54 protein-coding genes and 1 pseudogene (2 of these 55 cut by a window edge) are annotated in these 57,671 nt (G+C 30.9%); 29 read left to right on the plus strand and 26 right to left on the minus strand.

Annotated features, from left to right (window positions below; genetic code table 11):
• The 8 genes and pseudogenes from BM549_RS08180 to BM549_RS08215 form a co-directional block, all read left to right on the plus strand.
• A protein-coding gene (locus BM549_RS08180; protein ID WP_290469828.1) for an aldehyde dehydrogenase crosses the window boundary here: on the plus strand, window positions 1–442 show its final stretch. 1,001 nt of this gene lie to the left of the window's left edge; the window shows 442 of its 1,443 coding nt (coding positions 1,002–1,443); the start codon falls outside the window, past its left edge; it ends in the stop codon at window positions 440–442.
• Window positions 443–534: 92 nt separating this feature from the next.
• Window positions 535–794: pseudogene (locus BM549_RS08185) on the plus strand (GIY-YIG nuclease family protein).
• 34 nt (window positions 795–828) lie between these two features.
• Complete coding sequence (locus BM549_RS08190) at window positions 829–1,611, plus strand: SDR family oxidoreductase (protein ID WP_013870085.1); 783 nt, start codon at window positions 829–831, stop codon at window positions 1,609–1,611.
• Between the two features lie 131 nt (window positions 1,612–1,742).
• The gene (locus tag BM549_RS08195; RefSeq protein WP_013870086.1) at window positions 1,743–2,276 is read left to right on the plus strand and encodes a 3-hydroxyanthranilate 3,4-dioxygenase; all 534 of its coding nucleotides are present in this window, start codon (window positions 1,743–1,745) and stop codon (window positions 2,274–2,276) included.
• A gap of 63 nt (window positions 2,277–2,339) precedes the next feature.
• The gene (locus BM549_RS08200) at window positions 2,340–3,428 is read left to right on the plus strand and encodes an amidohydrolase family protein (protein WP_013870087.1); all 1,089 of its coding nucleotides are present in this window, start codon (window positions 2,340–2,342) and stop codon (window positions 3,426–3,428) included.
• A 153-nt stretch (window positions 3,429–3,581) separates the two neighbouring features.
• Window positions 3,582–4,223, plus strand: a complete 642-nt coding sequence (locus tag BM549_RS08205; RefSeq protein WP_013870088.1) for an O-methyltransferase — start codon at window positions 3,582–3,584, stop codon at window positions 4,221–4,223.
• 6 nt (window positions 4,224–4,229) lie between these two features.
• Entirely contained in the window at window positions 4,230–5,009 is a 780-nt protein-coding gene (locus tag BM549_RS08210; RefSeq protein WP_013870089.1) for a HipA family kinase, read from the plus strand.
• Window positions 4,999–5,391, plus strand: a complete 393-nt coding sequence (locus BM549_RS08215; RefSeq protein ID WP_290469829.1) for a DUF3037 domain-containing protein — start codon at window positions 4,999–5,001, stop codon at window positions 5,389–5,391. The genes BM549_RS08210 and BM549_RS08215 overlap by 11 nt, the downstream gene beginning before the upstream one ends.
• Window positions 5,392–5,402: 11 nt before the next feature.
• Here the strand turns inward: BM549_RS08215 and BM549_RS08220 are convergent, their stop codons facing one another.
• On the minus strand, window positions 5,403–6,446 hold the full coding sequence (locus BM549_RS08220; protein WP_290469916.1) for an NAD(P)/FAD-dependent oxidoreductase: 1,044 nt from the start codon (window positions 6,444–6,446) through the stop codon (window positions 5,403–5,405).
• Window positions 6,447–6,826: 380 nt separating this feature from the next.
• Here BM549_RS08220 and BM549_RS08225 point away from each other — a divergent pair, with 380 nt between their 5' ends.
• Window positions 6,827–7,384, plus strand: coding sequence for a CPBP family intramembrane glutamic endopeptidase (locus BM549_RS08225; protein WP_290469830.1), 558 nt, complete (start codon window positions 6,827–6,829; stop codon window positions 7,382–7,384).
• 59 nt (window positions 7,385–7,443) lie between these two features.
• Here the strand turns inward: BM549_RS08225 and BM549_RS08230 are convergent, their stop codons facing one another.
• The 6 genes from BM549_RS08230 to BM549_RS08255 form a co-directional block, all read right to left on the minus strand.
• Window positions 7,444–8,955 carry a S8/S53 family peptidase gene (locus BM549_RS08230; RefSeq protein ID WP_290469831.1) on the minus strand — a complete coding sequence of 504 codons (1,512 nt, stop codon included), beginning with the start codon at window positions 8,953–8,955 and terminating at the stop codon, window positions 7,444–7,446.
• Between the two features lie 100 nt (window positions 8,956–9,055).
• Window positions 9,056–9,343, minus strand: a complete 288-nt coding sequence (locus BM549_RS08235; protein ID WP_290469832.1) for a twin-arginine translocase TatA/TatE family subunit — start codon at window positions 9,341–9,343, stop codon at window positions 9,056–9,058.
• A 72-nt stretch (window positions 9,344–9,415) separates the two neighbouring features.
• The gene (locus tag BM549_RS08240) at window positions 9,416–9,943 is read right to left on the minus strand and encodes an inorganic diphosphatase (protein WP_013870095.1); all 528 of its coding nucleotides are present in this window, start codon (window positions 9,941–9,943) and stop codon (window positions 9,416–9,418) included.
• 140 nt (window positions 9,944–10,083) lie between these two features.
• Window positions 10,084–10,677, minus strand: coding sequence for a porin family protein (locus BM549_RS08245; RefSeq protein WP_290469833.1), 594 nt, complete (start codon window positions 10,675–10,677; stop codon window positions 10,084–10,086).
• A gap of 24 nt (window positions 10,678–10,701) precedes the next feature.
• Complete coding sequence (locus tag BM549_RS08250) at window positions 10,702–11,472, minus strand: membrane metalloprotease (protein ID WP_290469834.1); 771 nt, start codon at window positions 11,470–11,472, stop codon at window positions 10,702–10,704.
• Window positions 11,473–11,582: 110 nt separating this feature from the next.
• Complete coding sequence (locus BM549_RS08255) at window positions 11,583–12,641, minus strand: hypothetical protein (protein ID WP_290469835.1); 1,059 nt, start codon at window positions 12,639–12,641, stop codon at window positions 11,583–11,585.
• Window positions 12,642–12,928: 287 nt separating this feature from the next.
• Here BM549_RS08255 and BM549_RS08260 point away from each other — a divergent pair, with 287 nt between their 5' ends.
• From BM549_RS08260 to BM549_RS08270, 3 genes are read left to right on the plus strand one after another with little or no spacing between them, the layout of a single operon-like run.
• Window positions 12,929–13,441, plus strand: coding sequence for an RNA polymerase sigma factor (locus tag BM549_RS08260; RefSeq protein ID WP_290469836.1), 513 nt, complete (start codon window positions 12,929–12,931; stop codon window positions 13,439–13,441).
• Window positions 13,442–13,495: 54 nt separating this feature from the next.
• Complete coding sequence (locus BM549_RS08265; RefSeq protein ID WP_290469837.1) at window positions 13,496–14,401, plus strand: FecR family protein; 906 nt, start codon at window positions 13,496–13,498, stop codon at window positions 14,399–14,401.
• The gene (locus BM549_RS08270) at window positions 14,391–16,928 is read left to right on the plus strand and encodes a carboxypeptidase-like regulatory domain-containing protein (RefSeq protein WP_290469838.1); all 2,538 of its coding nucleotides are present in this window, start codon (window positions 14,391–14,393) and stop codon (window positions 16,926–16,928) included. The genes BM549_RS08265 and BM549_RS08270 overlap by 11 nt, the downstream gene beginning before the upstream one ends.
• A gap of 1 nt (window position 16,929) precedes the next feature.
• Here the strand turns inward: BM549_RS08270 and BM549_RS08275 are convergent, their stop codons facing one another.
• Entirely contained in the window at window positions 16,930–19,449 is a 2,520-nt protein-coding gene (locus tag BM549_RS08275) for a DUF5686 and carboxypeptidase-like regulatory domain-containing protein (protein ID WP_290469839.1), read from the minus strand.
• A gap of 75 nt (window positions 19,450–19,524) precedes the next feature.
• Window positions 19,525–20,502, minus strand: a complete 978-nt coding sequence (locus tag BM549_RS08280; protein WP_290469840.1) for a pyruvate dehydrogenase complex E1 component subunit beta — start codon at window positions 20,500–20,502, stop codon at window positions 19,525–19,527.
• A 210-nt stretch (window positions 20,503–20,712) separates the two neighbouring features.
• Here BM549_RS08280 and BM549_RS08285 point away from each other — a divergent pair, with 210 nt between their 5' ends.
• The 5 genes from BM549_RS08285 to BM549_RS08305 all read left to right on the plus strand — a co-directional run bounded on the left by BM549_RS08285 (window position 20,713) and on the right by BM549_RS08305 (window position 26,045).
• Window positions 20,713–21,459, plus strand: coding sequence for an electron transfer flavoprotein subunit beta/FixA family protein (locus BM549_RS08285; RefSeq protein WP_290469841.1), 747 nt, complete (start codon window positions 20,713–20,715; stop codon window positions 21,457–21,459).
• Between the two features lie 103 nt (window positions 21,460–21,562).
• Entirely contained in the window at window positions 21,563–22,525 is a 963-nt protein-coding gene (locus BM549_RS08290) for an electron transfer flavoprotein subunit alpha/FixB family protein (protein ID WP_013870106.1), read from the plus strand.
• Between the two features lie 81 nt (window positions 22,526–22,606).
• The gene (locus tag BM549_RS08295; protein ID WP_290469842.1) at window positions 22,607–23,230 is read left to right on the plus strand and encodes a bifunctional nuclease family protein; all 624 of its coding nucleotides are present in this window, start codon (window positions 22,607–22,609) and stop codon (window positions 23,228–23,230) included.
• Window positions 23,231–23,233: 3 nt separating this feature from the next.
• Window positions 23,234–24,994, plus strand: a complete 1,761-nt coding sequence (locus BM549_RS08300) for a nucleoside transporter C-terminal domain-containing protein (RefSeq protein ID WP_290469843.1) — start codon at window positions 23,234–23,236, stop codon at window positions 24,992–24,994.
• Window positions 24,995–25,220: 226 nt separating this feature from the next.
• Window positions 25,221–26,045 carry a thymidylate synthase gene (locus tag BM549_RS08305; RefSeq protein WP_290469844.1) on the plus strand — a complete coding sequence of 275 codons (825 nt, stop codon included), beginning with the start codon at window positions 25,221–25,223 and terminating at the stop codon, window positions 26,043–26,045.
• A 42-nt stretch (window positions 26,046–26,087) separates the two neighbouring features.
• Here the strand turns inward: BM549_RS08305 and BM549_RS08310 are convergent, their stop codons facing one another.
• Window positions 26,088–26,384 (minus strand): isoamylase early set domain-containing protein, encoded by a 297-nt coding sequence (locus BM549_RS08310; protein ID WP_013870110.1) that lies wholly within the window; start codon window positions 26,382–26,384, stop codon window positions 26,088–26,090.
• 260 nt (window positions 26,385–26,644) lie between these two features.
• On the opposite strand from BM549_RS08310, the gene BM549_RS08315 reads away from it, so the two are divergent.
• From BM549_RS08315 to lspA, 5 genes are all read left to right on the plus strand, one after another.
• The gene (locus BM549_RS08315; RefSeq protein WP_290469845.1) at window positions 26,645–27,547 is read left to right on the plus strand and encodes a dihydrofolate reductase; all 903 of its coding nucleotides are present in this window, start codon (window positions 26,645–26,647) and stop codon (window positions 27,545–27,547) included.
• 14 nt (window positions 27,548–27,561) lie between these two features.
• Window positions 27,562–28,311 (plus strand): class I SAM-dependent methyltransferase, encoded by a 750-nt coding sequence (locus BM549_RS08320; RefSeq protein WP_290469846.1) that lies wholly within the window; start codon window positions 27,562–27,564, stop codon window positions 28,309–28,311.
• A 26-nt stretch (window positions 28,312–28,337) separates the two neighbouring features.
• Window positions 28,338–29,894 carry an NAD(P)/FAD-dependent oxidoreductase gene (locus tag BM549_RS08325; protein ID WP_290469847.1) on the plus strand — a complete coding sequence of 519 codons (1,557 nt, stop codon included), beginning with the start codon at window positions 28,338–28,340 and terminating at the stop codon, window positions 29,892–29,894.
• Window positions 29,895–29,962: 68 nt separating this feature from the next.
• Window positions 29,963–30,856 carry an ACP S-malonyltransferase gene (gene fabD, locus BM549_RS08330; RefSeq protein WP_290469848.1) on the plus strand — a complete coding sequence of 298 codons (894 nt, stop codon included), beginning with the start codon at window positions 29,963–29,965 and terminating at the stop codon, window positions 30,854–30,856.
• A 2-nt stretch (window positions 30,857–30,858) separates the two neighbouring features.
• Window positions 30,859–31,344 carry a signal peptidase II gene (gene lspA, locus BM549_RS08335; protein WP_290469849.1) on the plus strand — a complete coding sequence of 162 codons (486 nt, stop codon included), beginning with the start codon at window positions 30,859–30,861 and terminating at the stop codon, window positions 31,342–31,344.
• Between the two features lie 34 nt (window positions 31,345–31,378).
• On the opposite strand, the gene BM549_RS08340 is transcribed toward lspA, so the two are convergent.
• The 4 genes from BM549_RS08340 to BM549_RS08355 all read right to left on the minus strand — a co-directional run bounded on the left by BM549_RS08340 (window position 31,379) and on the right by BM549_RS08355 (window position 35,349).
• Entirely contained in the window at window positions 31,379–31,570 is a 192-nt protein-coding gene (locus tag BM549_RS08340) for a hypothetical protein (RefSeq protein ID WP_013870116.1), read from the minus strand.
• Window positions 31,571–31,734: 164 nt separating this feature from the next.
• Complete coding sequence (locus BM549_RS08345; protein ID WP_290469850.1) at window positions 31,735–33,012, minus strand: amidohydrolase family protein; 1,278 nt, start codon at window positions 33,010–33,012, stop codon at window positions 31,735–31,737.
• A 3-nt stretch (window positions 33,013–33,015) separates the two neighbouring features.
• Complete coding sequence (gene galE, locus BM549_RS08350; RefSeq protein ID WP_290469851.1) at window positions 33,016–34,029, minus strand: UDP-glucose 4-epimerase GalE; 1,014 nt, start codon at window positions 34,027–34,029, stop codon at window positions 33,016–33,018.
• Between the two features lie 162 nt (window positions 34,030–34,191).
• Window positions 34,192–35,349 (minus strand): DegT/DnrJ/EryC1/StrS aminotransferase family protein, encoded by a 1,158-nt coding sequence (locus BM549_RS08355; RefSeq protein ID WP_290469852.1) that lies wholly within the window; start codon window positions 35,347–35,349, stop codon window positions 34,192–34,194.
• Window positions 35,350–35,418: 69 nt separating this feature from the next.
• Between BM549_RS08355 and BM549_RS08360 the strand changes: the two genes are divergently transcribed.
• From BM549_RS08360 to BM549_RS08370, 3 genes are all read left to right on the plus strand, one after another.
• Window positions 35,419–36,654 carry a glycosyltransferase N-terminal domain-containing protein gene (locus BM549_RS08360; protein WP_290469853.1) on the plus strand — a complete coding sequence of 412 codons (1,236 nt, stop codon included), beginning with the start codon at window positions 35,419–35,421 and terminating at the stop codon, window positions 36,652–36,654.
• Window positions 36,655–36,764: 110 nt separating this feature from the next.
• Window positions 36,765–37,034: a hypothetical protein gene (locus tag BM549_RS08365; RefSeq protein ID WP_290469854.1), complete on the plus strand. Its 270-nt coding sequence runs from the start codon at window positions 36,765–36,767 to the stop codon at window positions 37,032–37,034.
• Window positions 37,035–37,111: 77 nt separating this feature from the next.
• Window positions 37,112–37,921 carry a DNA/RNA non-specific endonuclease gene (locus tag BM549_RS08370; RefSeq protein WP_290469855.1) on the plus strand — a complete coding sequence of 270 codons (810 nt, stop codon included), beginning with the start codon at window positions 37,112–37,114 and terminating at the stop codon, window positions 37,919–37,921.
• A 10-nt stretch (window positions 37,922–37,931) separates the two neighbouring features.
• On the opposite strand, the gene BM549_RS08375 is transcribed toward BM549_RS08370, so the two are convergent.
• From BM549_RS08375 to gcvP, 4 genes are all read right to left on the minus strand, one after another.
• Window positions 37,932–38,783, minus strand: coding sequence for a glycosyltransferase family 2 protein (locus BM549_RS08375; protein ID WP_290469856.1), 852 nt, complete (start codon window positions 38,781–38,783; stop codon window positions 37,932–37,934).
• Between the two features lie 6 nt (window positions 38,784–38,789).
• Window positions 38,790–39,695, minus strand: a complete 906-nt coding sequence (locus tag BM549_RS08380; protein WP_290469857.1) for an FkbM family methyltransferase — start codon at window positions 39,693–39,695, stop codon at window positions 38,790–38,792.
• Window positions 39,695–40,753 (minus strand): 3-oxoacyl-ACP synthase III family protein, encoded by a 1,059-nt coding sequence (locus BM549_RS08385; protein ID WP_290469858.1) that lies wholly within the window; start codon window positions 40,751–40,753, stop codon window positions 39,695–39,697. The genes BM549_RS08380 and BM549_RS08385 overlap by 1 nt, the downstream gene beginning before the upstream one ends.
• Before the next feature lie 100 nt (window positions 40,754–40,853).
• Window positions 40,854–43,703 carry an aminomethyl-transferring glycine dehydrogenase gene (gcvP, locus tag BM549_RS08390; RefSeq protein WP_290469859.1) on the minus strand — a complete coding sequence of 950 codons (2,850 nt, stop codon included), beginning with the start codon at window positions 43,701–43,703 and terminating at the stop codon, window positions 40,854–40,856.
• A 120-nt stretch (window positions 43,704–43,823) separates the two neighbouring features.
• On the opposite strand from gcvP, the gene BM549_RS08395 reads away from it, so the two are divergent.
• Window positions 43,824–44,654 carry a hypothetical protein gene (locus tag BM549_RS08395; protein WP_290469860.1) on the plus strand — a complete coding sequence of 277 codons (831 nt, stop codon included), beginning with the start codon at window positions 43,824–43,826 and terminating at the stop codon, window positions 44,652–44,654.
• Here BM549_RS08395 and BM549_RS08400 read toward each other — a convergent pair.
• From BM549_RS08400 to BM549_RS08430, 7 genes are all read right to left on the minus strand, one after another.
• Window positions 44,634–44,888 (minus strand): glycine dehydrogenase, encoded by a 255-nt coding sequence (locus BM549_RS08400; RefSeq protein WP_290469861.1) that lies wholly within the window; start codon window positions 44,886–44,888, stop codon window positions 44,634–44,636. The genes BM549_RS08395 and BM549_RS08400 overlap by 21 nt on opposite strands.
• A gap of 1 nt (window position 44,889) precedes the next feature.
• Complete coding sequence (locus tag BM549_RS08405) at window positions 44,890–45,444, minus strand: sigma-70 family RNA polymerase sigma factor (protein ID WP_290469862.1); 555 nt, start codon at window positions 45,442–45,444, stop codon at window positions 44,890–44,892.
• A gap of 43 nt (window positions 45,445–45,487) precedes the next feature.
• Window positions 45,488–46,363 carry a methyltransferase domain-containing protein gene (locus BM549_RS08410; protein WP_290469863.1) on the minus strand — a complete coding sequence of 292 codons (876 nt, stop codon included), beginning with the start codon at window positions 46,361–46,363 and terminating at the stop codon, window positions 45,488–45,490.
• Between the two features lie 410 nt (window positions 46,364–46,773).
• On the minus strand, window positions 46,774–47,277 hold the full coding sequence (locus BM549_RS08415; protein ID WP_290469864.1) for a MarR family transcriptional regulator: 504 nt from the start codon (window positions 47,275–47,277) through the stop codon (window positions 46,774–46,776).
• A 100-nt stretch (window positions 47,278–47,377) separates the two neighbouring features.
• Window positions 47,378–49,411 (minus strand): M3 family metallopeptidase, encoded by a 2,034-nt coding sequence (locus BM549_RS08420; protein WP_290469865.1) that lies wholly within the window; start codon window positions 49,409–49,411, stop codon window positions 47,378–47,380.
• 392 nt (window positions 49,412–49,803) lie between these two features.
• Complete coding sequence (gene purE / locus BM549_RS08425; RefSeq protein WP_290469866.1) at window positions 49,804–50,286, minus strand: 5-(carboxyamino)imidazole ribonucleotide mutase; 483 nt, start codon at window positions 50,284–50,286, stop codon at window positions 49,804–49,806.
• 2 nt (window positions 50,287–50,288) lie between these two features.
• Window positions 50,289–51,443, minus strand: coding sequence for a 5-(carboxyamino)imidazole ribonucleotide synthase (locus BM549_RS08430; protein WP_290469867.1), 1,155 nt, complete (start codon window positions 51,441–51,443; stop codon window positions 50,289–50,291).
• A 123-nt stretch (window positions 51,444–51,566) separates the two neighbouring features.
• Between BM549_RS08430 and BM549_RS08435 the strand changes: the two genes are divergently transcribed.
• From BM549_RS08435 to BM549_RS08445, 3 genes are all read left to right on the plus strand, one after another.
• Window positions 51,567–52,676, plus strand: a complete 1,110-nt coding sequence (locus BM549_RS08435; RefSeq protein WP_290469868.1) for an adenylate kinase — start codon at window positions 51,567–51,569, stop codon at window positions 52,674–52,676.
• A 101-nt stretch (window positions 52,677–52,777) separates the two neighbouring features.
• Window positions 52,778–53,773, plus strand: a complete 996-nt coding sequence (gene obgE, locus BM549_RS08440) for a GTPase ObgE (RefSeq protein ID WP_290469869.1) — start codon at window positions 52,778–52,780, stop codon at window positions 53,771–53,773.
• Between the two features lie 42 nt (window positions 53,774–53,815).
• Window positions 53,816–54,343, plus strand: coding sequence for a DUF4136 domain-containing protein (locus tag BM549_RS08445; protein ID WP_290469870.1), 528 nt, complete (start codon window positions 53,816–53,818; stop codon window positions 54,341–54,343).
• A gap of 67 nt (window positions 54,344–54,410) precedes the next feature.
• On the opposite strand, the gene BM549_RS08450 is transcribed toward BM549_RS08445, so the two are convergent.
• On the minus strand, window positions 54,411–57,671 hold the 3' portion of the coding sequence (locus BM549_RS08450; RefSeq protein WP_290469871.1) for an MG2 domain-containing protein. Its footprint extends 3,003 nt past the window's final position; only the last 3,261 of its 6,264 coding nucleotides appear in the window; its start codon lies beyond the right edge, outside the window; the stop codon is at window positions 54,411–54,413.

The following is a 57,671-nucleotide window of genomic DNA, read 5'->3' on the forward strand; positions in this document are numbered from 1 at the left end:
TAAAGAGTATATTGAAATCGCTAAAACTGAAAACGGAACAATACTTTGCGGAGGCAATGAAGTTAAAGTTGAAGGTTATGAAAACGGCTATTATTTAGAACCAACAGTAATAGAAGTACCAAATGATGAATGTCGCGTAAACCAAGAAGAAATTTTTGGACCAGTAGTTACAATAATGCCATTTAAAACCGAAGAAGAAGTATTATTAATGGCAAACAAAGTAAAATACGGTTTATCTGCTACACTTTGGACAAATAATTTAAAACGTACTATGCGAATGAGTAACCAATTACAAGCAGGAATTGTTTGGGTAAATACCTGGATGATGCGAGATTTACGCACACCTTTTGGTGGAGTAAAAGCTTCTGGTGTAGGTCGTGAAGGTGGCTTTGAAGCACTTCGCTTTTTTACTGAAGCTAAGAATGTTTGTATTAAGTATTAAATTGATGTCGCCTCGAGCGCAGTCGAGAGGTTAATTATGAAACGTATTATGTTTATATATTGAAATGATTAGATGGGTTAACTTATACTGGAATAACAAATAACATATCTAGACGATTTGAAGAACACCAAAATGGATTAAACAAAACCTGTTTTACATATAAAAAAAGGCCTTTAGTATTGATATTTCAACAAGAGTTTAACAATGTAGAACAAGCAATATATTTTGAAAAGAAAATAAAAAATGGAGTGCAAAAAAGAAATTTGCTTTAGCTAATGGAGATTATAATTTGTTGCAAATTTTAGCCGAATGTAGAAATGCAACACATTCTAATTTTAAACCGAAAAGTTAAGTAGGTCTCTACTGCGCTCGACCAGACAAAAATTATGAATCTAAACTTAAATAACAAATACGCACTAGTTTGCGGTAGTACAGCAGGAATAGGAAAAGCAACAGCAATTGCTCTAGCAGAAGAAGGTGTTCAAGTAACACTTATTGCTAGAAATGAAGATAAATTAAAAAAGACTTTATCTGAGTTACCAACACATAGAAATCACAACTACATAGTTGCAGACTTTTCAAATCCTATGGAATTGAAAACAAAAGTAACAGAGTATATTTCTAATAATCATGGCTTTCATATTTTGGTGAATAATACTGGCGGACCAAAAGGCGGACCTGTTTTTTCGGCAGAAGTAGACGAATTTGAAAATGCATTTACACAACACTTAAAATGTAACCATGTACTAGCTCAAAGTGTTGTCCCTTTTATGAAACAGGAAGAATATGGCAGAATTGTAAATGTAATTTCAACATCTGTAAAACAACCACTAGATGGTTTAGGAGTAAGTAATACTATTCGTGGAGCAGTTGCAAACTGGAGTAAAACGTTAGCAAATGAGCTTGGACAATTTGGTATCACTGTTAATAACGTATTACCAGGTGCAACAGGAACAGATCGTTTAGCAGAAATTATAAAAAATAAATCAACAAAATCTGGAAAAACAGAAGAAGAATCTGCAAATGCAATGAAGAGTGCTGTACCAGCAAAACGCTTTGCTAAACCAGAAGAATTAGCAGATGCCATTACATTTTTAGCAAGTGAAAGAGCTGGTTATATTAATGGAATAAATCTTCCAGTAGATGGAGGAAGAACCAAAAGTCTTTAATATCAAACACAAGGCAATCACGCATAAATTGAAAAGTAATTACTAACTTTATATCAATTTGAAATCTTGAAATTTTTCAAGAAACCCTTAAAACATATCGTAAACTTTACGAAGTAAAAAAATAAAATATCATGAGTAATATAGTATCTCCAATAAATTTTAAAGCATGGATAGAAGAAAACCGTCACCTTTTAAAGCCGCCAGTTGGTAATAAAGTAGTATGGAAAGATGGTGATTTTATAGTCATGGTTGTTGGTGGGCCTAATAGTAGAAAAGATTACCATTATAACGAAACACCAGAGTTTTTTTATCAAGTAGAAGGTGATATAGTTTTAAAAATTATAGATAATGGCACACCAAAAGATGTGCATATAAAAGAAGGTGATATTTATTTATTGCCACCTAAAGTACCACATTCTCCGCAGCGAGGTGCAAATACAGTAGGATTAGTTATAGAGTATAAACGTCCAGAAGGTATGCGTGATGCTTTACTTTGGTTTTGCGAAAATTGTACAACAAAACTTTATGAGGAAGATTTTACTGTTGAAAATATTGAAACAGATATGCCTAAAATTTTCGATGAATATTATGGAGATAAGCAAAAACGAAGTTGCCCTAACTGTGGCGAGGTAATGCAACCACCAAGTAAAGTTAAAATAGAATAAGTTTTTGGTTTAGATATTTAAACGAAAACATTTTAAAAATCACAAAAACTTAGGAATAATAAAATGGGAAACAAAAGAAAACTTAGAATAAACGGTCACTCACATTTATTGCCATATCCAGAACAAATTCCACAATTTATGCAGGATAAAGGTATATTTTGGGTAGATAAAGACCGTAAATTCATGCTTCAAAAAGATTGGAGTCGTCCTGTAACAGATTCTAGTTTTTTCTTAGACGAAAAACTAGCATGGATGGAGCGCAATAAGTTAGACCATGCCGTAGTACTTAATTTATCGCAATTATACGGTAATGGTTTGCGAGTAGAAGAAATGAAACAAGCCTTACGTTTTCAAAACGATTTTAATGCTAATGTACAGCACGAAAACCCAAGTAAATTTACTTGTGGTTTTGTAGTCCACCCAGGTTTTGTGCGTGGTGCATGTTGGGAAATTGAACGTTGTGTAGAAGAGTTAGGCATGCAATTATTATGCTTACCAACACATTATATGGATACTATTGGTACCTGGCGTTGTATTTTTGATGAGGAAAACGAACCTATTTTCGAGCTAGCTAATAAGTATAATCTTGCAGTAGAAATCCATCCATATGATGGAGAAAAATTTATAAAATTAGAAAACACCTCTTGGCGTTTTCATTTAATCTGGATGTTAGCACAATGTGCAGATGCTTATCACTTTTTAACCTTAAATGGGTATCAAGATAAATATCCAAATATGAGAACTTGTTTTGCTCACGGTGGGCAATTAGCACAAATAAACCTAGGTAGAAGAATTCAAGGTTTTGATGGAAGGCCAGATTTATTTGAAGGTAAAAGCCATCCAAGAAAAGCAGTAGGACATAAAAATATATTTTTCGATACTTTAGTTCATGATACTGGCGGATTAGAATTGTTAATTAAAAATCAAGGCTCAAAACAAGTATTAATGGGACTCGATGATCCTTACCCATTAGGAGAAATGGAAAGTGAAAAACAAAGCTCTTACCCAGGAAAAATTCTAGATTTAGCAATGGAGCGTAAAATTATTACAGAAGTAGAACGTGATAATATTTGGGAAGATAATGTACTAAGATGGCTTTGTGGTGAAGATGAAGCAGCCAAGCAAAAATTAGTAAATAGAATATTAAGTTAAATAAGTGAATCCGTTTTATTAAGTATTGTCTTTAGTTTTTTAATGTTCTTAGAATGTATAGAAACTAAATACTATTTTTCTAAAGAAAAGAAGAAGAAGGATTTCAAACTTATTATAAAACGATTATTGACATAGAATTTTGGAAATAATAAAATGCATTTTATACCAGAAAAATTAGACGATTATGTAGTAGCACATTCTCAAAATGAGCCAGAGCTATTACAACAATTAACACGCGAAACTTTTCAAAAAATATTACAACCACGCATGTCTAGTGGTCCGTACCAAGGTCGTGTGTTAAGTATGATTTCAAAATTAATACAACCAGAAAATATTTTAGAAATAGGTACATTCACAGGATATTCAACATTATGTCTGGCTGAAGGTTTAAAACCTAATGGTAGTATAGACACCATAGATATTAATGAAGAACTTTTTGATTTTCAGCGTAATTTTTTTGATAAATCTACTTATGGAAACCAAATAAATCAACATTTAGGTAATGCTTTAGAAGTAATACCAGAATTAAATAAAACCTTCGATTTAGTTTTTATTGACGCAGACAAGGATAATTATATAAACTATTTTAATTTAATAGTAGATAAATTAAAACCGGGAGCGATTATATTATCAGACAATGTATTATGGAGCGGTAAGGTTATAGAAAAACTAGACCCAAAAGATAAAATGACAAAAGCAGTGTTAGATTATAATGCACTTTTAAAAACCGATGCTAGAGTAGAAACAGTTGTATTACCTATTCGAGACGGATTAACAATAAGCCGAAAGCTATAAAATTAAATGAGCACACTAGAAATTAGAACTGTAGATGTGGTTAAGTATGTAACGCCGTTGCGTGAAGGTGGATCGCTACCAGCTATTGTAAAAGGTAGTGATGACTTTTTGTATGTGCTTAAGTTTAGAGGTGCAGGACAAGGCACAAAAGCATTAGTTGCAGAGTTTATTGGTGGAGAATTAGCTCGAGCTATTGGTTTAAAAGTACCAGAATTGGTGTTTATGAACTTAGACGACTCGTTTAGTAAAACCGAACCAGATGAAGAAATTCAAGATTTATTAAAGTTTAGTGTAGGTTTAAACTTAGGTTTACACTACTTAAGTGGCTCTATAACATACGATCCATTAGCATCTGTAGCAGACGCTCTAACAGCTTCTAAAGTAGTGCTGCTAGATAGTATTATAAGTAATATTGACAGAACAGCAAAAAACCCAAACATATTAAACTGGAATAAAGAACTTTGGGTAATAGATAATGGTGCCAGTTTTTATTTTCATCATAATTGGGATACTTGGAGAAATCACCTAACAAGAACATTTCCATTAATAAAAGATCATGTATTGTTAGATCGCGCTCAACATTTAAAGGAAGCAGCTAGTGAAATAGTTAAAACCTTAGATTTTAAAACAATTGAGAGAATAATTAATAAAATTCCTGAAGATTGGTTAGAAAATGAAGGCGATACAATGTCTCCTAACGAAATTAAATTAGCTTATATAGAATATTTAGAAGCTAAATTGTCAATGATTGATTTATTAGTAAAAGAAGCTGAAGATGCAAGATAAAGTTACTTTTGAATATGCTATAATACGTTTGGTGCCTAGAGTAGAACGTGAAGAGTTTTTTAATATAGGAGTGATTTTATTCTCGAAAAGAAAAAAATTTTTGAGCGTAAAATATAATATTAACGAAGCCAAACTAGCTGCTTTTTCTTGTGATTTGCAGTTAGAAGATTTAAATAATTATTTAAAATCTTGGGACTTAATTTGCAAAGGTGATAAATCTAGCGGTAAAATAGGTACGTTTGAATTAGCCGATAGGTTTAGGTGGTTAGCAGCATCAAGAAGTACTGTAATACAAAGCTCTAAAACACATTCTGGCTTAACAAATAATCCGCAAAAGGAATTAGAAGCTATTTTTAGGCAATATGTTTTATGTGATAATTAAGAGAAGTTTTTTTAATTTTTACTACGTATTACATTTGCAAGGTAGCTGGCATCTTTTGATACACCACCTAAAGTCGCAGATCCTCGTGTAAACATCCATGGTAAGCCAATAAAATAAAGACCATCTATATTGCTAACACCACGATAGTTTTTTGGGTAGCCGTCTGCATCTAATTCTAAACCATTAATCCATTTAAAATTAGGGCGATAACCGGTTGACCAAATCACGTTTTTTATAGTTGAAATCTTGGTAGATTCAAAAATAATTTCTTGGTTTAAAGCATCTTTAGTTCTTCCTACAGAAATAACATTTTCTCTAGATAAAATTTCTTTTACATCTGTACCAATAACTGGTTGAGTAGAAGAGTTTATTTTTTTTCCAATCCAACTATATTTATTATAGCTTAAAAAACCAATTTTAGTAAACCACCACCATAAGGTTTTACCTAAAAACTGTTGAGGTAAAGACTTTACTTTTGTATCTCCAGAAAAATAAACAGTTCTTGTTTTGTCTTTAGATATTTCATTTAATATTTGGTATCCAGAATCTCCACCACCAACAACTAAGGTATCACCATCTTGTAATTGTTTAACATTTTTATAGTAATTACTATGCATTTGTAAAACACTATTGTCGATTTTTGTATGGCAAGGTGGCGTATATGGTATATGAAAAGGTCCAGTGGCAACAATAACATTGTTAGCAATCAATTGTTCGTTATTGTATGAGATTTCAAAACCTTTTTCGGTTTTATTTATTTTAGTTACAAGAGTATTTAACTGTACAGGAATATTAAAAGTGTCTACGTATTTTTTAAAATAATTAGCAACTTCAACTTTAGAAGGATAATGACCTTTTGGAGCGTTAAATGGTAAACCAGGTAAATGATTGTATTCTGTTGGTGTAAATAATTTTAAAGAATCCCATCTGTTTAACCAAGAGGCACCAATTTCAGATTCGCCATCAAGAACTATAAACTTTTTATTCATTTTTTTTAAATGATAAGCTATAGCTAATCCTGCTTGTGCACCACCAATAATCACATAATCAATCATTAAATCCTTCTTTTTTATCTTTTGCAAAAGTAGAAACAATTTATTGATTAGCGTAAGTTTCTTAATGTTAGATTTTTATTTATACAGTAAAGCAACCATTGTAAATTTTATTACGTCTATAATAATATAATAACCAACGTAATATATTTATTTTAATGAAATCTAAACTCAAATTTTGGAACCAGCTTTTTCTATTTGTTTTAATTCTTTTAATATTATTATTTACAAGAGCGTTTTTTTGGCATCTGTTAATAAGGCTTAAAATTGATTCCTACAATTATCATACATTAATAAGTATTATTACTAATTTAATTTTAATTATAGTTTCATATGTATTTATAAAACGAAACAACCTTTTTGTCATTGCAGGTTTAAAACAAGTGAAATTAAAACGTGCTTATTTACTATTATTTCCTGTACTTTATTTGTGTGCTCTTAATGGTATTTTTATGGATGATTTAAATGCTAATATTTCATTTACTAATATCTTAATTTTTTCACTTTATGTTATTACAATTGGATTTGCCGAAGAATTAAGTATTAGAGGTTTTTTACAATCTTATTTTATAAACCATTTAGGAAACTCTAAAAAAGGCGTTATAATTTCGGTTTTTTTAGCCTCACTTTTTTTTGGGTTAATACATATAATAAATTTTGATAAAGGTATTTATGGAGAGCTGTCCCAAATTGGATTTGCAACATTTATTGGTGTTATGTTTGGTTTTTTATTGATTGTAACAAAAAGAATTTACCCGTTAGTTATTATTCATGCAATAATTGATTTTGTAGGAGATCTTGATGAAGTAGGTGCAAAAATCACAACAAAAATTGTTGAACCAGTTTCTTTGGAGAATAGTATTTTTATTACGCTTTTTACGCTACCATGTTTACTTTATGGTTTGTTTTTAATGAAAAAGTATATTTTAAAAGCAGAGTAAAATAATTTGTAAAAAAAAAGCCTCCTTAATAAGGAAGCTTAAATTTTTTTAAAGATATTTTATTGCACAGCTTGTAGTGCATTAATATTACCATAACCAAAGCTTGAGTTTTTGTTAGGGTAAAATTCTGATGATTGTTTTAATTTATTTAAAACTTGAGTTCTGCTCCAGCTTGGGTGTCTAGACCAAACTAATGCAGCAATACCTGCTGTTGTTGCTGTTGCTACAGAAGAGCCACCAGTGTAACGTCTTTGGTTATTATAAAAACCTAAAACTGGAGGTGCTTTACTTGTATTGTTATTACCTTCCATAATAATTGTAAAATCAATTTTGCTACCACTATGGCAAGTGTCACAACGCTCGTAATTAGACCCATCATTTACACCAGTAACAGCTACAGTTTCACTCATTGTAGCAGGAAAAATTACACCATAACCATTTGTAAAACTAGTAGAAGTACCACCAGCTGCAAATATTAATTTACCTTTACTATAAGCATATTTTACAGCATCTTTAATATTACCAATAGACCAAACATAACCAATAGACATAGAGATTATTTTAACATCGTTTCTGTTAGCTAATTCTGTTAATGCTTTAGATACACCTTTACGTTCATGATAATCGTTTAGTAATACATCTTCAGTAGCTCTATAGGCTACTAAATTCGAATTATAGGCAACACCTACAGGCATGCCATTATCGTTTCTTGGTGCAGCCATTGTAGAAGCCATTGCTGTACCGTGACCACATTTATCATGTGGTCCATCATAATTGCTTGACCACCACCAATTAGAGTCTATAAACGTACCGTATTTTTGTACAAATCTTGAGTTTGATGAGTAACCATCTTTAAAACCATTACCATTTAATAAAGATTGTGATTGTGATACTCCAGTATCTATTAAGCCTATAGTAATGCCAGCGCCTGTACTATAATTCCATGCTTGTGGTATATTATGCTGGTTAAAATGCCAACTTACCTGTGCATTATTAGGTGCAATTGTAGAGTAGTGTGCGCTGTTAATAGATTCACCATCTTTGCTACATCCAGAACTAGAACGCATAGCATTATTAGTGCCATAGTGATTGTAACCATTTGGTTCTAAATAGCGAATACCATCCATTTTTCTTAAACGGGTAATAGATTCTAGGTTTTCAATTTTTACATCGATAACATTGATAATTTCATATTCTACGACAGTTTCTTTACTGCGTGTGTAGTTTTCTGTAGCTTCAATAGATTTTATAATATTTTCTTTTTTATCAAGTAATTCTTTAGATCTATTTTCGCTAAAATTTTCGTTTTCATTACCGTAGCCTATGGTAAGAATATTATTTCCGTGTACAACTGCACTCCATAAAAAATGATCGGTTTCATTTTTCCATTCAAATGTTTCGCCTTTATTAAGTTGCATCTCAATTTCGGCATTAATTTCTTCTATTGTAAGAGGTTTAGATTGGTCAAGAAGTTGTTGTTCTTGTTCTTTAATATCACTTGTAGTGTCTTCAGCACAAGATGAAAAGATTACTAATACTACTAAAAGTAGTTTAAAGGGAGTTGTTTTCATATTTAATAATTAAAGGTTAGACCTTCAAGATATTAAATATTTCGCAATATATATATCACGAAATTATGAAATTTTAAAATTAAGCTTTTAAAATTGAGAATTACATTTTACGACTTATTGAGCCTGTAAAGTCTTCAAGGTCGTCTTTTACTTTTTTAAGTTCGTCTTGTACATCTTTTGTAATACTGGTATCAATACCATTTTGCTCGGCACTTTTAGTTATTTCGCCTTTAATATCGTTAGATGCATCTTTTAGCATACGCATGCCTTTACCAAGACCTCTAGCGATTTCTGGAATGTTTTTGGCACCAAATATCATGACTACTGCAAGAATAATTAAAATTGCTTCTTGGCCACCAATAAATAAGAATGTTGTTAATTTTATCACGGTACAAATATAATAATAAAAAAGCCTTTCAAATATACTTTGAAAGGCTTTTAACTATTTTAATATAATAGATTATATTGTAAAGTTACCATTGGTTTTATGCTCACTATTTTCGTAGCGTTCAACACATTTGTTAAGAATCTCGTAAGCTTCTTTTGCGTCTCCCCAACCACCAACATCTACTTTTTTCTTTTCTAGATCTTTATACACTTGGAAAAAGTGTGTAATTTCCTTAATACGGTGAGGATTTAAATCATCAATATCATTGTAGCTATTCCAAATAGGATCTGTAACAGGAACACAAATTAATTTCTCGTCAGGACCTTTTTCGTCTGCCATATGGAAAACGCCAATTGGTTTAACTTCTACAACACACATAGGAAAAGTAGGTTCTGTACCCATTACTAAAACATCTAATGGATCTCCATCTAATGCTAATGTTTCTGGTATAAAACCGTAATCTCCTGGATACATCATTGATGAAAATAACATACGATCGAAACGAATTTTATTTAATTCAAAATCGTATTCATACTTGTTTCTGCTTCCTTTTGGTATTTCTATTAAAACATCAAAAGTTAATTTTCCTTCTGGACTCATGAAATATTATTTGTTTATTCCCGAAAATGGGATGCTAATTATTGTTTATAAACGAAAAACTAAGGTTTTTCGGGCAGCAAAAATACATATTCATTTGAGTTTTAACAAGTATTATATAAAATCTTATTATTAAGTTTAATTTAAAAGTCGAAACCTAATGTAAACTGCCAAACTCTATTTTTTGGTTTTCCTTCATCATATATGTCTCCTAGGCCTAAATGATATCTTACACCAAAGCTTACTCCAGAGTCTGTTTTAAAACCTGCTCCGAAATTAACTCCGTAATCAAATTTATTTGGTTCAAACTCTTCTTCGTTATCAAAGAGATTAAATTCACTATCAAATTCTTCTTTATGAGAAATTGCTAAACCTGCTTGTGGTCCTGCTTCTAGGAAGAAATTTTGAGTTGGATAGATTTTTAATAGTAATGGTAAATTAATATAATTTACTTTTTGTGTAAATGTAGAATTGTCATTTTTAATTTCGTAGCCTTGTTGAGAGTATTGTAACTCTACTTGTATTGCTACGGCGTTATTAACAAATGATTCGCCATAAAAGCCTATATTAAAGCCGCTACGTTGTCCAGTTTCACCATCGCCATCAAAACTTACAGAGGCTAAACTGTAACCTCCTTTAATTCCTGCATGCGATTTGTTTTTACTTTCTGCATCTTGTGCATTTATTGTTATTGCAGCTATTACTATTAGCGCAAATGATAAGATTTGTTTTTTCATTTTGTAAATATTTATTTAGGGTTTTTATTTTCCTCCGTTTGCTTGCAAATCTGCAATGCATTGTGCATCTAATTGTGGTATTTCATCTCCAGAAACCATATCCATAACGCCATTTGTTGTTTCGGTTTTCCAGAACATTAAACAATTTGTTTCATCGCAATGTTTTGGGTGCGCTTCATCTTCATGATTAGATTGTAATGGTGCACCTAAATTTGTTAGTCCAAATATATGGCCTATTTCATGTAAAGTTACTGTTGTTTCTAAGGCTTGCCTACTAGGTTCAAAAGCATCATCACTCAAGTTGTGTATACTTTCTTCGTATATAACAAATGATGTATTTCTATAAGCAGTACCTAAAACAGAACTGTTTTGAGAGTTGCTTGCAGATAAACCATCTATATATAATGCCCAAACGGCTAATTGATCTTCTGTATTAAAAATGGTTCTATTGTTATCTTCAATTGTTCTAACTTCATTGGTAGTGTATGGAGATAAACCTGGTGATGGAATACTTCTTTTTTGTACAGTTATTCCATTGGGTTTGTAAGTTCGTTCATTAAAAAAAGCAACTATATTATTAACTGCTTGTTGTGTTGGTTCAAAACCTTCAACATAAATTAATTCTATTACTAAACTTTTATATTGAGTATCTGAAAGTAAATCTTTAGATGATGCTCCAACGTTTTGTAAATGATAATCTATAGTGTTTTCTGTTCCGTTACTTTCATCGTCTTTAGAACAAGAAAAACTGGTAATAAATAATAAAATAATAATAAAATAAGTGTTCTTTTTCATGATATAAATATACTTTAAATAAGCTACTGTCTCAATTGAGATAGTAGCTTATTTTCAACAATCAACTTATTATTTACGATAAATTTGGGGTAATAGGTTTTATTTTGAGATTAAATTTGTTGTAATACTAGTGTTGCTGCAGCATTAGTCGTACTTTGTAAAGATATGCTTGTGTTGTTAAAACTTGTTACTTCCCAGTTTTGGTTAAGTAAACTAAAATTAGCATTACTTGTAAAGTTTAGGTTTAAAAACACTTCTGTTTGAGAGGTTACTTGATAAGTACCTTCTACATTTTCAACTGTTGAATTTACTGTGTTTTCTGCTACTAGAGATAAGTCATTTGCAAAATCGATAGTGAATTCTACATAATCATTTGCAGTATCTACACCAGAGTTTACAAAAGATTCTACTTGAAATAATCCATCAACTAATATTTCTTCTAAGTTGTTTGCGTTTCCTTCTGCATCTTCCATAGTGTCTTCTTGCATTACACAGTCTTCTACGCTTGATTGTAAATCTGCATCACTTGAGATAGTAACAGTGTTTCCTCCTGCACCAGTAACTGTAATTGGGTAGTTTACAGAAAATAATTCGTCTTCATTAAAATTATTAATATAGTTATACAGTTGCTCTTCACTTTCTATAACAACACTTCCTGTTTGTTCTGCATTTATATTGTAAGTAAAAATTGTAATTGGAAAATTAATATCTACACAAGATAAAGCGTTTTCTGCATTAGCTTCGGCTTGTTCACAGGCTTCATTTATAGCATCATATTCTGCTTGGTTTGTTACAACAACCTCTGTATAGTTACTTAATGCAACTGTAACAGGAAATTGTAATACAACGGTATCATCATCTGTATTAAATTCTGCTAAAATATCTAATACTTGTTGGTAATCTGCTTGGCTAATTATTGTAACTTCTGTGTTGTTAACTGTAGCAGTTACTGGTAGTAAAATTGAAGAACATGATACACCATCTAAAAAGTCATCAAACGAACCATCGTACATAGATGAACGTTCTAAATTGTTTGCTGTTTGAGAATTTGCGGTATTTGTGTTAGTGTTTGGGTTTTCGCCTGTTTCATTATCTATCTCATCTTGGCATGAAGTAAAAGTTAATAAGGCTGTTAAAAATACTGTGGCAATTAATTTTAAATTTTTCATTGTTTTCATTTTTAAATTTGTTTTTCTTTTTCTAGCGATTTTCGCCCATTTGTAAGTAAGACAATTGTAAATTATTTTACCCTACTTTTAATTTATTAAAATTATAGCATAGCTTAATAAAAACACTAATGCTATGGTTAATACAATTTCTACGACTTCTAATATTTTGATTGGTATCATGGTCAATGGATTTATAATTATAATAGTTAGACAATAGAAAAAGAATATACCCTACTTTTAAATTAACTTTTTTTATAACTAACTTGTTTTTACTTTATTTGCAAACAATGAGGAACGATAAAAAACTTTGTGAAGACAGTTACTTTAATAACTTTTATTTAGAGTATATACAACAGGCAAGTAATTTTGCTTACTATAAATGTGGAGATAAGGATACAGCTTTAGATTTGGTACAAGATGCGTTTTCTAAAATTTGGGAAAATTGTTCTAAAATTGATTTTACTAAAGCAAAAACGTATTTGTTTACTACGGTTAACAATCTTTTTTTAAATAAAATTAAACATGAAAAGGTTGTTATGGAATATGCTAAAGCAGCTCCATATCTAGATATTAATAATCAAAACCCAGAATATATCTTAGAAGAAGAAGAGTTTAAAGCAAAGCTTCAAAATGCTATTTCTTTATTAACAGATAAACAGCGTGAGGTATTTTTATTAAATAGAATTGAAGGAAAGAAATATAGAGAGATAGCCGAAATGTTAGGTGTTTCTCAAAAAGCTGTAGAAAAACGAATGTCTTTAGCATTAACTATTCTTAGAGAGAAAATAGATATTTTATAAAAAAAAGTAGGGTAAATATAAAATTAACTGTCTTAGAGGTGAAGCACTTATAAAATGAAAGATGAAAATAAAATACTAAAATGGTTAAATAATGAGCTTTCTCATGAAGAAATTGATGATTTAAAAAAATCGGGAAATTTTAAAGATTTAGAGAAAATAGCACATTACTCAACGCAATTAGAAGCTCCAAAAGTAGATGCTGAAGCTGCATTACATGCTTTTAGACTAAAACAAAAGCAAAAACCAAAAGTTCGCACTTTAAATTTTAAGCCATACTTAAAATATGCCGCTATTTTAGTTGTTATGCTAAGTGTAACTTTTTTAACTTTTTTTAATAATAATAAAAGTTTTAATACTAGCATTGCAGAAACCCAAACCATTACATTACCAGACAACTCTCAAGTAATGCTAAGTGCAGTTTCTAGCCTTAGTTACAATAAGAAGAAATGGAAAAACGATAGAGATTTAGAACTTGATGGTGAAGCTTTTTTTAAAGTAAGTAAAGGTAAGAAGTTTACAGTAAAAACAAGTGTTGGTGAGATACAAGTTTTAGGAACCCAGTTTAATGTAAAAGAACGTGATAACTATTTTGAAGTGCAATGCTACGAAGGTTTAGTTGCTGTTACATTTAATGGAGAAACCGTAAAATTATCTAAAGGAAAATCGTTTAGAGTAGTAAATAATGCAATAGAGTTAGTAGACGATTTTTCAAGCATACAACCTTCTTGGTTAAGCCAAGAATCTACCTTTGTTAAAGTGCCACTTAAATACGTAATAGCAGATTTAGAAAATTATTATAATATAAAAGTGATTACACAATCTATTAATACAGAAAAACTTTTTACAGGTACTTTTACACATAATAATAAAGATATAGCACTACAATCTATAACAATACCATTAAAATTAAGTTACAAAACTGAAGGTGATACAGTTACTTTCTATACCTATGAAAATTAAAACTTGGCTTGTTTATTCTTTTATTTTTTTAACCAGTATTTGTTTTAGTCAACAAAAAGATAAAACTATTGATTTAATCAAGTTTTTAGAAGCAACCGAAATTAAATACAATGTAAAATTCTCGTATGCGTTTGAAGATGTTTCAAATATTGATATAAAACAACCAGAAAATAATTTAAGTTTAAGTGAGACTTTAGCCTATTTAAACGCAAATACATTATTAAACTTTAAGACTTTAGACAACCGTTATATAACAGTTTCTGTTTTAGAAAAAACCATTACTATATGTGGTTTTATAGTTAATAAAGATAATAAGCCTCTTTTAGGAGCAACAATAAAACATACAACAACTTCAAAGGGAGTAATTACAAATGCAAAAGGAAAATTTGAGTTAAAAAATATTCCTTTAAATGCTATTATAGAAATATCTTATTTAGGTTTTAATACAGAAAAACATTTAGCAAAAACTTTTTTTTCAACAAATAATACTTGTAAAACAATTGTTTTGGAGGAAGCTCAAATTAGCTTGAATCAAGTTTATATTACAAAGTTTTTAACCACAGGATTACAAAAAAGTTTCGACGGAAGTACCATTTTAAACACTAAAAAATTTGGCATTCTTCCAGGATTAATAGATCCAGATATATTACAATCGATACAAGCACTTCCTGGTGTAGAAAGTAAAAATGAAAGTATAGCAAACATAAATATTAGAGGTGGTTCTAACGACGAAAATTTAATGCTTTGGGATGATATTAAAATGTATCACTCAGGACACTTTTTTGGTTTAATTTCTGCTTACAATCCATATTTAACTAATAAAGTAATAGTAAGTAAAAATGGTACCAGTAGTCAATATAGTGATGGCGTTTCTAGTACTATTAATATGTTTACCAAAAATAAAATTACAAATACATTTTCTGGCGGAGCAGGAATAAACCTTATTAGTGGTGATGCTTTTTTAGAAATCCCATTAGCAAAAAATTTAGAGCTACATGTATCTGGAAGACGTTCTTTTACAGATGTATTTTTAACTCCAACGTATAATAATTACTTCGATAAAAGTTTTCAAGACAGTGATTTAAATAATAATGAAACTACTTTTAATGGAGAGTCTAATTCTAATTTTTCATTTTACGATTATAGTGCAAAACTTTTATTTGATTTAGGTGAAAACCATGAATTTAGAAGTAATATTATAGTAATTGATAATAATCTTGACTATGCCGAAACAACTATAAATAATAGTGAAACAACAACAAAATCTAGTAATCTAAATCAAAAAAACATTGGTATGGGAGGACATTGGAAAGCAAATTGGAACAATCACTTTTCTACTAAACTAATTGGTTATTATTCTAAATACAATGTTGATGCTTCAGATTTACGAGTTGAAACCAATCAATTATTATTTCAGTCTAACGAAGTTTTAGAAACAGGAGTAAAGCTAAATGCTAATTATAAATTAAATTCAAAATTATCACTTTTAGCAGGCTATCAATTTAATGAAACAGGAATATTAAACGAGACTAATGTTTCTATTCCTGCATTTAACCGTACTAAAAAAGATGTATTATTAAACCATGCCTTTTATACAGAAACAGAATTTAAAAATGCCAAAACTTATTTACGAGTAGGAGCTAGGCTTAATTATTTTCAAAAATTTAATAAACTTTTAGTAGAGCCAAGAATTAACATTAAACAAAAAATTTCAAGACAGTTTGCTTTAAACTTAAAAGGAGAATTTAAAAACCAAACTGCAACACAAAAAATAGATTTTCAAGACGATTTTTTAGGTGTGGAAAATAGACGTTGGGTTCTGGCTAACGAAAAAGATATACCTATTACAACAAGTAAACAAGCGTCGTTTGGTATAGATTATAAGCAAAACAATTTAAATATAGAAGCAACCGCTTTTTATAAATTAGTAAATGGTATTACAGCCAGTAATCAAGGGTTTTATAATAACTTTCAGTTTTTAAGTGCAACAGGAGATTACACTGCTAGAGGTGTAGAGTTTTTAATAAATAAATCTTCTAGTAACTATAGCACGTGGTTGAGTTACACATATAGTATTAATGATTATAATTTTGAGAGTTTTACACCTTCAGTTTTTCCTAATAATGTAGATATTAGGCATTCTATATCATTAGCTTTTAATTATAATATTTTAGAAAATTTAAAAGCATCTCTAGGTGGAGTTTGGCGTTCTGGTGTTCCTTATACAAAACCAGTAGAAGGTAACGAAACAGTACAAGATGGAAATGTAACCTTTGTAAATTATGATTTACCTAATAACGAAACCTTAGATTCGTTTTTTAGGCTTGATGCATCTTTGGCTTATAATTTTAGTTTTTTAAATACTACTAAAGCAACTATAAATTTGGGTGTTAGAAACGTAACTAATCAAAATAATACAATTAGTCGTTATTATGAGGTTGATACAAATAATCAAGAACAAACTATAGAAATTGATAACAAATCGCTAAAGTTAACTCCAAATGTGAGTTTTAGAGTTCAATTTTAAATTAGAAATAAAAACCAAAACTACCTGTAACACCAAATTTTCTAGCATCTGGATTAAAACTTGGATCTAAGTAATTACCTCTAAAGTTAAAATCTATTCTAAACACTTTAAAAATATTGCCAACGCCTATACTGTATTCGTAGTAAGCTTCTTTATTTGGAGCAACATAAACAAATGGCGTTCCGTCTGGATTAAACGATGCATTTATATCTCTATTTTCTTGAGAGACATCTCCCATAACACCTCTAAAACCAACAATAGCTCTAAGGTTTAGTTTTTTAAGTAATGGAATTCTAGAAAATAATCTCCCATTAAAATTATGCTCTACGTGTAATGTTGCGTATTCATCGGTTACAAACTCATAAAAATCTAACTGTGAAAAGGTGTTATAAATTGAAAAATACGATTGGTTTCCAGGAACAACACTCATTAAGGCTAATGGTATTTGCCCATATGTTTTACCAACTTCTATAGACGTAGTTAAGCGACCAAAGCCACCAACAGCTATGGGTTGTATATACGAAAACTGAAGCTTTGTGTAATCAAAATCACTATCAAAAACACCTTTGTCTCCGCGAGTTACTTGAGCGAATAACTGTGCGAAATCGCTGTTTTTTACACGACGTTCTACACCAAAACCTGTCATTTCTCGTTTTGGCATATAGCGAACAGAAAAAGCAGATTCGTATTGCTTTATTTCTGATGCTGTAGTTGTTTGTGTAGCATCTGTATAATAATCTAAACTAAAGGTTGGTGAGGCAGACTCTAAGGTTTTGTAAGTACCACTAACTCGTGTTACTAAATTTCTAACAAGTTCTGCTTCAATAGCAATTGTACTTAGGTTTATATTGGTAAGCTTATCGTTAGTTCCTGTGCCAACTATAGAAGACGAAGCTAAACTTCTTCCTAAAACATCTGTAGATGAGGTTAAACTGGCTCCAATTTGTTCTACATCACGCCTGTTACCACCAGAAATTATAAACCTGTTTTTTTTGTCTAATAACCATTTTCCAGAAATACCGTATTTAAACTTATTGTCTTTAAAACCGTAGGCTGTAAAACCTTCTAACCTCCAAAGGTCATTTTGTCCAAAATAGGTACGACCACCAGCACGTAAACGTAAACCTTCTACTTCGTTAAAACCAAAGGTTGAAAATACGCTACCATAGTCTAGGTTTAGTTCATCAAATTCAATATATCCAGATGCTAATATGCTTCCTATATTATAAAGACGTTTAAATTTTTTGGTTTTCTTTAAAGAGTCTAACATGACGTAAACACCTTTTTCGTCTTTACTAAGCTTTTCCATTCTGTTTTCTTCCCAGAAAGCATCGTCTTGATTGTATAAATCTTCATCAAAACTATAGACTTTTTCTTTGTAAAATTTTGGGTCTTTTTCAATGTCAAACTTGTAATTATTATACAATGAAGTACGTTTACCATAAATACCTTGGGACTTTTCCTTTTTATTAAAAGCAAAATCCGACATAAAATAATCACGTTTAATTAAAAATACAGAATCATTAAGTACCTCATATTCCTGTTCAATATATATTTCTTTTACCCAGTTTATATTTGCACTTTTAGAGGCTTGCATATTTATATCTTTAATAGCAAAAGTGGTATCTGCAACCCAAAAGTCTCCTTTAAAGGTTAACTCGTTTTTACGTCGTGGGTAATAAATAATATTATAACACCATTTGTTGTCTATATATGCGCTATCTGCTAGCACATAATTGTACACATTAATTCCTGTTCTTGAAATAGGACTTGTAAAGCTTTTATCAAAAAACTTCAAATAGTTATCATAAACATCAAAATCGCTGTATAAGTCGTCAACAAAATCTATAATAATCTGGTTGTTACTAAAACCAGAGTTTTTATTGCCTTTTAGTATTTCACGTTTTTCGTTAATTATATTATCGCCATAAACTTCGCTAGACGACTCGTTAATAAACATTGGTAAATAGGTTTTACCTGTTATGTTAGAGGTGTCTACCTGCTCAAAAACAAACTCCATACCTTTAAACAGTTTGCTTTTCATTGTTGCACTGTCAATAGTATTTAAATCAAACTCTACCTTTTCGTAGCGATCGTATTGGTATTGGTTGTATTGCTTTAAACCATTACTTCTTTTGTTGGCCCATATTTTTCGTAAAATATCTATTGCTGGATTGTTTTTTTTAGGTTGCTTGCCAGAAACAATAAGTACTTCGTCTAGAGCTGCAACATCTTCTTTTAAAACAATATCAAAATCGTAAGTTACCTTTTGTTTTAAAGGTACAGTTTGCGTGACGTAACTAATAAATGAAAAAACTACAGTGTCGTGATTGCCATCATCTTCTAGATAGTACGTTCCGTTTTCGTCTGTTATAGTTCCAATACTTGTACCTTGAAAATAGACGTTTGCATAGGCTATAGGTTCATTACTTTCATCGTAAATGTGACCGCTAATTTTTGTTTGAGCTAAAACTGTAACACTAGCTAATAAAAACAAAAAGGATAATATTCTATATTTCATCTATTAGTTTTAAATAAAAAAACTTCATCAACAATCATGCTAATGAAGTTTTTATAAAGGTAATTTTTTTTTTAATTACTTGTACATAACTTTTTTAACAGCTTTAATTACAGACTCATGGTTAGGTAACCACTCTTCTAATAAAACTGGAGAATAAGGTGCAGGAGTATCTGCTGTGTTAATTTTTACAACAGGCGCATCTAAATAATCAAAAGCTTCAGACTGCACAATATATGTTAGCTCTGTAGAAACGTTACCAAATGGCCAAGCTTCTTCTAAAACTACTAAACGGTTTGTTTTCTTAACAGATTCTAAAACGGCTTTTTTGTCTAATGGACGTACAGTTCTTAAATCAATTATTTCACAAGAAATACCATCTTTTGCTAATTCATCTGCTGCTTTGTAAGCTTCTTTAATAATCTTTCCAAAAGAAACAATAGTTACATCTGTTCCTTCTCTTTTAATATCGGCAACACCTAATGGTATAGTGTATTCTCCTTCTGGTACTTCACCTTTATCACCATACATTTGCTCACTTTCCATAAAAATAACTGGATCGTCGTCACGTATTGCAGATTTTAATAAACCTTTTGCATCGTAAGGGTTAGATGGAACAACAACTTTTAAACCAGGCGTGTTTGCAAACCAACTCTCGAAAGCTTGAGAGTGTGTAGCAGCTAATTGTCCTGCAGAAGCGGTTGGCCCACGAAAAACGATAGGACATTTAAATTGCCCACCAGACATTTGTCTAATTTTTGCAGCGTTGTTAATAATTTGGTCAATTCCTACTAAAGAGAAATTAAATGTCATATATTCTACAATAGGTCTGTTTCCTGTCATGGTAGAACCTATAGCTATACCAGCAAATCCAAGCTCGGCAATTGGTGTATCTATAACACGTTTAGCACCAAATTCGTCTAACATACCTTTAGATGCTTTGTAAGCACCGTTATATTCTGCTACTTCTTCACCCATTAAATAAATGCTCTCATCACGGCGCATTTCTTCGCTCATGGCTTCACAAATAGCTTCTCTAAATTGAATTGTCTTCATAAAATTTGTAAAATTGAGTAGCAAAAATAACAATTACTGTAAACTAATACTGAACAATTTATTTAAAATTTATTATGCATGCATAGTATATTTTTGAAATAAATGAATTATCTTCGTATCCTGAAAAAGAGAAGTATTAGATGAATGTCTTACGATAACGTTATAGTTCTAAGCTTCCAAGAAAATAATCAAAAATTTAATAATAAAAATATGAAGATTTTAGTGTGTATTAGTCACGTGCCAGACACAACGTCAAAAATTAATTTTACAGACGGAGATTCTAAATTCGACACAAATGGTGTGCAATTTGTTATCAATCCAAACGATGAGTTTGGTTTAACACGTGCAATGTGGTTTAAAGAAAAGCAAGGAGCAAGTGTAGATGTTGTAAATGTAGGTGGTGCAGAAACAGAACCAACATTACGTAAAGCATTAGCAATTGGCGCAGACAATGCAATTAGAGTAAATGCAGAAGCTAAAGATGGTTTTCAGGTTGCTAAAGAATTAGCTAAAGTAGTACAAGATGGAGGTTACGATTTAGTAATTGCAGGTCGTGAGTCTATAGATTATAATGGAGGTATGGTACCAGGAATGTTATCTGAATTAATAGGAGCAAACTTTGTAACAAACTGTATTAACTTAGAAATAGATGGAACTAACGCTACCGCTACAAGAGAAATAGATGGTGGTAAAGAAACTGTAACAACAGCTTTACCATTAGTTATTGCTGGTCAAAAAGGATTAGTAGAGGAAAGCGATTTACGTATTCCTAATATGAGAGGAATCATGATGGCTAGAAAAAAACCTTTAAATGTTGTAGAAGCTGCTAATGCTGAAACTGAAACAACTTCGGTTAAATTTGAAAAGCCAGCACCAAAAGGAGCTGTAACTTTAGTAGATGCAGGTAACTTAGACGAGTTAGTAAACTTACTTCATAACGAAGCAAAGGTGATTTAATAATAAGTTAAATCATTCCGAACTTGTTTCGGAATCTTTTGAAATTAAAGTAAAGATTAACGAGTTCCTGGTATAAAGTCAGGATTTCAAAAAAGAAAAAATTATGTCAGTTTTAGTATATACAGAATCAGAAAACGGAAAATTTAAAAAAACAGCTCTAGAAGTAGCATCTTACGCTAAAGCCGTAGCAGACCAATTAGGAACAACGGTAACAGCAGTAGCAGTAAATGCAGATGACACTAGCGAGTTAGGAAAATATGGAGTAGATAAAGTTTTAAATGTATCAAATTCAGGATTAGATAAATTTAATGCGAAATCTTACGCTTCAGTAATTAAACAAGCAGTAGAAAAAGAAGATGCAAAAGTGGTAGTTGTTAGCCAAACAGCAGATAGTAAGTATTTAGCACCAGTTTTAGCAGTAGGTTTAAATGCAGGTTACGCATCTAACGTAGTAGAAGCGCCATCAAACACAGCGCCATTTACAGTAAAACGTACAGCATTTACAAATAAAGCTTTTAATGTAACAGCAATTAATACAGATGTAAAAGTTGTAGGTGTTTCAAATAACGCTTTTGGTTTAGTTGAAAATACAGCAAGTGCAACAGCAGAAGATTTTTCTCCAACAGTTGAAGATTCTGGAGTAACAGTACAATCTGTAGATAAAGCAACAGATAAAGTAACTATTGCAGATGCAGAAATAGTAGTATCTGCAGGACGCGGATTAAAAGGTCCAGAAAATTGGGGAATGGTAGAAGAATTAGCAGAAGTTCTTGGAGCAGCAACAGCTTGTTCTAAGCCAGTTTCAGATTTAGGATGGAGACCACACAGTGAACACGTTGGGCAAACTGGTAAGCCTGTAGCTTCAAACCTATATATTGCAATAGGTATTTCTGGAGCAATACAGCATTTAGCAGGAATCAACGCTTCTAAAGTAAAAGTTGTAGTAAATACAGATCCAGAAGCACCTTTCTTTAAGGCTGCAGATTATGGAGTTGTAGGAGACGCTTTTGAGGTTGTTCCAGCTCTAATTGAAAAATTAAAAGCATTTAAAGCGGCAAACGCTTAATTTTTTATAAATTGTGCTCGTAAAGAAGCGGTTTAAATTCCTATTTACAATTTAAACCGCTTTTTCGATTTTTTTATACTTATGAGTTTAGTTCGACTAAAAATAAAAGGAATATCTTATAGCCAAACGCAAAATGGCGCCTATGCTTTAATTTTAAATGAAGTAGATGGTGAACGTAAATTACCTATAGTTATTGGTGCTTTTGAAGCGCAGTCTATAGCCATTGCACTTGAAAAAGAAATTAGACCACCAAGGCCATTAACTCACGATTTGTTTAAAAATTTTGCAGATAGGTTTGATATTGTTGTAAAACAAGTAATAATACATAAACTTGTTGATGGTGTTTTTTATTCAAGTTTAATTTGTGAAAGAGATAAAATAGAAGAAATAATTGATGCCAGAACAAGTGATGCTATAGCATTAGCTTTACGTTTTCAAGCACCAATTTTTACCTATAAAAATATTTTAGATAAAGCTGGAATTTATTTAAAAGTCGACCCTAGTAAAGAAGAAGATGAAACGGAACACACCGAAGACAATATTTTTGTAGAAGATATTGTAAATGAAGAGCTTGAAATAACTTTGTCTCAAGATGATTATCAATCTCATACTTTAAAAGAGTTAAATAGCATGCTCGACGAAGCTGTTGCAAATGAAGATTACGAAAAAGCAGCAAAAATTCGAGACGAGATTTCTAAACGCTAACTTATGATTAAAAATATACTCATAGCTGTTGCAGCTATTTTTTTTGCAACAACTTCTGTGTTTGCTCAAGACCTTGAAAAAACATGGCAAATTCAAAAAATAGAATCTCAAAATAATATTCCTGTAGATGCTAATAAATTATCTTACGATAAGTTAGTTTTAAACAAAGGAGAATTTAAACTACTTACATCTCAAAACAATGTAAGTGATAATGGAGATTATATATACCAAAACAAATTATTGGTATTTTATTATAACGATTCTTTAAACACAACAGTTAGATATAAAATATCTAAACTAACAGACTCTACTTTAGTCTTTAAAGATAAAAATTTAGTTTATAAACTTAAAAGCGAAGCACACACTAAAGAAGCGCTTGTTGTAACCAGTGATGTTGTGAAAAACGATATTATACCTAGCCAAGGTTTCTCAATCGGTAGCTTATGGCGAGGCGCTTTAGGTATGTTTTCACTTATATTTATAGCCTTTTTATTTAGTTCTAATAGAAAGAATATTAATTGGAAAACAGTAGGTTTAGGTTTAGCATTACAATTAGTAATTGCTATAGGTGTATTAAAAATAGGATTTGTAAAAACAGTTTTCGAGTTTATAGGATTAGGCTTTATTAAAATCTTAGGATTTACACAAGCTGGTAGTGAGTTTCTATTTGGAGGCATGCTAGACGTTACATCTTTCGGATTTATTTTTGCATTTCAAGTATTACCTACTATTATATTCTTTTCGGCATTAACCTCAGTATTATTTTATTTAGGTTTAATTCAAAAATTAGTAAAACTAATGGGATTATTGTTAACTAAAATATTAGGAATTTCTGGAGCCGAAAGTTTAAGTGTTGCAGGTAATATATTTCTAGGTCAAACCGAAGCACCTCTTTTAATTAAGGCTTATTTAGAAAAGATGAATAAGTCTGAAATTCTTCTAGTTATGATTGGAGGTATGGCTACTGTAGCAGGAGCAGTATTAGCTGCATATATTGGTTTTTTAGGAGGTGAAGACGAAGCTTTAAAATTATTTTATGCTAAACATTTACTAGCTGCATCTGTAATGGCAGCGCCAGGAGCAATTGTGATTTCAAAAATATTATTTCCTCAAACCGAAGAAATTAATACTAATGTAGAAGTTTCTCAAGAAAAAATAGGCTCTAACATACTAGAAGCTATAGCAAACGGAACAACAGAAGGTTTAAGGCTAGCTGTAAATGTAGGAGCAATGTTATTAGTATTTGTAGCTTTTATAGCTATGATAAATGGTATACTTGGCGGTATTGCAAGTTTTGATGGTATTGTAATAGATGCATTAAACATTAAATGGCAGTTTACCTCTTTAAATGAGGTTATTGCAGCAAATACACCATATGATGGTTTATCTTTAGAGTTTGTTTTAGGTTATATTTTTGCGCCATTAATGTGGTTAATAGGTGTAGCAAAAGAAGATATGGCACTAATGGGCCAATTATTAGGCATCAAGCTAGCAGCAAGTGAGTTTATTGGTTACATACAATTAGCAGAACTTAAAAATGCAGCAAATGCAACGCATTTAAAATTTGAAAAATCTATAATCATGGCAACTTATATGTTATGTGGTTTTGCAAATTTTGCTTCTATAGGAATACAAATTGGAGGTATTGGATCTTTAGCACCAGGACAGCGTGCCCAATTATCAAGATTTGGAATGAAAGCTTTAATTGGAGGTACAATTGCATCATTAATATCTGCAACTATTGCTGGTATGATAATAGGGTAAACATTTCTGCCTTCGCAGGAACCTCTTAACATAAGATAAATTAAACATAAATAATAAAAGGCTCTTAATATTTTATTAAGAGCCTTCTTTTTTTTGAACATATTTATAATCAAAAATGAACTTATAAACTCACTTCTAAGTAAATTTGTTTTAGTTATTTTTGTTTAAATTACAACATTATTATTAATAATTAAGAGACTCCTGCCTTCGCAGGAATGTGTACACTATGAAACAATACCACGAATTAGTAAAACATGTTTTAGAAAACGGAAACGAAAAAGGAGACAGAACGGGAACAGGTACAAAAAGTGTATTTGGTTATCAAATGAGGTTCGATTTAAGTGAAGGTTTTCCTATGGTTACCACTAAAAAACTTCATCTAAAATCAATTATATATGAATTGCTTTGGTTTTTAAAAGGCGATACCAATATTAATTACTTAACAGAGAATGGTGTTAAAATTTGGAATTCTTGGGCAGACGAAAAAGGAGATTTAGGTCCAGTTTATGGTCACCAATGGCGTAATTGGAATAGCGATGAGGTTGACCAAATTACAGAGGTAATAGAAACTCTAAAAAACAATCCAAATAGTCGTAGAATGTTGGTTTCTGCATGGAATCCTTCAGTACTTCCAGATACATCAAAATCGTTTAGTGAAAATGTAGCAAATGGAAAAGCAGCATTGCCTCCATGTCATGCTTTTTTTCAGTTTTATGTGGCAGATGGTAAATTATCTTGCCAGTTGTACCAACGTAGTGCAGATATCTTTTTAGGTGTACCATTTAATATTGCTTCATACGCATTATTTACAATGATGATAGCTCAGGTATGCGGTTATCAAGCAGGTGAATTTATCCATACATTTGGCGATGCACATATTTATAATAACCATGTACAGCAATTAGAGTTGCAAATGACACGAGATTGTAGACCTTTACCAAAAATGAAACTTAATCCAGAAGTAAAAGATATTTTCGAGTTTAAATTTGAGGATTTTACTTTAGAAGATTATAATCCGCATCCACATATTAAAGGAGCAGTTGCTGTATAAAATAAAATTAAAAAAAGTTTTCTTAAGAAAACTTTTTTTAATTTATACATTTATTACACAATTTTCGTCTGCAGCATAATCATTCCAGGCAAAAGCATCAGCTTCTTCTTCATTTTTCCATTGTCCATCTACTAAATATCTAAACTCATAAGATTTATCTTTTTCTAAATTAACAGTACCTTTAAAGGTTCCGTTTTTTAATTTTTTTAAAGCAGTTGCTTCAGTATTCCACTCGTTAAAATTTCCTACAACTTTAACTTCGTTTGCATTTTCAGCAGGAACAGTAAAGGTTACTTTGCAAACAGGTTTCGATTTTAAAAATTGTTTTGTAATAGCCATTTTTTTATTGTTTTGTAATTCAAATTTAAATAACAATTTTATGCTAACAAACTGTTTAATAAACATTTAAAATAAAATTGTTGTTTTAGTAAAATACAATATTGTTATTTTATAATTTTATAAAAAGAAGCTATCTTTTTTATTAAATTAACACTCTTTTTGGTTGTTAACGTGCTGTAAATCAATCAAAAAAGATTTCGTTTAAAATTTAAAAAACAAATTCATATTAAAACTTTAACTTTACATTCTTAATTAAGATTATGTTTAAAAAAAAGAAACAACAGCCTCAAATAGATCCAGACCAGTTAGCATTAATTGAAAATGCACAACGTCGTGTAAAACAGAAAAAACGCTTATATGCTCACTTTGTAATATTCTTAATTGGAGCTGTTTTTTTAATAGCAGCAAATACCATTTTAGGAATTGGAAAAGATGTGAAAATTTTTAATTTAGATTGGTTTGTAATAGCAATTTCGCTATGGTTATTTTTCTTCTTATACCATTTATTTAATGTATTTATAACGCATAAGTTTATGGGAAAAGATTGGGAAAAAGCTCAAATAGAAAAACTAGTAGCAAAACAAAAAGCTAAAATTGAAAAGTTAGAAGCAAAATTACCAAAATCTAAAACTGATAGTAATTTAAAATCAAGTTCAACTACGCAGATACCGCATAAAAATCTAACAATGATTGTTGCTGCGGGAGAAAATAATGAAATAGGAAAAGATAATGACTTAATCTGGCACTTAAAAGATGATTTAAAACGTTTTAAATCTTTAACCTCAGGACATCATATTATTATGGGTCGTAAAACTTTTGAAAGTTTTCCTAAACCATTACCAAATAGAACACACGTTGTAATTTCAAGACAAAAAGATTATCAAGTGCCTGTAGGTGTTTTAGTAGTACACTCTTTAGAAGATGCTATAGACGCGGCAAAAGGAGATACTCAGCCATTTATAATTGGAGGCGGCGAAATTTATAAACAAGCTATGCCTTTAGCGGCTAAAATTGAAATAACAAGAGTTCATTCTACTTTTAATGCAGATACTTTTTTTCCGAAAATAGATACTACAGTTTTTAGTGAAACAAATAGAGTTATGCATCCTCAAGACGAAGACCATAAATATGCATTTTCTTTTATAACTTATGAAAGAAAATAATTTTGAAACCAAAAATGATAGATTTTAAAGCGGATACTCTTGAATTTTCAGATACAAATTATCCAGCATTTACTGAAAACGATTTTCCTTTAGATTGGTCTATGACTCGTAACGAACGTTATGGGTTTCTCTATTTACTTCAAAAAATAAAACCTAAAGTCGCTATAGAAATTGGTACATTTAATGGTGGTAGTTTACAGGTTATTAGTAAATATGCAGATAAAGTTTATGCCATTGACACAGATAAAACTATCGTTGAGCGTTTAGGAAATCAATTTTCAAACGTCGAGTTTTTAATTGGAGATTCTAAAGAAATACTACCTAAACTTATTAAGCAAATTCAAGACAATGGAGAACAGCTAGAGTTTGCTTTAATAGATGGTGATCACAGTACAAAAGGTGTTGCTGCAGATATTAAAAATTTAATAAAATATAAGCCACAAAGTAACTTTAGTATTGTATTACACGATAGCTTTAATCCTAATTGCCGAAAAGGTATGAAGTTGGTAGATTATAACGCCAATAAACACGTTCATTACGTAGAACTAGATTTTATTTCTGGTGTGTTTGCTCCAGATAATTTAAAGCGTGAAATGTGGGGAGGATTAGCACATATCATCTTGTTACCAGAAGAAAGAATAGATGAATTAATAATAAACGAAAGTCAAAAAAAACTTTTTAATATTGCTTACAATCGTTCTATACATTTTATAAAAGATACTTTTGGTTTTTTAAAACCAATAAAACGTTTATTTAAAAAATAGCATTTTATTTTCCATAACTTCGCAGCATGGTAGAAAAACTTCAATTAAGAGTTACTTTAAAAGAAGAGGAATTTCAAGATATTTTGTTGGTAAAAGCAGCAAAGTGGTTAAATATTCCTAAAGAAGAAATTACGAGTATTAAAATACTTCGTAAATCTATAGATGCAAGAAAACCAAAAATAATTTTTAATTATAAAGTTGAAGTTTATATACGTGAAGTTGCGCCAAAAACGTCAGCATATCAATTTGAATATAAAGATGTATCTAAAGCCAAACCAGTTCACATTATTGGTTTTGGTCCAGCAGGTATGTATGCAGCATTACGTTGTATAGAGTTAGGCTTTAAGCCTATTGTTTTAGAGCGTGGTGCAAACGTAAAAGACAGACGGCGCGATTTAAAAGCAATAAACCAAGATCATCATGTAAATGAAGACTCTAATTACTGTTTTGGTGAAGGTGGCGCAGGAACTTATAGTGATGGTAAATTATACACAAGAAGTTTAAAGCGCGGTGATGTAAAACGTATTTTTGAAAACTTAGTTTTTCATGGCGCTACAGACCAAATTTTAGTAGATGCACACCCACATATAGGTACAAATAAACTGCCAAAAGTAGTTCAAAATATTAGAGAAACTATTTTAAATTATGGTGGCGAAGTACATTTTAATACACGAGTTACAGACTTTTCAATAAAAAATAATAAAATTAAAGTCATTCAATTGCAAAATGGAGATGAACTTATTACAGAAAAAGTAATATTAGCAACAGGTCATTCTGCAAGAGATATTTTTAATTTGTTACATAATAAAGATATTGCAATAGAAGCAAAATCTTTTGCAATGGGTGTACGTGCAGAACATCCTCAACATATTATAGACTCTATACAATACCATTGCGAAGGTCCAAGACCAGAATTATTACCCGCAGCATCTTATAGTTTAGTGCAGCAGGTAAACGGTCGTGGTGTTTATAGTTTTTGTATGTGTCCAGGAGGTTTTATTGTGCCTGCAGCTACAGCAAATGGAGAAGTGGTTGTAAATGGTATGTCACCATCAAGACGAAATAATAAATTTGCAAACTCTGGAATAGTTGTAGAAATTAATGCTGAAAGAGATTTGAAAAAATACGAAAAATTTGGTCCATTAAAAGCTTTAGAGTTTCAAAAAGATTTAGAACGCTTAGCTTTTACAGCTGGTGGAAGAAGTCAAGTTGCACCTGCACAACGTATGACGGATTTTGTAGAAGGCATTATATCAAACACTTTAAATGAAACCTCTTATCAACCCGGTTTAAAAAGCGCACCTTTGCATAGTTTATTTCCAAAATTAATAGGAAGTTCTTTAAGAAAAGGATTTAAAGCATTTGGAGATAAAATGAAAGGGTATTATACCGAAGAAGCTAATATTATTGGAGTAGAATCCAGAACATCATCACCAGTAAGTATACCAAGAACCGATACTTTAGAGCATCCAGAAATAACAAATTTATATCCATGTGGTGAAGGTGGTGGTTATGCTGGCGGAATTATAAGTGCTGCAATGGATGGCGAACGTTGTGCAGAGGCTGCTACAGCTACTTTGTAATATACAGGAAGATAACGCCGTACTTTTTAAAGAATTTATTCCTATTTTTGCCTTTCAAAATGAAACAGATGAAAGCATATATATTTCCAGGTCAAGGCGCTCAATTCTCAGGAATGGGCTTAGATTTATACGAAAACTCTCCAGAAGCACAACATTTATTTGAAGATGCTAATAGTATTTTAGGTTTTAATATTACAGATGTAATGTTTGAAGGTACTGCTGAAGCTTTAAAACAAACCAAAGTAACACAACCTGCAATATTTTTACACTCAGTAATTTTAGCAAAAACATTAGGAGAGAATTTTAAGCCAGATATGGTTGCAGGTCACTCTTTAGGTGAATTCTCTGCATTAGTAGCTAACGGAGCTTTAACATTTCAAGATGGTTTACGTTTAGTTTCACAACGTGCTTTAGCAATGCAAAAAGCCTGTGAGATACAGCCAAGTACAATGGCGGCAGTTTTAGGTTTAGAAGATAGCGTGGTTGAAAATATTTGTGCAGAAACTGAAGGCGTTGTAGTAGCGGCAAACTATAATTGTCCAGGACAACTAGTTATTTCTGGTGAAATTGAAGCTATAAACAAAGCATGTGAAAGCATGAAGGCAGCAGGAGCAAGGCGTGCATTAGTATTGCCAGTTGGTGGCGCTTTTCACTCACCAATGATGGAGCCTGCTCGCGAAGAATTAGCAGCAGCTATAGAAAACACAACATTTAGTAAGCCTAATTGCCCAATATACCAAAACGTAACAGCAAACGCTGTTATTAATGAATCTGAAATTAAGGCTAATTTAATCTCGCAATTAACAGCTCCTGTGCGTTGGACACAATCTGTAGAACAAATGATTACAGACGGTGCAACTTTATTTACAGAAGTTGGTCCAGGAAAAGTATTACAAGGTTTAGTAAAGAAAATTAATAGAGCATCTGAAACTGCTTCTGCAACCTTTGAAAGCGCTTCATAATTATGAAAAACAATAGAACGCTTTTTATTACAATTTTAATTGTTGTTAATATTGCTTTAGATCAAATTTCTAAATTTTGGGTGAGAGCTAATGTTCCTGCGGGTAGTAGATCTGAGATTTTAGGTGATTATTTTACACTTCATAATGTTGAAAATACTGGAGCTTTTTTAGGTTTAGGAAGTGATTTTAATCCTATTTTAAAAATAATTTTACTCAACGTACTTCCTGTTGTGGTGCTAACACTAGTACTCTTTCATATATTTAGAGACAAAACCTTAGATAAATTTTCGTTAATTGGTTTTTGCTGTATAATTGGTGGTGGTATAGCTAATTTATACGACAGAATTCTTTATGGACAAGTAACCGACTTTTGGCATATAGATTTAGGAGGTGTATTTAGAACCGGTATTTTTAATATTGCAGACGTATCTGTAATGGTTGGAATGGGATTACTAATTCTTGGAAATTTTAAAAAGAAGAAAGCATAAAAAAACCGCGATAATTATATCGCGGTTTTTTTATTTATTTGGCTAAAATACAGTCTTCACAGTCTTTTATTTCTCCGTAATATGTTTCTCTATATTTGTGAATTGTTTTAATGGGAATACCAAAAAAATGTTTTTTCACATAGGTTACATTGGCTTTTAATTCTCCCATTTTGGGTGCAAATCTGTTTTCTAATTTTGTTTTTCTTCTTACGCTAATCAGTTTCATAATATCTATTTCATTAAGTACAAAGTAATGAAGATATTAAACCAATCGCAAAATATAAATGTTAAGTATTTATTAATCAGCTATTTAATTTAGATATGATATTTATAAGCGCATATTTTTAAGAATATGCCAATTAGAGTGAGCTTAGATTATCAAATCAATAACTAGTTTTTGTAAATTTTTCCTTCTTTCATTACAAAAACAACTGTTTCCATAGTACTAATGTTTTCTACAGGATTATCATTAGTTGCAACAATATCTGCAATAAATCCTGCTTTAAGTTGTCCTAATTGGTTTTCCATTTTTAATATCATAGCGTTTGTTATAGTTGCACTTTGTATAGCTTCTATCTCAGGCATTCCTGCTTCTACCATATAGGCAAACTCTTTTGCATTATCACCATGATAAAAAACAGCAGCATCTGTACCAAAGGCAATGCCTACACCAGCTTTGTAAGCGCGACCAAACATGTCTTGTATTTTTGGGCCAATATCTAAAGCTTTTGGTACTATAATTTCTGGATAATAATTTTTAATTTTTGCTTTGTCTGAAACAAATTTACCAGCTGTAATAGTAGGCACTAAATAAACATCATGTTTTTTCATAAGCTCCATAGTCTCCTTACTCATTAAAGTACCGTGCTCTATAGTTTTAACGCCTCCTAAAACGGCACGTTGTATGCCTTCATCACCATGTGCATGTGCAGCAACATGAAACCCATAGTCTTTAGCGGTTTCACAAATAGCCTTGATTTCTTCTATGGTAAATTGCGGATTAGAGCCATTCTTAGCAACACTTAATACACCACCTGTAGCGGTTATTTTTATTAAATCGGCACCATTTTTATATCGTTGTCGTACTGCTTTTTTTGCATCTTCAACACTATTTACTACGCCTTCTTTTGGTCCAGGATTTCCTGCTAAATCTCTACGGTAACCATTTGTTGGATCTGCGTGACCACCAGTTGTAGCTAAAGATTTTTCAGCAGTAAAAATTCTTGGTCCAACAATTTTCCCTGATGCTATTGCTTTTTTTAAAGCTACATTTACACCAGAGCCACCTAAATCTCTTACGGTTGTAAAACCACTCATTAATGATGTTTTAGCGTAATTGGTTGATGTAAATGCTACATCTGCTTCATTTTGAGTAAAAACTTCTAGGTATTTTTTTGGGTTTGTTTCAGACTCTATGTGCACATGCATATCTATTAAGCCAGGCATTACCGTTTTAGTTTTTAAATCTATTATGGTATCGTTTGTATTTTCAGTTTTAATATAACCATCTACTATTGCTTTTATTTTTTGGCCAGATACAATTATAGTTTTTTGGGTTAAAACTTTTCCAGATTTAGTGTCTATTATTTTTCCGCAATGTAAATAGGTGTCTTGTGCAAAAGTTAAAGTAGAAAATAATAATGTAAAAATTAAAGCTAGTGTTTTCATAATTTATAGAGTTTGTTCCCATTTCCAGGCAGAAAGCATAGCATCATCTAATGACAGTTTAGCTTTCCATCCTAAAACGGTATTTGCTTTTGTTGTATTGGCATAGGCTTCGACAACATCACCGTCACGCCTGTCTACAATTTTGTAATTTAATTTTTGGTTAGATACACGCTCGAAGGATTGTATGACTTCTAATACCGAACTTCCTTTACCAGTTCCTAAGTTAAAAATTTCAAAATTAGTATCGTTTTTATTTTCTAGTAGTCGCTGCAATGCAATTACATGTGCTTTTGCTAAGTCTACTACATGTATGTAATCTCTTATACAAGTTCCATCTGGTGTTGGATAATTGTTTCCAAATACCGAAAGTTGTTCTCGTTTTCCTGCTGCTGTTTGTGTAATGTAAGGTACTAAATTTAAAGGAACACCTATTGGTAGCTCACCAATTTTTGCACTTTCGTGTGCACCAATTGGGTTAAAATAACGTAAGGCAATGGCTTTAAAATTAGCATTGGATTTTGTTACATCTTCTATAATAGCTTCGCCTATTTTTTTTGTGTTACCATATGGAGATTCTGCAGGTTTTGTAGGTGCTAATTCTGTAATTGGCATACTATCTGCTTGACCGTAAACGGTACATGAAGAGCTAAATATAAAATTAGCATTTGCTTTTTTATTTAATTCTTGTAAAACATAAACTAGTGTGTTTACATTATTCTCGTAATAGTATAGTGGTTTTTTTACGCTTTCTCCAACAGCTTTACTTGCGGCAAAATGTATAACACCAATAATGTCTTGATGCTTTTTAAAAAAAGTTTTTGTTTGTTCTTTATTTTTTAAATCTAAATTTTCAAATTCTGGTGTGATACTAGTAATTGCAGTTATACCATTTAAAACATTTTCTGTAGCGTTAGATAAATTATCTATAATTATAACTTTGAATCCTGCATTTTGAAGTTCTACTACTGTATGCGAACCAATAAAGCCTAATCCTCCTGTTACTAAAATTTTTGACATGTATTAAATTGAATATTTAAATTAAAGTATATGTTTTAATTTTGCGAGAAGGATGGAAACGGCATCCTTTTTTTGTTGATAATTGAACTTGTTGAAATTATCAACAAAAAAAGATATAGTGTACAGCCTGACTTTTGGCTACTAAAAGCCAAAAGGCTCGCCCTAATTGTTATCTAAAAAGTCGATGATTGTTTTAGTTATAAATGCTATTTGATCTGTCTCTAACTCTGTATGCATAGGTAATGAGATTACTTCTTTTACCAATTGATTAGTCACAGTAAAATCTGCTTCATTATACCTTGAGTCTAAATATGCTTTTTGTTTATGTAGTGGTATTGGGTAATACACTCCACAAGGTATATTGTTGTTTTGTAAATGTTGTACTAAAGCGTCTCTATTTGCATTTTTAATTTTTAAGGTGTATTGATGAAATACATGACAATCGCAAGTATCACAAATACCTTCGCAATTATTTACTGTTTGTGGTGTTGTAATATTTGGATGGTTTTGTAATGCTTTAGTGTATGCTCTAGCAGCGTCACGACGTTTGTTATTATAAGTGTCTAAATGTGGTAATTTTGCATTTAAAACTGCTGCTTGTATAGAATCTAATCTAGAATTTACACCTACTACATCATGATGGTAACGTTTGTACATACCGTGATTTACAATACCCCTAATTGTATGTGCTAAATCGTCGTTATTTGTAAATATAGCACCACCATCACCATAACAGCCTAAATTTTTTGATGGAAAAAATGATGTAGAAGCGACATCTCCAATGGTTCCAGACATTGCTTTTTCGCCCTTAGAATTGGTATATTTTGCACCAATGGCTTGTGCATTATCTTCAATTACATATAAATTATGCTCTTTTGCTATTGCCATTAAAGCTTCCATATTTGCACATTGCCCAAATAAATGAACTGGCACTATTGCTTTTGTGTTGGGTGTAATCGCTTTTTTAACTGCTTCTATATCTATATTAAAATTATCTGGGTCTACATCAACAAGAACAGGCGTTAAATTTAATAATGCAATAACTTCTACTGTTGCGGCAAATGTAAAATCTGCAGTAATGACTTCGTCACCAGGTTTTAAACCTAATCCCATCATGGCTATTTGTAAAGCATCTGTACCATTTGCACATGGTATTACATGTTTTACACCTAAATATTTTTCTAAATTTTCTTGAAACTCATGAACCTTTGGTCCATTTACAAAGGCGGTTGTTTCTAATACTTCTTGAATAGAATCGTTAACCTCTTTTTTTATTTCTGCGTATTGACCTTTTAAGTCAACCATCTGTATTTTCTTCATAAAACGAATTTACAAAATTAGCTAATGCTATACAATGAATTATGTATTTTAGCGCAAAGCATTTTAAAGTTGAATTTATTTTATACAATACTAATATACTTAGTCGATTTTGCACTAAAGATTATTGCCTTTTTTAATAAAAAAATTAAATTAGGTGTTAATGGCCGTAAGCAAACATTTAAAATTTTAAATAATCACCTTAGTGAAGCTGATAAAAAAATATGGTTTCATTGTGCATCTTTAGGTGAGTATGAACAAGGTTTGCCTGTTTTTAATGAGCTTAGATTGGCTTATCCAAACCATAAAATTGTACTTTCTTTTTTTTCACCTTCGGGTTTTGAAATAAGAAAAAATGCACCTTTTGCAGATGTTGTAGTGTATTTACCTCTAGATACTATAAGTAATGCAAAACGTTTTTTAAATATTGTAAATCCAGAATTAACTGTTTTTGTTAAGTATGAAATCTGGCCTAATTTTTTAAATGAAATTAAGAGAAGAAACCATAGAGCGATTTTAATTTCGGCTGTTTTTAGAGAAAATCAATCGTTTTTTAAATGGTATGGTAAACATACAAAAAAAGCCTTGTTTGCTTTTGAGCATATTTTTACTCAAAACACAAAGTCTAAAAAGCTATTAGAGTCTATTAATTATAGTTCGGTAACTGTTTCTGGAGATACACGTTTTGATCGTGTTACTAACCAGCTTAAACAAGATAATACTATAGATTTTATATCTAAATTTAAAAGCGATAATCTCTGTGTAGTTGTTGGTAGCTCATGGCCTGAAGACGAAAAACTAATAGTAAACTATATAAATAATCATGCCAGTGAGACAACAAAATTTATTATAGCTCCACATAATATAAAAAAGTCTCAAATTGAAAATTTAAAACGAAGTATTACAAAAAGTTGTGTTCTTTATACAGAAAAAAATAATGAAACCATTGCGTCTAACCAGGTACTTATTTTAAATACTATTGGATTGCTTACAAAGGTTTATAGTTATGCAGATGTAGCCTATGTTGGAGGAGCAATGGGAACAACAGGTTTGCATAATACACTAGAAGCAGCAGTTTTTGGAGTGCCAATAATTATAGGTAAAAATCATGAAAAGTTTCCAGAAGCTCAACGTATGATTGATAATATGGGATTGGTTTCAATTAAAAATCAAGAAGAACTTAATTCTAGTTTAAAAGATTTTATAGAAAATATAGAAAAACGATCGTTGTTTGGCGCCAATAATAAAACTTTTATTAATAAAAATGCTGGTGCCGTAATCCAAATACTAAACTATTTACGTATTTAAACTAAATAAATAACTAAAAATCGAAAATAAATTAAAATGTTAATTTTTTTTATTTTATATGAATCAAAATGTTAAATTTGTTTCGATTAATAACTTAAACTTAAAAACCAATGAAAAAATTAGTATTAAGCTCAGCTTTATTATTAGCATTAGCAGTTTCTTTTACATCTTGTAGAGAAGAGAATAAAAATGATGCAGAAAACGCAATCGAAAACGCAGGAGATGCAATTGAAAATGCAGCTGAAGAAACTGAAGAAGCTGTTGAAGGTGGATTTGAAGCAGCAGGAGAAGCTATTGACAATGCAGTAGAAGAAACTGAAGAAGCTGGAGAAGCTGTTGAAGAAGCAGTTGAAGAAGCAACTGATGACGACAAAAACTAATTAGAGTTTTCTAATAGATTTAAAATAAAGCCCAATCTCTTGATTGGGCTTTTTTATTTATATTGACATTTTTAAATATGTCTAGAAAAACAACATACTCCATTTTAACAGCATTAATCTTAATTGCTGTTTACTCTTACAACTTTTACACAGAAAGAAAAGTACAACAAGAAATTGTTGCTACTGGAAAAGAAGTAAAATCGAATACTAACGCGTATTTCTTACCAACCAGTACTACTGGACAAATTGTGCATCACAATGGTTATTCGCTTTCTTATAGCGAACCACATGAACAAGCAGAATGGGTGGCTTACGAATTAAAAAAATCACACTTAAGCAATACGAATTTTAAACGACCTTATTTTGAAATAGATAATGCGGTAAAAACAAAAGCTGCACATTGGAGAAATTATAAAAAATCGGGTTACGATCGCGGTCATTTATGTCCTGCTGGAGATAGAAAGTATAGTAAAGCTGCACATGATGAAACATTTTTAACAAGTAATATTTCACCGCAAAAGCACGATTTTAATGCTGGTATTTGGAATAGGTTAGAACAAAAAGTTCGCTATTGGGCAAATAAATATGATGGAGTGTTTGTTGTTTCGGGTGGAGTTTTAAAAGGAAGAATGAAAACCATTGGAGATGAAGCTGTTTCTGTACCAAATCAATTTTATAAAATAGTAATCGATAATAATAATGGAGAAACAAAAATGCTTGCCTTTTTAATGGATCATGAAGCTTCTAATCTTCCGTTATATAAATTTGTTGTTCCTGTAGATACAATTGAAAATTTAACTGGTATTGATTTTTTTGCAGAATTAGATGATAGTTTAGAAAATAGACTTGAAGCCTCGAATAGTTTTAAAAATTGGAGTTTTAATTAATTTGTAAAAATTAAAACCCTAATTTACTTTTAACACCTTGCCATCTTAATTTTCTAATAAATATTCCTTGCTCTTTTGAGACCAAAGGTTGTATATTTTTTTGTTTAGCTTTTAAATAGCCAATAACTGTGTTTTTAAAATATGAAAAACTACGTTTACTAATAGCGCTTTTTAAAGCCGAAAGTATAGTGAGAGTTATTCCGAAACGCATTTTGTATAAAGCTTCACCTTGTAAATATTTACTGCTTTTATGGTAGGTTTTTCCGGTTGGTTTTAAGTGCTTAACATGTAAAGATTTATCTGTTTTTATCATCCAGCCATAGTATTGAGCTAATAAAACATCCATAGTGTCCCAACCAATACTATGTTTTAAACCGCCAATTTCTTTAAAACAAGCTTTTCTATAAGCTTTAAATGGACCACGTACATGATTTTTAGATGCAATAGTTTCATAAACCCATTGGTTATTTTTTTCTATGTAAGCTAATCCGCCAGCAACACCAACTTTACTGTTAGATTTAAACAAAGAAATTATAGACTCTAAATAGTTTTCTGGTAAAATAATATCTGCATCAAACTTGCAAATAACATCGTAAGTATCATCTAATGTTTCTAAGCCTTTATAAAATGCATTTATTACTTTACTTCCTGGAATATGTTGACTTGAAGATTTAATTTTAATAGATTCAATCCATTTATATTGTGCTGAAAAGCCATTAATTATTTGCTGAGTATTATCTGTAGAATTATCATTAACTACTACAATTTTTTCTGGCAAATAAGTTTGATTAACTAAGGAGTTAAGCATTAACTTAATACAATCTTCTTCGTTATGAGCAGGTATTATAATATAGATTTTCATTTAATATTAAATCACAAATTTTTGCACTAAATCTAACTTTGAAGCTGGTACAAAAAAACAATTTCTAATACCATTATCTTGTACTCTTTCAATAGAGCCAACTTGCAAGAGTCCTTTTTTAGTGTGATTATAAAACGTATAACCTAAATCTGAAAAAAAATTATTTAAATTAGTTTCTGTTGTATTAAATAAAGTTTCACAAATAATAATGGGCTGATGTTTTTTTATACTTTCTATACCAGATTTTAATATATTAAATTCAGTGCCTTCTGTATCAAGTTTTATTAAATCTACAGATTTTAATTTATTTAACTCAATAAAGTTATCGAGAGTATTTGTATTTACTGTGTTTATTACAAAGTTTCTAGATGTTTTTTTTGTTCCAGTATTGCCTTCTCCGGCTAAATTATGTTCTAGATACTTGTATTTTAAATTGTCAACTTCGTAAAAATCTATAATCCCTTTTTTATTTGATAATGCTAGATCTACTGCCGTAATTTTACTTTCAAAATTATTGATTGCTATATTTTTTTTTAAAAAATATTTTGGTCCTTTTGCAGGTTCAAAAGCATGGATTTTAATTTTAGAATTTGCTTTAGCTGCTAATAAGGAATAAAAACCAATATTTGCTCCAATATCTAGAAATGAGTTTGTTTCTTTAACTAGAGATTCAAATATTTTAGCATACTCAAAATTTTTATAGCCATTCCAGTAAATTAATTGTGTAATATAGCTGGTTTGGTTTGTTACTATTTTAATATTTCCAGAATTTGTTTTTAGCTTTATAGTTCCGCTAGGAGGAAGTTTTATTTTAGTTTTAAAGATGGTATTTAATGCATAATTAATATTTCTTAAAAAGTAATTTATGACACTATTATAAATTGTTTTGTAAATTATTTGAGACAATGCCATTAATATTTATATACAATACAATTAATATTCATACCGGCGCCAACACTTGCAAATAAAATTATGTCACCTTTATTAATTTCTTGACCATCTAATTTTCCTTTTAAAATTAAATCGTATAGGGTAGGAACTGTTGCAACGCTAGAATTTCCTAAGGTGTTTATTATCATTGGCATTATACCTTCTGGCATGTCCATATCATGTAATTTGTAAAAGCGCTTAACAATTGCCTCGTCCATTTTTTCGTTGGCTTGATGTATCAATATTTTTTTTACATCTTTTATATTATAACCGCTTTTTTCTAGGCAGGATTTAATAGCTAACGGTACATTAGTTAATGCAAATTCGTAGATTTTTCTACCGTACATTTTTATATAACGTCTTTGGCTTGTGTTTTCGGGATTATTAGTTTCTCCAAAATAGATAAAATGAGCTTCGTCTAGAGAAAATGTAGCTGTTTCGTGTGCTATAATTCCAGAGTCTTCATTTGTTTGTTCTACAATAACTGCTCCTGCGCCATCGCTATAAATCATAGAGTCACGATCGTGTTTATCGACAACTCTTGATAGTGTTTCACTACCTATTACCAAGCACTTTTTTGCGATTCCAGATTTTATAAAAGCATTAGCTTGAATAACACCTTCAATCCAGCCAGGACAACCAAAAAGCAAATCGTAACCAATGCATTTTGGATTTTTTATTTTTAGTAAATGTTTTACTCGTGATGCTATACTTGGTACGGTATCACTTTGCATAGTTTCGTTTTTTACATCACCATAGTTGTGAGCAACAATAATATAATCTAAAGTTTCTTTATCTATTTTTGCATCTTCAATGGCTTTTTCTGCAGCATAAAATGCTATATCAGAATTTAGTAATTCTGGTTTTATATAACGTCTTTCTTGAATGCCTGTTATTGCTTTAAATTTATTTACAATAACTTCATTAGAACTATTTATTTTGGAGCCATCTGGATTTAAAAATTCATGATTATAGAAATCTTCATTTTTTTCAACAGTACTTGGAATATAGCTTCCGGTTCCAGTAATTTTAATATTCATATAAAAAGAAAATTGCCTTTAATTAGTTACTCTGCTAATATAAGCATCACAAACTAAAGGCAATTTATAATTATAAAATTTTTACGATGTTCAACGTTAATTATGCATCCATATAATCCTCTATAGGAGCACAAGTACAAATTAAATTTCTGTCTCCATAAGCATCGTCAACACGTCTAACACTAGGCCAAAACTTAGAGTCTTTAACGTATTCTAAAGGAAAAGCTGCTGCTTCTCGAGAATATGGTAAGCTCCACTCATCGCTTGTTGCCATAGCCATAGTATGTGGTGCATTTTTTAAAATATTATTAGGTTCATCTTTATTTGCAGCATCAATTTCTTTTCTAATAGAAATCATTGCATCACAAAATCTATCCATTTCTGCTTTACTTTCGCTTTCTGTAGGTTCAATCATCATTGTTCCTGCAACCGGAAATGATACTGTTGGTGCATGAAAACCATAATCCATTAAACGTTTTGCGATATCAACTACTTCTATGCCATTAGCTTTAAATGGTCTACAATCAATAATCATCTCGTGTGCGGCTCTACCTTTTTCGCCAGAATATAAAGTATCGTACGATCCTTTTAAGCGTTCTTTAATGTAGTTTGCATTTAAAATTGCAATTTCGGTAGCTTTTTTAAGTCCTTTAGAACCTAACATTTTAATGTAGCCATAAGAAATTAAGCAAGCCAAAGCAGAACCATAAGGTGCAGCAGATATAGCTGAAATTGCTTGGTGACCACCAGTTTTTACAATTGGACTTCCTGGTAAAAATGGCACTAATTGTTCTGCAACACAAATTGGTCCAACTCCTGGTCCACCACCACCATGAGGTATGGCGAATGTTTTGTGTAAATTTAAATGGCAAACATCTGCACCAATATTTCCTGGGTTTGTTAAGCCTACTTGAGCATTCATGTTGGCGCCATCCATATAGACTTGGCCACCATTATCATGTATAATTTTTGTGATGTCTTTTATTGCAGATTCATACACTCCATGAGTAGAAGGATATGTTACCATTAAGGCAGATAAATTATCTTTGTGTAATTCTGCTTTTTTTCTTAAATCTTCAACATCAATATTTCCGTTTTCTGAAGCTTTAGTAACTACAACTTTCATTCCTGCCATTACTGCACTCGCAGGATTTGTACCGTGAGCAGAAGATGGTATTAAACAAATGTTTCTATGGTGATCACCACGAGATTCATGATATGCTTTTATTACCATTAAACCAGCAAATTCTCCTTGTGCACCAGAGTTAGGTTGTAATGATGTTGCAGCAAAACCTGTAATTTCTGTTAGTTGATTTTCTAAAGCATTTAGCATTAACTTATAACCTCTAGGTTGATCTTGCGGTACAAATGGGTGAATGCTTCCCCAATTTGTTGAACTTAATGGAAGCATCTCTGCAGCGGCATTAAGTTTCATTGTACAAGACCCTAAAGAAATCATAGAATGATTTAAAGCTAAATCTTTACGCTCTAAATTTTTAATATAACGCATTAATTCTGTCTCAGAATGGTATGTGTTAAAAACATCTACTGTTAAGAAATCTGATTCTCTTTTTAAATGATTAGGAATGGTTTTGTTAGCCTCTAGAGTTTCAATTTTATCTGTTGTAGTTTCTGTTATCGTTTCAAAAATTGAAATAATTTCATTTAAATCTGAAATTGAAGTAGTTTCATTTATAGAAATAGTAACAGTGTTAGTATCTGGATAATGAAAGTTTACTTCTTTTTTTTCTGCTTCAAATTTAATTTTAACAGCATCAGCTTTTATTTGAATAGTATCAAAATAATGTGTATTAGTTTGTTCTAGGCCTAAATTTTCTAATGCTTTGGCTAAAGTTGATGCCGTGTTTTTAATTTTATCTGCAATAAAAGTTAAGCCTTTTGGCCCGTGATACACTGCGTACATACCTGCCATTACCGCTAAAAGCACTTGAGCTGTACAAATGTTAGATGTGGCTTTATCACGTTTTATATGTTGCTCACGTGTTTGTAATGCCATACGTAAAGCTCTATTACCGTTTACATCTTTAGTAACACCAATAATTCGACCTGGAACATCACGTTTGTATGCTTCTTTTGTTGCAAAATAAGCTGCATGTGGTCCACCAAATCCCATTGGAATTCCAAAACGTTGCGTAGTACCAACAACTACATCTGCACCAAATTTTCCTGGAGCTTCAAGTTTTACTAAGCTTAAAATATCTGCAGCAACGGCAACTTTAATATTTTTTTCGTTTGCTTTTTCTATAAAAGACTTTATATCTGTTATTTGCCCGTTTTTTCCTGGGTATTGAAGTAGAGCACCAAAATACTCGTCCGATAAATTGTATTCAGCCTCATTACCAATTGTTAATTCTATTCCAATTGGGTTTGCTCTGGTTTCTAACAAATCTATAGTTTGTGGTAAAACTAAATCTGAAACAAAAAATTTATTGACTTTAGCTTTCTTTTGTTCGCGACTTCTAAGTGCAAATAGCATTCCCATAGCTTCTGCAGCAGCAGTACTTTCGTCTAATAGTGAAGCGTTTGCAATTTCCATTCCGGTTAAATCTATAACCATAGTTTGAAAATTTAATAAGGCTTCCAAACGGCCTTGAGCAATTTCTGCTTGGTATGGTGTGTAGGCTGTATACCAACCTGGGTTTTCAAGTATATTACGTTGAATAACAGCAGGTAAAATAGTTGGGTGATACCCTAAGCCAATGTATGTTTTATATATTTTGTTTAGTTTAGATAACTCGTTTATATGAGAAGAATATTCATATTCACTCATAGCAACATCTAGGTCTAAATCTTTTTTTAATCGAATATCATCTGGAACAGTCTCGTTTATAAGTTGTTCTATAGAATCTACACCAATTGTTTTTAACATTTGGTTTTGATCGTTTTCTCTTGGCCCAATATGGCGTAATGCAAAAGAGGTAGTATTCATGTATAAAATAGTTGTGTTTAATTTTGCAAAAATACTGAAAACTTAAGGTATAATTATTTAAAAAAACGAAAGTTTTTAACCAAATTATATGGTTATGAACAGTTTGCTTAACTTTGTTTAATGCGAATAATTAAACAGCTTTTTGATTTTTACTTAAACAGTAGTATTCACGTGGCTTTAGCTGTTTGTGCATTAAGTTGTATTACCTTGTTTGAGTTCAACATTATTTATGATGAAACTATAATTTATTTTAATTTTTTTGCTACTATAACAGGTTACAATTTTGTTAAGTATTTTGGTATTGCAAAATTTCATCATAGAAGTTTAACAAATGCTTTAAAAGTTATTCAAGTTTTTTCTTTTTTATGCTTTGTATTATTGTGTTTTTATGCTACAAAATTACCTTTAAAAACACTTTTTTATATTTTAATTTTTGGAGTAATTACATTTTTATATGCCATACCATTTATACCTAAAAATTTATATATAGATAGCCAGCAAAACTTAAGAGATATTAGTGGTGTAAAGGTTTATATAATAGCAATGGTTTGGGTTGGTGTTACTGTATTTATACCGCTTTTAAATAACGCGGTTAGTTTAACTGCAGATGTTTATATAGTTGCTATACAGCGGTTTTTATTTGTTGTTGTTTTAATGTTGCCTTTTGAAATTAGAGATTTAAAATTTGATAGTTTAAAATTGGCTACCATACCACAAAAAATAGGAGTGAGGCGAACTAAATTACTGGGTTTAGTTTTATTAGTTTTATTTTTCTTTTTAAATTATTTTAAAGATTTTATAAGTGTAAAATCTATAGTTACTTATGCTTTTGTTACTTTGATTACATTGTTGTTTTTAACATTGTCGCATAAAAAAAGAAGCTATTATTTTAGCTCCTTTTGGGTTGAAAGTATACCAATTTTATGGTTACTAATTATTTTGTTTTGCTAACTCTTTTTCTAAAGAATTTTGCATTTCTGTTTTTTCTGAAGTTTGAAGGTTTACAGACTTTCTTTTTAATAATTTAGTAAGTTTGCCATTGTTTTTACTGTATTTTCTGCATGCGGCACAAAACACTAAATGTAAATTAAGTTTTATTTTCTCTAACAAAGTAGCCTCTTTATACTGCGATTTATCGCAAGTATGGTTTGCTTCTTCACAACTTAAAAATAATTTATTACTCATTTTAAAACCAATTTTTTTCAAGACAACCAGCCATGGCAGTTCGTGCTCTGTGAATGATTACCCATAGGTTAGACGCAGTAATATTCAATTCATTACAAATAGCTTCGGTGTCGTAATTTAATATAGTTTTCATTTCGAAAACCTGAGCTTGTTTTGCCGGAAGTTTATCTAAACAGTTATTTATAGCGACGCCTAATTCTGTGTTTTCTATAGAATCTTCAGCAGTTTTATCAAATGGGTCTGCTACACGTTCTTCTAACCAATCGCCTTCAGTTTCTGTATCGTTATTGTAAGTCATTCTAACTTCGGCTTTACCTTTATTAGAGTTAATTTTACGATAGTAATCTATAATTTTTCGTTTTAAAATTGAAATTAACCAAGTACGTTCGCTAGCTTCACCTTTAAAATTTTTCATAGATTTTAATCCTGCTAAAAAGGTTTCAGAAACTAAATCTTTAGCCATATCTCTATCGCTAACTCGAGAAACTGTATAGTTAAATAAGTAATCACTATATAAAGTAATCCATTGATTTGGATCTATTTTGTGATTTGGCATTAGATAGAATTTTTTTCAAAAGTAAATAAAAAATACTTATTATTTATTTTGTACAACTTATTATATAATATCCAAAGCTTTTTAAGTGTAATCCAGATAAAAGCGCGTAAAATGAACCTTTTAAATTATGTAAACTTTCACGCTTTAAAGGCTTAAAATTTATTAGTTTTTTTAAAATAAATGTAACAATAGCAAAAGGCACATGTAATACTGAAGGCGCAACTCTATAACTTATATCTTCAATTTTAATGTTTTTAAAACCTGTTTGCTCTAAGTGTTTTTTTACATTATTTATTGAGCCTAAATTTGTTAAACTCCAATGGTCGCATAATCTTCTGTGAGAATATTGAGCACCATAACAAAGCTCTTGCTCCTCTTTTTTTAAAAAAGCATCTGCTATTACAAATCTTCCTCCTGGTTTTAAAATGCGATAAGCTTCTTTAAGTGATTCTTTTTTGTGGCCTGAATGGCACAAACTTTCTATTGCTAATGCAGCATTAAAAGTGTTGTCCTGAAATGAGGTTTTATTATAATTTTCGTTTAAAATGGTAGCTGGTTTACCTTCTAATAAAGCATTGCCTTTTTCGACTTGAAAACTTGATAAGGTTACACCAAAAGCTGAAAGATTTTTGTGCTTTTTAAGTGCATATCTAATTGTGCCACCAACTCCACAACCTAAATCTATTAAATTGGTTTTTTTTGTTGATATATTTAAACGTTTTAAAACTTGATTATTCATTTCGTTTAACATAGAGTTACGCTTGAACACACTGTTTGTAAAAGGTTTGTAATACCCAAAATGCATGTTTAAATCTTTACTCCAAAACTCGTAATCCTCTGTGGCTTCGTTATAGAAGTCCACCATTTCTATTTTTATCTTTTCTTCTTTTTCTTGATGTTTTAATGCTATATTTTCCATAATACCTTGTCTTTTTGGATTATCTGTTTAGTTACTATATTTTTTAATTTTATATGTGATATATAAATGAAAACATGCCAAGATTATGGAAATTAAAATCCATAAAAACAAAATTTCAAGACTTGCTTTACTGATTGTTTTAAAAAATAAGATTAATGAAATTGTGGAAGTAATGTAAGTTATGAATAAAAGCTTGGTAGTTTTGTTTATTCTTTTCATATGCATTGCAATAATACAAGACATGATAATTTGTGAAAGCCCAAGAATAGGTAATGCAATTATACCTCCCCATAAAGTGAAGCAAAGTAGGACAGTGATTGTCACTAATACTCTATTTATTTTAAATAAATTTATCATTTTTCATATGTATTAAACTTTCAGAAAAAATTGAAAGTTTTGTTTAAATTTTTTTATTTAAAGAATTTTAAAACAGACTTGGTGATCCAGTTTTGTTTCTGGTTAACTAATTTATTTATAACAGCATCCATGGTTTCTGTTAGTTCATGTAATGCTTTTGTTTGTTTTATAAGTTCTTTTGTTTTTTCACTACCGTCGTCTTTAATGGATGAGACTTCATCTAGAATTTTTATTACTGGCTGTATTTCACGTCTGCTTCTTTCTTTAGCTACAATTCTAGCTAATTCTTGCACATCTTTTTCGGTAGTAAAAAACTCTTTTCTTTCTCCTGCTACTATTGTTTTACTTACAATTCCCCAATCTATTAATTGGCGTAAATTCATAGATGTATTACCACGAGAGATTTTAAGTTCGTCCATAATCTCTTCCATAGATAGTGGTTTTGTAGAAATAAAAAGTAAGGCTTGAATTTGAGCCATTGCTTTGTTAATTCCCCAAAGAGAGCCTAAACTTCCCCAAGTACTAATAAATTTATCTTTTGCTTCTTGATATTGCATAGCACAAATATATATAATAATTTTTAAACTTTCAATAATTATTGAAAGTTTGTTTTTAGAAAAAAGACCAACTTCGCTAGCTGGCCTTTTTTGTGAAAAGTTATTTTATTAAGCCTGCTCTTTTTAATAAGGCTTCTGGTTTAGGTTCTTGACCTCTAAAGCGTTTATATAAAGTCATTGGATTTTCAGTTCCGCCTTGAGACAATACATTATCTTTAAATTTGTTTGCAATTTCCTTATTAAAAATACCGTTTTGTTTAAAATAATCGAAAGCATCTGCATCTAATACTTCTGCCCATTTGTAGCTGTAATAACCAGAACTGTAACCGCCTTGAAATATGTGTGAAAAAGCTGTGCTCATACAGTTTTCTTCTACATCTGGATATAGTTTTGTGTCTTGAAAAGCTTTATTTTCAAAGGTTTTTACATTTTTAATAGTTTCTAGAGATTCGCCACCATGCCATGACATGTCTAGTAGCCCAAAACTAATTTGCCTTAAGGTTTGCATACCTTCATGAAATGTTGCAGACTCTTTAATTTTGTTTATTAAATCCATTGGTATTACTTCTCCTGTTTCATAATGTTTTGCAAACAGTTCTAAAGCTTCTTTTTCGTAACACCAGTTTTCCATAACTTGACTTGGTAATTCTACAAAATCCCAATATACGCTAGTTCCAGATAAACTTGGGTAAATTGTATTGGCAAGCATACCGTGTAATGCGTGACCAAATTCATGAAATAGAGTAGTAACTTCGTTAAACGTTAATAATGATGGTTTGCTTTTTGTTGGTTTAGTAAAATTACATACTATAGATACGTGAGGTCTTTCTTGATTACCATCTTTCACAAATTGAGGTTTGTAACTTGTCATCCAGGCACCGTTTCTTTTGCCTTTTCTAGGAAAGAAATCTGCATAGAATATAGAGACTAATTCACCATTGGTATTTGTTACTTTATATGTTAATACATCTTCATGATATTTATCTATATCATGTATTATTTCAAAATGAAGTCCAAATAATTTTTTAGCTATTGTAAATGCACCATCAATTACATTTTCTAATTTAAAATATGGTTTTAGTTGTTCGTCGTCTAAATTAAACAGTTTTTGTTTTAGCTTTTCGGCATAGTAGGCAGAGTCCCATTTTTGTAATTGGTCTATGTTGTCTAATTCTTTAGCAAAGTTTTCTAAAGTTTTAAATTCATTTTTTGCAGCAGGTTTGGCTTTAGAAAGTAAATCGTTTAAAAAAGTAAGTACTTTTTCTGGTGTTTGTGCCATGCGCTCTTCTAAAACAAAATTTGCATGTGTTTTATAGCCTAAAATGTTAGCGCGTTTATGGCGTAGGTTTGCAATTTCTAAAACAATATTTTGGTTGTCTAAATCATCGCCCTTAAAAGCTTTGCTTCCAGCTGCTTTAGATAATTTTTCTCTAAGTTCACGATTATCTGCGTAAGTCATAAACGGTATATAGCTTGGGTAGTCAAGCGTTATAATATAGCCGTCTTTGTTTTTGCTTTCTGCAAGTTGTTTTGCTGCTTCTTTAGCGCCATCTGGTAAACCAGAGACATCACTTTCTTTTGTTAAGTGTAATTCGTATTTATTAGTTTCTGCTAAAACATTTTCTCCAAATTTAAGCTTTAACTGTGCTAGTTTTTTGTCTATGTCGCGTAGTTTAGCTTTATCTTCTTCGTTTAAATTAGCACCATTTCTAGAAAAGCTTTTGTATTTTTTGTCTAATAATGTTTTTTGCTCTGTTGTTAAGTCTAAATTATCTTTTTGCTTGTAAACAGCTTTAACACGTTTAAATAAGTCTTCGTTTAAAGTAATATCATTACCAAACTCTGTAAGTATAGGAGATATTTCCTGCGCTATTTTTTGAATTTCGTCATTTGTTTCGGCAGAGTTTAAATTAAAAAATATACTAGTAACGCGGTCTAATTGTTGTCCAGAAAACTCTAATGCTTCAATTGTATTTTCAAAATTAGGAGCATCAGGATTATTTGTAATAGCGTCAATTTCTAACTTCGCTTTTTCAATAAGCGATAGTATGGCTGGCTTATAGTCGCTATTTGAAATAGATTGAAAAGGTGCAGAGTTATATTTTGTTGAAAATTTATTTTCTAATATGTTCATTTTTAGTCTTGTAAGTTGTTTTAATAATAAAAGTTATAAAATTACTTGTAAAAAATCGAAACTTGTAGTTACTTTGCTCAGATTTTTTCTCGAGAGTTGGTTACTCTCTTAAAAATTATTGATTAATAGCGATGAAAAGCCTCAAATTTATTTGAGGCTTTTTTTTATTTCAAAATTTTGATTGTTTTTATCAAAACGAAACAAATTAAGCTTTTAATCGGTTAAAAATGCATTTCACCTAAAAAGTTAATCGATTTTAATTGGCATTCTTTGATTTTCTATGTTTTGTTGACCTTTGACTTAAGTTTTTTTGATGTGAGTACTATATACTCATTATATAGAAAGATTAATAGCGAGAGAAAGCCTGGGAGACCAGGCTTTCTTATTTTATGCTATTTAATATTTTTAGATGCAGCTTCTACTTTTAATTTTAATCCTTCTTTATAAGCTATAATTTTATCAAGTACACATTGGTCGCTAGAGCCAATAATTTGAGCTGCTAAAATGCCAGCATTTTTAGCTCCATTTAAAGCAACCGTTGCTACAGGAACGCCACCAGGCATTTGTAAAATAGATAAAACAGAATCCCAACCATCTATAGAGTTTCTGCTTTTTACAGGAACACCAATAACAGGTAAAGGTGATAGTGAAGCTACCATTCCTGGTAAATGTGCAGCACCACCAGCGCCAGCAACGATAACTTTAATACCTCGTGTGTGTGCATTTTTACTGTAATTATATAGTTTTTCTGGAGTTCTGTGAGCAGATACAATATCTACTTCAACTTCAATGTCAAAACCATTTAAAATATCTATTGCTTCTTGCATAATAGGAAGATCACTATCGCTTCCCATAATAACGCCTACTTTACTCATAATTATTTACTTATTACTTTAATTGTGTTTTTTACTTTTTCAGCAACTTCTCTTGCAACATTTAAATCTTTATTTACAATAGTTACATGTCCCATTTTACGAAATGGTCGCGTTTGTTTTTTTCCATAAATATGTGGTGTTACACCGTCCATTTTCATGATGTCTGCAATGTTTTCATAAACAACGTCTCCAGTGTGATTTTCTGCTCCAACTAGATTTACCATAATACCTCCAACTTTACTGTCTGTATTTCCTAATGGTAGATTTAATATGGCACGAATATGCTGTTCAAATTGTGAGGTGTAACTAGCCTCAATAGTTTGGTGACCAGAATTGTGAGGTCTTGGAGCCACTTCGTTTATTAATATATTATCGTCTTTAGTTAAAAACATTTCGACAGCTAATAAACCAACATGATTATAAGCTTTAGAAACATTTAAGGCAACCTCTTGTGCTTTTTTAGCAATATCTATTGGTATTCTTGCAGGACAAATTACGTATTCTACCTGGTTGGCTTCTGGATGAAACTCCATTTCTACAACAGGATAAGTTTTAATATCACCATTTGGATTTCTGGCAACAATTACAGCTAATTCATTTTTAAAATCAATAAGTTCTTCTGCAATACATTCACCTTTAGGTAAATCTTTTAAATCCTCTAAACTGCGTACAACTTTTACGCCAGTGCCATCATACCCAAATTGAGCACTTTTCCATACAAAAGGAAACTTTAAACCACCGTTTAAAATAGCATCTTCTATTTCTGATGCATATGCAAATCGCGAAAATTGAGATGTAGGTAAATTATGATCTAAATAAAATAATTTTTGCTTAGCTTTATTTTGAATAGTTCTTAGATTTTTAGAGCTTGGATATACTTTTACACCTTCATTTTCAAGCTTTTCAAGCGCATCTACATTAACATTTTCTATTTCAAAAGTTAAAATATCTACTTGTTTTCCAAAATTATAAACGGTATCAAAATCCATTAAATCTCCTTGAGTAAAAGCATTGCATGCTAATTTACAAGGTGCTTGATCGCTAGGATCTAAAACAAAGGTTGTAATGTCAAATTTTCTTGTGTCGTAAAGCATCATTTTGCCCAATTGTCCACCACCAAGAATACCTAATTTAAAATTTGAAGAAAAGTAATTCATTTTATTGCCAAAAATTTTACACAAAAATACAGTTTATAATGAAAAGATAACCAATAAAACCGTGTCAAAATGGTATAACGATTAACAAAATTGTATCTTTGCCTCTTTCTTAAAATTAAGACAATGATAAAGTTACATGACAAATATTTTAAGCCATACATTTCAGCAGAAGAAATTGACGATGCTGTTACTAAAATGGTACAAGATATTGCAGACGATTTAGGCGACGAAGTACCAGTTTTTATTGGCATTTTAAATGGTTCGTTTATGTTAGTAAGTGATTTTGTAAAAAAATACCCAAAACCTTGCGAAGTAACATTTATTAAATTAGCCTCTTATGAAGGTGTTAAATCTACCGAAGACATACAGCGTCTTATTGGTTTAACACAAGATTTAACAGGAAGAACAGTTGTAATTCTTGAAGATATTATAGATACAGGTAATACGCTTCACGAAGTACATAGAATTTTTAATAACGAAGGCGTAAAGCAACTACTAATTGCCACACTGTTTTACAAGCCAGAAGCATATAAAAAAGATTTTAAAATTCATTATATAGGTAAAGATATCCCTAATAAATTTATAGTTGGTTACGGCTTAGATTATGATGGGTTAGGAAGAGATTTACCTCAAGTATATCAATTAAAAACAACACAACACATGACTAATTTAGTATTATTTGGTCCTCCGGGAGCAGGTAAAGGTACACAAGCTAACTTTTTAAAAGAAAAATATAATTTAGTACACATTTCTACAGGAGATGTATTTAGATATAATATTAAAAACGAAACTGCTTTAGGAAATTTAGCAAAATCGTATATAGATAAAGGCGCATTGGTACCAGATCAAGTAACTATTGATATGCTGGAAGCCGAAGTTGAAAAAAATGCAGATGCAAAAGGGTTTATTTTTGATGGTTTTCCTAGAAATGAAACACAAGCTGAAGCTTTAGATAAAATTTTAGAAAGCAAAGACTCTAAAGTAAATGCAATGGTTGCTTTAGAAGTTGAAGATGAAGTATTAGTAAAACGTTTATTAGAAAGAGGGAAAACTAGCGGAAGAAAAGACGACTCAGACGAGAGTATAATTAGAAACCGCATTAAAGTATACTATAACGAAACAGCCATTTTAAAAGATTATTACTCTGCACAAGATAAATATTTTGGTGTTGATGGAGTTGGTAATATTGAAGATATTACAGAACGTTTGTGCAATACAATAGATAAATTGTAAATTATACATTTACAATAAACCAGGATTTCAATTAAAATTATTAGCTAGAGAAGTATAAAAGAACAACTTTTAATTTTTAAGCTACACTTATAACTTAGACAATGACAGAAGGAAATTTCGTTGATTACGTAAAAATGCATGTAACCTCTGGAAAAGGAGGAAAAGGATCTACACACTTACACCGTGAAAAGTATATCGCAAAAGGTGGACCAGATGGAGGTGATGGTGGTCGCGGAGGTCATATAATTATAAAAGGAAATTCGAATCTCTGGACTTTATTACACTTAAAATTTAAACGTCACATTCGTGCAGGACATGGCGAACATGGTAGTAGTGGTAGAAGCACAGGAGCAGATGGTGAAGATATGTATGTTGAAGTGCCATTGGGAACTGTAGTTCGTGATACCGAAACAAATGAAATTCTTTTTGAAATAACAAAAGATGGTGAAGAACGTATAGTTGCTGAAGGTGGAAAAGGTGGTCGAGGAAATTGGCACTTTAAAAGTTCTACAAACCAAACACCTCGTTATGCGCAACCTGGTATCCCTCAAGAGGAAAAAGACATTACTTTAGAGCTTAAAGTACTAGCAGATGTAGGATTGGTTGGTTTTCCAAATGCAGGAAAATCTACACTATTATCTGTAGTAACCTCTGCAAAACCAAAAATTGCAGATTACGAGTTTACAACACTTAAACCCAATTTAGGTATTGTAAAATATCGTGATTACCAAACATTTGTAATGGCAGATATACCTGGAATTATAGAAGGTGCAGCCGAAGGTAAAGGTCTTGGTTATTACTTTTTACGCCATATAGAACGTAATTCTATTTTATTATTTTTAATACCTGCAGATGCACCAGATATTAAAAAACAATACGATGTTCTGTTAGATGAGTTGCGCCGTTATAATCCAGAAATGTTAGACAAAGAAAGGCTAATTGCAATTTCTAAAAGTGATATGTTGGATGACGAGTTAAAAGCAGAAATGAAAGTAGAATTGGATAACGAATTACCAATTCCTTATTTATTTATCTCATCGGTTGCACAACAAGGTTTAACAGAGCTAAAAGATATGCTTTGGAAATCTTTAAACTAGTTTAGGAATAATTTTTGCTTACATTTAAATAAAATTGAAGCAATGAAACATCTTAAAATTCTACTCTTATTATTGTGTGTCGCTTCTTGCGCACCAATTTATGTAAATCACGATTACGAAAAATCTGTTGATTTCTCAGAGTATAAAACCTATAACTTTTTTACAGATATACATTCTGGCTTAAGCGCATTAGACGAAAAACGTTTAATTGCTGCTTTAGATGCTAAACTAACGGCTATGGGTTTTCAAAAAACCGAAAACGCAAGTTTTTTAATAGACATTAAAAGCGATGAGTTTCAGGAGAATTCTAGAAACACTGTTGGTGTAGGTCTTGGTGGTGGTAATCGAGGTATTGGCGGAGGTATATCTATTGGTATTCCAATTGGTCAAGCCAACGTTAATAAAAGAATTGTTGTTGAATTTGTAGACGATTCTAAAATGGGATTATTTTGGCAAGCAACTAGCGAAAGCGGTTTTAAGCCTAATGAAAAACCTGAAAAAAGAGAAGCTAAGTTTGTTGCAATTGTAGATAAAATGCTTGAGAATTTTCCGTCAGAAACTAATAAATAAATATTGAGTGATTAATAAATATAAAGACCTGATATAAAATATCAGGTCTTTTCTTTTTTATAGCTTGTTATTCTACATTTATACGAGAGCCTTCACTATGGCTACTAAATTCTGGCGCATACATACTTTGTATGGTTGTAATACCATTACTCATATTTCCTGCATTATTAACACGTAAATCGTATTCAAATACGTAAACACCTTTTGGTAAATAGTCGAAAAAGAAATTAGTTGAAGCATCTTTGGTTGCTTCATAATAACCTAAACCATCTTGGTATTTGTATTGTGACAATACATTAATAGGTTCTAGTCCTGCAGCGCGCATATCTTTCATGTGTACAAACTCCATGGCACGATCACTACGTAATTCTATACGAACGCGAACTAAATCTCCAATTTCAAGTTTTGTATCTTTTGTAATATCAGTTATTACTTCACCTTTATCTGTATTTGTTTTTTTAAAGAGTTTTTTCTTCAGTTTTAAAGGTGTTTCAGCTGAGGTTATTTTATCTAAATCTTCAAAATATTGCCAGTACATACTTCCCCAAGCAATACCATTTCCTTTTTTAGAAATTTTTACTTCGGCCATTTCTGGCTTAATTTCATTGCCAGACCAACTGGTTTTATAATAACCGGTTCCTGCTTCTACTTTAACTGCTTCTAATTTTGATGGCGATATAGGTTGGTTTCCTACAATAACCTCTACCATATCTGTTACGCTTAACCAATTGTTACCTTGTAATAATAAAGCATAAACAGCTTCTGTTGTTGCTTTAGTGGTTTTCCAACGGTTAGTTTGTTTGTTTTTAAGTAACCAGATTTTAAGTTCGTCTATGATAGCAATATTTTCAGCTTCGGTTTGAATTGTTGTTCCTGCTTCAGAGAATGCTTCAATCATTAAAGCTTGTGTTTCAATAGGTGCTTGATACCAATGCCATGAACTAGTATTTGCTTTCCAATACATGCCTAATTCTTCCGAAGTTATACTTGTTTCTTTTAATGAGTTTAAAATCTTTTTAGAGGTTACTTCATCTTTATTTCTGTGTGTTACTAAAGCCATCATTCCTTTTGCATACAATGGTCTTTTTAGCCAATAGTTTTTAATTTGAGAATGGTAATAATCCATAATCTCACTAACTTCTTTGCTTGGTTTTTTTTCTTGAAAGAAACTACGCATGTACAAGTAATGTAGTTGTGTATTACTTAATCTATCTAAGCTTAAATCGGCATCCTTATCATATTTTCTAATGTCTTTGTATTCTTGTATAAATTCTGCATCAAGGTAGTTTAATGCTTTATCAATCATTTTAGACGTCTCGATTGCACTCGACGAGACATCGAGTTTTTCTAAATGTCCAAAACCTGCAACTATATGTTGTGTTATAAAACGGTTTGCACGATAGTCTCCAAACCAAGACCAAGCACCACTGGCAAGTTGGTTTTGCTCAAGTTTTCTTTTGGTTCGAGATAATTCGTTATTCATTTTATTTAAATCGAATAGCAAAGCAATACGTTTTTTTTGTTCGGTTTCGCTTTGTGCATCACGTAACCAAGGTGTTTCTTGAATTAAAATAGATTTTAATTCTTCGTTTTTTTCTAAGTTGCTTAATACAGCCTCTGTATTTTTCCATTGGTTAAATACCTCTTGAATTCTTGGGTTTGAATTTGCAATATGGCTTGCCAAAGCATTGGCATAATATCTTGAGAATGTTTGCTCGTTACACTCGTAAGGATATTCCATTAAATAAGGTAACGCTTGTACTGCATACCAAGCAGGATTACTAGTCATTTCCAGAGTTAACTTATGATTTTTAAGTGTTGTTGAGGTGTTGTTTTTAAGCTTATCTAAAGTGAATGTTTTTGTTTGGTTACTACGAATCCACATTGGTAAACTCTCTGTTACTAACATTCTATTGGTTAAAACAGGTAATGCATTTTGTTCGCCATCACTATAATCACCAGATTTTGCTATTATTTTATATTGAATAGCTTGTACATTATCAGTTACATTTAAATTCCAAGTCACACTTGTATTGCCTTTGGCATCGACTGTAAAGTTTTTATTGTTATTTACATTAGATAATTCTGAATCTATAGATTTTCCTGTTAAAGCATCAAACAATTGAAGCACTGTAATACCATTTAAATCTTTATTTGTAAGATTAGAAATTTTAGTAGAAATACTAATTTTATCACCTTGACGTAAAAAACGTGGCACATTAGGTAATACCATTAATTCTTTTTGAGTCACTGTTGCTAGTGATGTTGTAGCGTGTTCTAAAGTTTTGGTATGTGCTAATAACTGCAATTTCCATTTGGTTAAAGCTTCAGGAGTGGTAAAGCTAAAAGACACTTCACCTTTTTCATTTGTTTGTAATTGCGGAAAAAAGAATGCTGTTTCTTTTAGGTTTTTACGTATTTGCACCTTATCAAAATTAGCATTTGGATTGTTTTTGGTAGTAATAATTACAACACCGTTTTTTCCTTTACTGCCATAAATTGCTGTAGCTTCATCACCTTTAAGTATTTTAACCGAGAGAATATCGTCTTGTTTTAGCGTTTTAAAATCACTTTCAGTTAAAATATTACCATCTACAACAAAAAGAGGTTCAGTGTTGCCATTAATAGAACTAACACCTCTTAAGATAATATCGGTTTCTGCTCCTGGTTGCCCACTTGCGGTACTAATATTTAGTCCTGGAACTTGACCTTGTAATGTTTGAGCAAGATCTGCATTTACTTCAGCTTCAGCTGGAGCAGAAATCTCTAAAAGATCTTCATTATAATATATATCTTTTTTTAATGAGCGTCTCAAGTATCTATTATTTCCAAAATAAAATCCAAACCAATTTAATTGGTCGTAATTTTGGTAAGTGTAATTATATTTAAAATTAGTATTTCTATTAACATTAAAATTAGTATTACTAAAACTTCTGTGCGCATTTACTCTAAATCTTGAGCGGTACGTACTACGATAAATAGGATTGAAACTCCAATTATGAGTTTTAAACTCGTCTAAAGAAGCATCATACATACTTGCTAAAAGTTCTGCAGAAACTTTATCGCCTTTTGGGCCTTTAATTTTAAATTTCCAAGTTTCATCTGTTCCAGGTTGCAGTTTATCTCTAAAAGTTAAAGTTTCAATTTCTAAATCTGTTTTTGGATAAGGTACATTTATATTTAAAGTACCACTTTTAAAACTATTAAATGCGGCAAAACTATAGTGTACAGCAAAACCACCAATATCTTTAGAAGATACAGGAATTTCTATCGTTTTTTTATTTTGGTTTAAAGCAACAATATATGTATTTGTAATTTTTTGGTTTTT

Origin of the sequence: Lacinutrix sp. MedPE-SW, from assembly GCF_001874145.1 — a bacterium.
GTDB lineage: Bacteria > Bacteroidota > Bacteroidia > Flavobacteriales > Flavobacteriaceae > Lacinutrix.

Excerpts from the sequence above, each read along its gene's own strand:
- BM549_RS08220 (WP_290469916.1), bottom strand. The coding sequence starts at position 6,446 with ATGATTGATTATGTGATTATTGGTGGTGCACAAGCAGGATTAGCTATA.
- BM549_RS08400 (WP_290469861.1), bottom strand. The coding sequence starts at position 44,888 with ATGAGTAATAAATTATTTTTAAGTTGTGAAGAAGCAAACCATACTTGC.
- obgE (WP_290469869.1), top strand. The coding sequence starts at position 52,778 with ATGACAGAAGGAAATTTCGTTGATTACGTAAAAATGCATGTAACCTCT.
- BM549_RS08285 (WP_290469841.1), top strand. The coding sequence starts at position 20,713 with ATGAAGATTTTAGTGTGTATTAGTCACGTGCCAGACACAACGTCAAAA.
- BM549_RS08325 (WP_290469847.1), top strand. The coding sequence starts at position 28,338 with ATGGTAGAAAAACTTCAATTAAGAGTTACTTTAAAAGAAGAGGAATTT.
- BM549_RS08435 (WP_290469868.1), top strand. The coding sequence starts at position 51,567 with ATGATAAAGTTACATGACAAATATTTTAAGCCATACATTTCAGCAGAA.
- BM549_RS08370 (WP_290469855.1), top strand. The coding sequence starts at position 37,112 with ATGTCTAGAAAAACAACATACTCCATTTTAACAGCATTAATCTTAATT.
- BM549_RS08210 (WP_013870089.1), top strand. The coding sequence starts at position 4,230 with ATGAGCACACTAGAAATTAGAACTGTAGATGTGGTTAAGTATGTAACG.
- BM549_RS08405 (WP_290469862.1), bottom strand. The coding sequence starts at position 45,444 with ATGCCAAATCACAAAATAGATCCAAATCAATGGATTACTTTATATAGT.
- BM549_RS08215 (WP_290469829.1), top strand. The coding sequence starts at position 4,999 with ATGCAAGATAAAGTTACTTTTGAATATGCTATAATACGTTTGGTGCCT.
- BM549_RS08300 (WP_290469843.1), top strand. The coding sequence starts at position 23,234 with ATGATTAAAAATATACTCATAGCTGTTGCAGCTATTTTTTTTGCAACA.
- BM549_RS08415 (WP_290469864.1), bottom strand. The coding sequence starts at position 47,277 with ATGCAATATCAAGAAGCAAAAGATAAATTTATTAGTACTTGGGGAAGT.
- BM549_RS08315 (WP_290469845.1), top strand. The coding sequence starts at position 26,645 with ATGTTTAAAAAAAAGAAACAACAGCCTCAAATAGATCCAGACCAGTTA.
- BM549_RS08355 (WP_290469852.1), bottom strand. The coding sequence starts at position 35,349 with ATGAAGAAAATACAGATGGTTGACTTAAAAGGTCAATACGCAGAAATA.
- BM549_RS08340 (WP_013870116.1), bottom strand. The coding sequence starts at position 31,570 with ATGAAACTGATTAGCGTAAGAAGAAAAACAAAATTAGAAAACAGATTT.
- BM549_RS08230 (WP_290469831.1), bottom strand. The coding sequence starts at position 8,955 with ATGAAAACAACTCCCTTTAAACTACTTTTAGTAGTATTAGTAATCTTT.
- BM549_RS08275 (WP_290469839.1), bottom strand. The coding sequence starts at position 19,449 with ATGAAATATAGAATATTATCCTTTTTGTTTTTATTAGCTAGTGTTACA.
- BM549_RS08280 (WP_290469840.1), bottom strand. The coding sequence starts at position 20,502 with ATGAAGACAATTCAATTTAGAGAAGCTATTTGTGAAGCCATGAGCGAA.
- fabD (WP_290469848.1), top strand. The coding sequence starts at position 29,963 with ATGAAAGCATATATATTTCCAGGTCAAGGCGCTCAATTCTCAGGAATG.
- BM549_RS08245 (WP_290469833.1), bottom strand. The coding sequence starts at position 10,677 with ATGAAAAAACAAATCTTATCATTTGCGCTAATAGTAATAGCTGCAATA.
- BM549_RS08445 (WP_290469870.1), top strand. The coding sequence starts at position 53,816 with ATGAAACATCTTAAAATTCTACTCTTATTATTGTGTGTCGCTTCTTGC.
- BM549_RS08345 (WP_290469850.1), bottom strand. The coding sequence starts at position 33,012 with ATGAAAACACTAGCTTTAATTTTTACATTATTATTTTCTACTTTAACT.
- BM549_RS08305 (WP_290469844.1), top strand. The coding sequence starts at position 25,221 with ATGAAACAATACCACGAATTAGTAAAACATGTTTTAGAAAACGGAAAC.
- BM549_RS08380 (WP_290469857.1), bottom strand. The coding sequence starts at position 39,695 with ATGGCATTGTCTCAAATAATTTACAAAACAATTTATAATAGTGTCATA.
- BM549_RS08270 (WP_290469838.1), top strand. The coding sequence starts at position 14,391 with ATGAAAATTAAAACTTGGCTTGTTTATTCTTTTATTTTTTTAACCAGT.
- BM549_RS08290 (WP_013870106.1), top strand. The coding sequence starts at position 21,563 with ATGTCAGTTTTAGTATATACAGAATCAGAAAACGGAAAATTTAAAAAA.
- BM549_RS08295 (WP_290469842.1), top strand. The coding sequence starts at position 22,607 with ATGAGTTTAGTTCGACTAAAAATAAAAGGAATATCTTATAGCCAAACG.
- lspA (WP_290469849.1), top strand. The coding sequence starts at position 30,859 with ATGAAAAACAATAGAACGCTTTTTATTACAATTTTAATTGTTGTTAAT.
- BM549_RS08410 (WP_290469863.1), bottom strand. The coding sequence starts at position 46,363 with ATGGAAAATATAGCATTAAAACATCAAGAAAAAGAAGAAAAGATAAAA.
- BM549_RS08320 (WP_290469846.1), top strand. The coding sequence starts at position 27,562 with ATGATAGATTTTAAAGCGGATACTCTTGAATTTTCAGATACAAATTAT.
- BM549_RS08310 (WP_013870110.1), bottom strand. The coding sequence starts at position 26,384 with ATGGCTATTACAAAACAATTTTTAAAATCGAAACCTGTTTGCAAAGTA.
- BM549_RS08385 (WP_290469858.1), bottom strand. The coding sequence starts at position 40,753 with ATGAATATTAAAATTACTGGAACCGGAAGCTATATTCCAAGTACTGTT.
- BM549_RS08190 (WP_013870085.1), top strand. The coding sequence starts at position 829 with ATGAATCTAAACTTAAATAACAAATACGCACTAGTTTGCGGTAGTACA.
- galE (WP_290469851.1), bottom strand. The coding sequence starts at position 34,029 with ATGTCAAAAATTTTAGTAACAGGAGGATTAGGCTTTATTGGTTCGCAT.
- BM549_RS08195 (WP_013870086.1), top strand. The coding sequence starts at position 1,743 with ATGAGTAATATAGTATCTCCAATAAATTTTAAAGCATGGATAGAAGAA.
- purE (WP_290469866.1), bottom strand. The coding sequence starts at position 50,286 with ATGAGTAAAGTAGGCGTTATTATGGGAAGCGATAGTGATCTTCCTATT.
- BM549_RS08420 (WP_290469865.1), bottom strand. The coding sequence starts at position 49,411 with ATGAACATATTAGAAAATAAATTTTCAACAAAATATAACTCTGCACCT.
- BM549_RS08250 (WP_290469834.1), bottom strand. The coding sequence starts at position 11,472 with ATGAAAAAGAACACTTATTTTATTATTATTTTATTATTTATTACCAGT.
- BM549_RS08200 (WP_013870087.1), top strand. The coding sequence starts at position 2,340 with ATGGGAAACAAAAGAAAACTTAGAATAAACGGTCACTCACATTTATTG.
- BM549_RS08205 (WP_013870088.1), top strand. The coding sequence starts at position 3,582 with ATGCATTTTATACCAGAAAAATTAGACGATTATGTAGTAGCACATTCT.
- BM549_RS08395 (WP_290469860.1), top strand. The coding sequence starts at position 43,824 with ATGCGAATAATTAAACAGCTTTTTGATTTTTACTTAAACAGTAGTATT.
- BM549_RS08375 (WP_290469856.1), bottom strand. The coding sequence starts at position 38,783 with ATGAAAATCTATATTATAATACCTGCTCATAACGAAGAAGATTGTATT.
- BM549_RS08255 (WP_290469835.1), bottom strand. The coding sequence starts at position 12,641 with ATGAAAAATTTAAAATTAATTGCCACAGTATTTTTAACAGCCTTATTA.
- BM549_RS08265 (WP_290469837.1), top strand. The coding sequence starts at position 13,496 with ATGAAAGATGAAAATAAAATACTAAAATGGTTAAATAATGAGCTTTCT.
- BM549_RS08430 (WP_290469867.1), bottom strand. The coding sequence starts at position 51,443 with ATGAATTACTTTTCTTCAAATTTTAAATTAGGTATTCTTGGTGGTGGA.
- BM549_RS08260 (WP_290469836.1), top strand. The coding sequence starts at position 12,929 with ATGAGGAACGATAAAAAACTTTGTGAAGACAGTTACTTTAATAACTTT.
- gcvP (WP_290469859.1), bottom strand. The coding sequence starts at position 43,703 with ATGAATACTACCTCTTTTGCATTACGCCATATTGGGCCAAGAGAAAAC.
- BM549_RS08240 (WP_013870095.1), bottom strand. The coding sequence starts at position 9,943 with ATGAGTCCAGAAGGAAAATTAACTTTTGATGTTTTAATAGAAATACCA.
- BM549_RS08365 (WP_290469854.1), top strand. The coding sequence starts at position 36,765 with ATGAAAAAATTAGTATTAAGCTCAGCTTTATTATTAGCATTAGCAGTT.